This is a genomic window from Pectobacterium quasiaquaticum (genome assembly GCF_014946775.2).
Classification (GTDB): domain Bacteria; phylum Pseudomonadota; class Gammaproteobacteria; order Enterobacterales; family Enterobacteriaceae; genus Pectobacterium; species Pectobacterium aquaticum.
The window spans coordinates 1,439,549-1,497,219 of the sequence record NZ_CP065177.1; the positions used below are offsets into that span (position 1 = coordinate 1,439,549).

Genomic DNA, 57,671 nt, shown 5'->3' on the forward strand with positions numbered 1-57,671 from the left:
GTGTCATCGCGTTCGCGTCGATCCTGTTCGGTAACGTGATGGCGGTATCGCAAACCAACATCAAACGTCTGCTCGGTTACTCTTCCATCGCGCATTTGGGCTATTTGCTGGTTGCCCTGATCGCGGTTCAGAGCCATCAACTAGCGCTGGAAACCGTCGGTGTTTATCTGGTGGGTTACCTGTTTAGCAGCTTGGGCGCGTTCGGTGTGGTTAGCCTGATGTCTAGCCCGTACCGTGGCCCGGATGCTGACTCACTGTTCTCTTACCGTGGTTTGTTCTGGCATAAACCGATCCTGTCTGCGGTGATGACAGTGATGATGCTGTCATTGGCGGGTATCCCGATGACGCTGGGTTTCTTCGGTAAATTCTACGTGCTGGCTGTCGGTGTTAATGCTGAACTGTGGTGGCTGACTGGTGCGGTCGTGCTGGGTAGCGCCATTGGCCTGTACTACTATCTGCGTGTGATGGTCAGTTTGTTCCTGAATGCGCCGCAGGTGTTGCAGCGTGATACGCCAAACAACTGGGCTTTAACCGCTGGTGGTGTGGTCGTGCTGATCTCCTCCATCGCAGTACTGTTCTTTGGTTTGTATCCGCAGCCGCTTATCTCTCTGGTGCAATTGGCGCAGCCAATGATGTAACCGCTGACGAGAGTCTGCTTGTGTAATGAAGCGCCGTTGATGAGAGTCAACGGCGCTTTTTTATGGCTAGCTTCCTGCTCGCCACCCTTCGGGCCGTCGCAAGCGACGTTGAAAAACCCTCCCTGCGTTTTTTGATGGAAGCAAAATACGTTTTAGGAATGATCTGGTCTGTTGAAGCCTTAGGAGCGGCGCAAACTTGTCTATAGTTAAGAAGGTAACGATTTATAACTCATGACTTTTCATAACAGAAGGGAGCACTTTATGGCAGCGGCAAAAAAACAGCCTGAAGATATTCGTGTCGATGATGATTTAAAACTTCTGTCTGAAACGCTGGATGAGGTATTGCGCTATACGGGCGATCAGGCAGACCAAGCCTACCTTGATTTAAAGAAGGGAGCGGAAAAAGCGCTGTTGGAAGTCAAAGCCCGCATTGGTGTGACTGACAGCTATTATGCGCGCGCCAAGCAGGTGGCCGACAAAGCCGATGTGTATGTGCATGACAAACCTTGGCACGGTATCGGTATTGGCGCCACAGTCGGTCTGGTGTTGGGATTGCTGCTGGCTAAGCGCTAGTTCCTAGCAATCTAGTTTCTGGGAATAATGTAGCGGGGTTACCCGCTACATCTCACGATATCCTCTAGCCCTGAATCTTATCCTCTTTCTCCGGCATTCCTTGTACCCAATAGATGGTTTTGCCGTGAAAGGAAAACGCATTGAGCTGTTTTTTAAAGAGAATGTTCAGGCATACGGCGTGCTGCACAAATCTGCGACGTGTGGGTAGACAAAAAGGAAAGAGGGATGAGCAGGGTGAAAGAGAGGCTGAAAAACAAAAGCCGCCTGTAGGAGGCGGCTTTAGAGATTGTTTATATCACAATCAGAACGGGCTGATGATTGACCCAATACGTTCACAGTAACTGACATAAACATCTCCCATTCTTTTAAAGAATTTGCTGATTTTGCGAAAAGTTTTCATTATCAGACTCCTCTAACGGGTTAGTTAAGTGTGATGTTCATCACGTTTTTAATGGTAGCGAAGATGAGATCGGATTTCAACATTTTTGTGATGTTAGTCACAAAAATATAACGATACGATAAGTGAAACACGCCGTGGAGCGAAAGGACCTGATACGCAGCCGGAAGGTCAGCGCATCAGGTGGTGGAAAGCATGCGGGGGCATATCAGGCGGGATAGTGATAAATATTGTGATCGAACCACTGCTCGCCAATCTGCTCGGCGTCTTTCTCCGTGTGGTGAAAGCGGAAGCCAAGCCGTTGAGCGACAGCGTTGCTACGCGTGTTGGCGGTTGAAGCTCTGATGACGCAGCGCCCAACGAGATTCGCATCGGTATAGGCGGCTATCAGTGTACTGACAGCCTGAGAAACGATGCCTTTACCTTCAAAGGCTTCGGCGATCCAGTAGCCGATGACGCCTTCTTTATCCTGAATCGTGTTGAAGGAGACGATGCCAGCCAGCGCATCGTCCCAGCGGATAACGTACACAGCGGCCGTTTTGTCGAAGAATGCCTTTCTATTGGCGCGAATGGTTTCACGTGTGTCATAGACGGTCTTAACAGAATCCGGCCAGGGTAACGTCCGCCGCAGACGCGCTTTTTCCTGCTGAATCAGGGTGAAGAGCGTATCGGCATCGCGCTCTTCCTGTATCGTCAGACGCAAATGTGGTGGATGCCGTAGTTCATACAGAGCATCGATAACTGACATATCGACAAATGGCGTTTCCATAAAATCCCTTACCCCTGCAAAGTACCGTCAACGATTGTGACGCTGTGCCCGCCGATCCAGGGTTCATCGTTTAGGTAAGTGGCGGTAATGCGGCCATCGCAGTTCAGCATCGTGCCCTGTCGTGCAAGGTAGCTGAGTGGCGCGGTGACGTTATTAATAGAATGCTGTTGGCGAAGCAGCACTGCCAGACAAGCGTTGGCACTGCCGGTAACCGGATCTTCTTTGAGATGGCCACGTTCAATATAGAGCGCACGAACTTCATAATCGGCTGGCGTCGCGTTATCGTGCGGGCCGTAGATAGCGATGCCATTAGTCTGGCTGAGGTTTTGCACGGCTGAGAGCGCGTCTGCATCCGGTGTGATGTTCAGACAGGTGTCGGCACTGTCGACACGAATCACCAGCCAGCGAATGCCCATGTGCACCGCAGTGGGCGGGTAGCTGTTATCGATAGCAGCACTACCCAAACCAGTAATGCCCAGCGTTTTTTCCAGCAGTGGCACATGCTCATCACCAAACGGAACCATGGTGGCCTGCGGCGCGTGAAAAGCCAGACTGCCGTCATCATTAATATTAATTGGCACTAAGCCAACGCCGCACTGTTGCACTAACTGACCTGGGGATTTAGGGCGCAATCCTTCTTCCAGCAGAGCATGCGCGGTGCCTAGCGTAGGGTGTCCGGCAAAGGGCATTTCCGATTCTGGCGTAAAAATGCGTACGTGGTAATCAGCCAGAGGATTGGTGGCTGGCAGGACAAACGTGGTTTCTGACAGGTTTGTCCAGCGAGCGATCTCCTGCATTTGCGCATCGGTTAATCCCTTCGCCTCCATAATGACGGCAAGCGGATTGCCCTTGAAAGGCTGTTGGGTAAAAACGTCGACCTGTTTGAAACGACGTACTATCGGCATCGCATTTCTCTCCTGTATGCGCTATCGCTTAAATATTACTCAAAACTAACCGCGATCCTGTCGCGCGCTTGTGGCATAATGCGCGCCAAATCACATTCCGACTCGAGTATAAGTGCTGTGTTAAGTACCAACAATATCACCATGCAGTTCGGCAGCAAGCCGTTGTTTGAAAACATTTCCGTTAAATTTGGTGGCGGCAACCGTTACGGTTTAATTGGCGCAAATGGCTGCGGTAAATCTACCTTCATGAAGATTCTCGGTGGCGATCTGGTGCCGAGCGCCGGTAATGTCTTCCTCGATCCTAATGAGCGCCTGGGTAAACTGCGTCAGGATCAGTTCGCTTTTGAAAAATACAGCGTGCTGGATACCGTCATAATGGGCCACGGGGAGCTGTGGGCGGTAAAAGAAGAGCGCGACCGTATCTATTCATTGGCTGAAATGAGCGAAGCCGACGGCTATAAAGTTGCCGATCTGGAAGTGCAATACGGTGAGATGGATGGCTACAGCGCAGAATCACGCGCGGGCGAATTGTTGCTGGGCGTGGGGATTCCCGTTGAGCAGCATTATGGCTTGATGAGTGAGATTGCTCCCGGTTGGAAACTGCGTGTCCTGTTGGCGCAGGCGCTGTTTGCCGATCCCGATATCCTGCTGCTCGACGAACCGACCAACAACCTGGATATCGATACGATCCGCTGGTTGGAGCAAGTGCTGAACGAGCGTAACAGCACCATGATCATCATCTCGCATGACCGTCACTTCCTGAACATGGTTTGTACGCACATGGCGGATCTGGACTACGGCGAGCTGCGTATTTATCCCGGCAACTATGATGAATACATGACGGCAGCGACGCAGGCTCGTGAGCGTTTACTGTCCGATAACGCCAAGAAGAAAGCGCAAATTTCCGAACTGCAATCGTTCGTCAGTCGCTTTAGCGCCAACGCTTCTAAATCCAAGCAGGCGACATCGCGCGCACGTCAGATTGATAAAATCCAGTTGGATGAAGTGAAAGCCTCCAGCCGTCAAAACCCGTTTATCCGTTTTGATCAGGATAAGAAACTGTTCCGTAATGCGCTGGAAGTTGAAGCGCTGAGCAAAGGCTTTGATAACGGTCCGCTGTTCAGCAAGCTGGGTCTGATGATCGAAGTGGGTGAAAAAGTCGCTATTCTGGGTGCCAACGGTATCGGTAAATCGACATTGCTGAAAACGCTGGTCGGTGATGTCGAGCCGGATAGCGGTACGGTGAAATGGTCTGAAAACTCAAAAATTGGCTACTATGCGCAGGATCACGAATACGAATTCGATGAGACGCTGACCGTTTTTGACTGGATGAGCCAGTGGAAACAGGAAAAAGACGACGAGCAAGCCGTGCGTAGCGTACTCGGTCGTTTGCTGTTCAGCCAGGACGACATCAAGAAGAAAGTGAAGGTGTTATCCGGTGGTGAAAAAGGCCGCATGCTGTTCGGTAAGCTGATGATGCAGCGTCCGAATATTCTGGTGATGGATGAACCAACCAACCACCTTGATATGGAATCCATTGAATCGCTGAATATGGCGCTGGAAATGTATGAAGGGACGCTGCTGTTCGTCTCTCATGACCGTGAATTTGTCAGCTCGTTGGCGACCCGTATTCTGGAAATTACGCCAAATAAAGTGATCGATTTCACCGGCAACTATGAAGATTACCTGCGCAGTCAGGGTATTCAGTAAGCCCTATACCGACTTTCAGGCCTAAATCATGGCCTGAAGGTCGGCTATTTTCCTTTCTTTCGTTCTCTCTCTGCGCTGTTTATTTCTTTTCGCCGATGCCATCGGACGGAAGTATTCTCCGATCCTGCCTGTATTTATTACTCAAATTAACGAACTTTAATAAACGCTGTTTTTTTTTCGTACTTGTTAAGAAAACAAAGAGGGATACACCGTAACCCTCTGAAATAAAATAGCGATACGTTTTTTCTGCATGATTTTCAGTTTGCACAAAAGAAAACAGTTTGTTAACCCCTGTCATTATTTTGCTGTATTCAAATTCAGCTCATTCATTTACGTTTTCTCCTCGTTGCCAAATAAAAATAATTATCATTTAATTTATTTTATTGATTATTTGGGGGCCGTTAATGAACATCGATTTGACGCCGTATTATGCCGAGCCCGGTGAGCAGCCTTTTGGCGCCCGACGTATGGCAATGCCTTGGCGCAACCCTGTGCCGCTTTCACCAGAACAGATTCCTGCCGGTTGGCAGACGTTGAAGCAGCAGACAGTGCCTGCGCGTAAACGCCTGCTCTATCTGCATATTCCTTTCTGCGCGACGCACTGCACGTTCTGCGGTTTTTACCAGAACAAACTGCGTGATGACAGCACGGCGACCTATACCCGCTACCTGTTGCAGGAACTGGCGATGGAGGCGGACAGCCCGCTGCATCAGTCGGCGCCCATTCATGCGGTGTATTTTGGCGGTGGCACGCCAACGGCGCTGGCAGCCGATGAGCTGTCGCAGATCATTCGCGCGATCCGTACTTCTCTGCCGCTGGCACCGGACTGTGAAATCACAGTAGAAGGGCGGGCGATGGATTTTGACGATGAGCGGATCGATGCCTGTCTGGATGCGGGAGCGAACCGCTTCTCCATCGGGATTCAGACGTTCGATACTCGCATCCGTCAGCGTATGGCGCGTACGTCGGATAAGCATCAGTCAATTCGCTTCCTTGAGCGTCTGTGTGAGCGAGACCGAGCCGCCGTAGTGTGCGATCTGATGTTCGGTCTACCGGAGCAAACGCCGGAAATCTGGCGCGAAGATTTGGCTATCGTTAGCGATTTACCGCTAGACGGTGTCGATCTGTATGCACTGAATCTGTTACCAACCACGCCGCTGGCGAAAGCGGCCGAAAACCAGCGTGTCGCACTGCCTGATGTGGTTGCCCGCCGTGATTTCTATCGGACTGGCGCGGCATTTTTGGCCGATGCTGGCTGGCACCAGCTTAGCAACAGCCACTGGGCGCGCACCACGCGTGAACGCAACCTGTATAACCTGCTGATTAAACAAGGCGCGGACTGTCTGGCAATGGGGAGCGGGGCGGGCGGCAATCTGAACGGACAGGCTTATATGATGGAACGCAGTCTGGAGCGCTATTATCAGCAGATCGATCAGGGGCAAAAACCGATCATGATGATGACGCCAGCCAGTCCTACCGGGCCGTGGCAGCATCAGCTTCAGGCGGGTATTGAGGTCGGTCGTATCAAGCTGCCTCAACTGACCCAGCATGCCCGTGAACTTCAGCCGTTGCTTAGCCAGTGGCATCAGGCTGGGTTGACCTGTGACGATTCCACCTGCCTGCGCCTGACCAATGATGGCCGCTTCTGGGCGAACAACCTGATGCAGGCATTACAACAAATTATCCCCCAGCTTAATGCCGAAGAGCATGCGCACTAACCGGAGACGCAACCATGACGATGGCACTGAATGAATTACTGGCAACCAACCCTGATGGCACACTGGAAGAGATTGCCGGAAAATATAATACCTCGCTGTTTGCTGTTGTAGAGGCCTTGCCTGCGGCGCAGCGTACGCTGGTGGCGGGCGATCGTTTCGATCGCGTCTGGGACACGATTGCGACCTGGGGTGAAGTGACGCTAATCAGCCACACGGCGGACGCGATTCTGGAATTCAAGAGCGAGCTGCCAACCGGTACGCATCGCCACGGTTACTTTAACCTGCGTGGCAAAAATGGCCTGAGTGGACATATCCGCGCAACGAGCTGTCAGCACATTGCGTTTATTGAGCGTAAGTTCATGGGGATGGACACGGCGTCCGTGGTGTTCTTTAATGCTAGCGGTGCGGCGATGTTTAAAATTTTCCTTGGACGAGACAGCCACCGCCAGCTGCTGAGCGCTCAGGTTGAGGCGTTCCGTGCGCTGGCGAGTGAATTACAACCGGAGCAGGTATGACGTGGTTACTTTTCGGTGCAGGCAATGGAGTCGGCGCCTGCTTATTACAGCGCGCTATTGAGTGCGAGCAGGCTGTCGTACTCGTATTGCGTAATCCTGAACAGGCCAAACACTGGCGTGAGCAGGGAATGACGGTAGTAGAAGGCGATGCCTGCGAGCCGGAAACGGTCGCGGAAGCCTGTCGTGTGGCGGGGCCTTCTGCCATTGTGGTATCGACAATGGGCGGCGGCACGGTAAATTATCAGGGTCATCGCACGGTGATCGATGGTGCCGAACAGGCAGGTCTTAAACGTATGCTGCTGGTGACGTCACTGGGCTGCGGCGATAGCTGGCCGCTGTTGTCGCCACGCGCCAGAGCGGCGTTTGGCTTCGCGGTGCGTGAGAAATCGCTGGCAGAAAGCTGGTTGCAAAGCAGTACGTTGGATCACTGTATTGTTCGTCCTGGCGGTCTGCTGGACGTGGTCGCGACGCACAATGCAAAACTGACGCAGGGTGCTGCTACGTTGGGATTGGTGTCACGCTGGGATGTCGCGCTGGCGGTTGATCAGCTATTACAGCAACCTGTGTTTGGCAATCACATCTACAATCTGATCGATCCCGATCTCACGATGCCCGCCATTCCGTAATCTCTGCCATTCTGTCACCGAGGTTGCCGGGGTAATCCATCCCGGCATCCGGCAAACTGTTATAGTTAATCTGTCGAAAACTGTATCTGTTATCTCTCATGGTGCTATGTTCTAATCGATGCCAGCAGTGTTGTATTCCTCAAGCACGATGGTGATGACGATGGATGAAGTAAAACGCCTTCTGACCGAAGAGATCGAACGTATTAATCGGGAAGAAAAACGCGACAATAAAATACGTTTTAGCCGCAAATTCATGCAGTCACACCCCTATCTGTTTGCCGCGATGCTGGTGAGCTACGTGCCGGTCGCGATCATCCTCTTTTATGCCCCTTATTTTGGTTTACCGTATCTGATTGGCTTTACGGTTTTCCTGCTGGTGATGACGCTGGCGCTCTCGATAGATATCAACCCGACCTATCGCTTTGAAGACATTGATACGCTGGATCTCCGTGTTTGTTATAACGGCGAGTGGTTTACGGTCCGCCACGTATCACAGGACACGCAGGATAAACTGCTACGCAACGAGCAGGTGCCATCAGTTGTGAAAGCAGGGATAGAGCAAATTCGACGTACGAAAGGTGACGTTGATTTCTACGATGTTTTCTCGCTAGCCTATCGTCAACATCCTTCCCGTTAGCAGGCTTTTTCTGCCCTCAAACCGCCCCATTTCGCGATGATCAAATAATGTGCATGGCTTTTTCTATGCGCAGATTTTCATGGTGGCTGGTTGTCGCTGGAATACTGGTTTTCATGAAGGCCAATATACTGGTTTTCATGTAGTCATAATGCTACGTTCGTTAGAAGCAGCGAGCGCCGCATTCTTGTGGCTTTTCAGACGAATAGTTTTTCAAATTTGTGATTTTCAAATATGGGCAGAACAGGACGATGAGCGAAAAGGTATTGCTGGTGATTCAGTTGGGCCAACCGCCGGAAGGCATTGCGTCTCAGGTTGGGCAACAGGGGAAATGGTTTACCGATGCGGTGCAGGGAAACACGCTGCCGGTGCATGTGGTGCGTCCCGATCGTGGCGAGTCGCTGCCACCGTTTGATACGCTGGCAGCGGTGGTTATTTCCGGCTCGTGGTCGATGGTCACGGATCGGCTGGACTGGAGCGAATACACCGCGGGCTGGCTGCGTGAAGCGTATTACGCGGATGTCCCGCTGCTGGGCGTGTGCTATGGGCATCAACTGCTCGCCGATGCGCTGGGCGGTAAAGTAGGAGATAACCCGAACGGCAAGGAAGTGGGCGTTCAGGTTGTGACAACCCATGAAGCCGCGGCGCAAGACATCTTACTGCGTGATTATCCGCAGCAGTTCGGTGCTTATCTTACCCATCAGCAATCCGTGCTGGAACCGCCTGCGGGCGCGCAGGTGCTGGCAAGTTCAGAGATGGATGGCTGCCAGATTATCCGCTACAGCGATAAAGTCCTGACCGTGCAATTTCACCCGGAATTCAGCGCGGACATCATGCTGACGTGCCTGCGTCATAATGAAGCGGCGCTACGACAGGGCGGCTGGGATGTCGATCGGATGATGGATATTCCGCAGGAACCCGTCTGGGCGCGTAAGATCCTGCTGGATTTTGTACAACGCTACGCGGCGAAATAGCTCTCGAACAGCACATTATTGTCGATAATGCGCCTTTCTCGATCGTCACTACTCGGTGATGGTCGAGCCAAAAATCATGACAGACTCATCCACCGAAACCGTCGCGCTATGGCAAAGTTTGAACAGCTTGCTCACCAGATCCGTGAGCAGCTTCAGGAAGGGATCTGGCAGCCGGGCGACAAACTGCCCTCGCTGCGGGAAAAATCACTGCATTCGGGTATGAGCCTGATGACCGTGCTGCACGCCTATCAGTTGCTGGAAAGTCAGGGGCTGATTGTGTCGCGTCCACAGTCGGGTTATTACGCGGCACCAAAGCTGTCCACGCTACCAGCAGACAGCCTGCATTCGCCCGTGGAGCAGGAGCGCGTTCAACTGACCGAAGACGTGGACGTCAACGCGTTCATTTTTGATGTGCTTCAGGCCAGCAAAGATCCGGCGGTCATGCCGTTCGGATCGGCGTTTCCCGATCCACAGCTCTTCCCACAGCGTCAGTTGACGCGCTCGCTGGCCTCGGTGGCGCGTCATATGCAGCCACACAGCGCGCTGGATAACTTGCCGCCGGGTAATGAAAGCCTGAGGAAGAACATCGCCCAGCGCTACGCGTTGCAGGGGATTGCCGTCTCGCCCGATGAGATTGTGATTACGGCGGGCGCGATGGAATCCCTTAATCTCAGCCTTCAGGCGCTGACGGAGCCGGGCGATTATGTGGTGATCGAATCTCCGGCGTTTTACGGTGCGCTACAGGCGATCGAACGCCTGAAACTCAAAGCGATTGCGATCGCGACCGATCCACAGCAGGGCATCGATCTTGATGCGTTGCAGCAGGCGCTGAATGATTACCCGATCAAAGCCTGTTGGTTGATGACCAATTTTCATAACCCGCTCGGTTGCACGCTGTCCTGGGAGAAGAAACAGCGGCTGGTGGCGATGCTGGAAAAACACGGCGTCGGGCTGGTAGAAGATGATGTCTACAGCGAGCTTTATACGGGCCTGCAACGTCCGTTGCCCGCAAAAGCGTTGGATAAAAAAGGCACGATTCTGCACTGCTCCTCGTTTTCTAAAAATCTGGTGGCGGGGTTCCGCATCGGCTGGGTAGCGGCCGGAAGCTATGCGGGCAGCATTCAGCGGTTACAACTGATGAGTACCTTATCAACCAGCGCACCCATGCAACTGGCGATTGCGGATTATCTGGCGACCAGCAGCTATGACAGCCATCTACGTCGCCTGCGACGAGCGCTGGAACAGCGTAAACACGCGGCGTTACAGTCGCTACGCCGGCACTTCCCGGGCGACGTTCTCATTAATCATTCGCAAGGTGGTTATTTTCTCTGGCTGGAATTGCCTGAAGGCGTCAGCAGCACGGAGCTATACCGCCGCGCGCTGGAACGAGGCGTCAGTATTGCGCCGGGGAAAATGTTCACGACCGGCGACAAATACGATCGCTATTTCCGCTTTAACGCGTCCTACGAATGGGACGATCGCTGCGAACAAAGCGTGATCGTCTTAGCAGCGCTGATTCGGTCACAGATAAGCGAGCGTTTGACTCGATCACCCCTTTAGAGGTGTGGAGATGTTTGCCGCTTTTCTGCTACTGTTTCCGTCATAGTGGAAGGTGACTGAATGGATGGCGAAAAACAGCCATAACCTTGCCGGAAATCAGAAAGTCGCCAGGCACGGTGCGTATAATCTCTGTTAAAGGTGAGCTATACCCGCTATCTTTCGGACTGCGCTGGCGGCCTTCCTGCACCCCGAAATCTATCGGATAGACAACGTAAACAACAGGAAAAATCCCCCTGATGAGTATTCGCATTGTTCCTCAGGAACAGTTAGAACAGAACGAAAAATCGATGCCGGAAGGGAATATTCCTCCGTTGCTTTTTGCCAATCTGAAAAGCCTGTACAGCAGCCGCGCGGAGCGTCTGCGTCAGTTAGCTGAAGATCACCCGCTGGGGGACTATCTCACTTTCGCCGCAGGCGTGGTGGAAGCCCAGCAGAAGGTATTGCACGATCATCCGTTGAAGCTTGACCTGAGTGACGTGCTGAAACCGTCCGGCGATCGTCCGCCGCTTGATAGTGCGGTGTTCCCGCGTGATGCGCACTGGCACACGCTGCTGCGTGCGCTGATCGAAGAATTAAAACCGGATGCCAGCGGACAGGTGTTATCTACGCTGGAGAATCTGGAAAAAGCCTCAGAGCAGGAGCTGGAAGAACAGGCAACGGCGCTGCTGCAACACGAGTTTCGTGCCGAGAGCAATGATAAAGCTCCGTTCATCTGGGCGGCGCTGTCGCTGTTTTGGGCGCAGATGGCAAGCCAACTGCCCGGTAAAGCGCGTGCCGTACCCGGCGAACATCGCCAGTTCTGCCCCGTGTGCGGTAGTATTCCGGTCTCGGGCGTGGTGCAGTTAGGTACATCCAGCGGGCTGCGTTATCTGCACTGTAATCTGTGCGAGAGCGAATGGCACATGGTGCGGGTGAAATGCAGCAACTGTGAAGAGTCGAGCGAGCTGAATTACTGGTCGCTGGATAGCGAAAATTCCGCCATTAAAGCGGAAAGCTGCGGCCACTGCGGCACGTATCTGAAGCTGTTATATCAGGAAAAAGATCACCGTGTAGAAGCCGTCGCTGACGATCTGGCTTCGCTGGTGCTGGATGTGAAAATGGAGGAAGAGGGCTTTTCTCGCAGTAGCATCAACCCGTTCCTGTTCCCGGAAAGTTCGATCGAATAGCCCGTTTAATCGGTGAAGCGCGTTTGGGCTTCACCGCCTTTCTTTTAGAAAACCTATCCTTACCACACGCCGCTGAAATGCAGTAGTAATACCAGCGCGGTGATGACAATCGATGATGATGTGAGCACGATCAGCCCGTGGCTGACGCGTGATAACACCGGTTGGCAACGGGCGTTAAAGCGGTAGCGCAGAATCGCCAGCGCCGACATCAGAGCAGAGACGCACAAGAGCAGGATGGCGCAGGCAAAAACGGCGCGGCTGTCATCTGCCATGCTTAAACGAAAACACAGCAAGCTATTTATCAACATCACAAACAGGGTGCGTGTCCAAGCCATGCCGGTTCGCTGCGGCTGTAATCCCGGATCGCGAGTCGTCTCCATGGGCTACCCGAACAGGATCATGGCGGCAAGCGCGATGGCAATGAGGGTAATAAACAGCGTCACGATCAGCAGCATCGGCGTGTACGGCATATCGTTTTCCTGCCGCATGGCTTTCTCATTGCTGACCCAGCGACGATAGGCCAGACCGCCGAGCAATGCCGCGCAGACGACCAGCAGCAGAGCCAGCCCCTGACGCACCAGCGGATCGATATGCACGGTAAATTGATCGATGCCCACCGCGCCCGCGAGAAACGCCAGCGCGGTGCGAATCCACGCCAGAAAGGTGCGCTCATTCGCTAATGAAAAACGGTAGTCTGGGGTTTTCCCCTGACTCCACCACGGTGTTTTGTCCTGTCTGGGTGTTGTCATGTCGTCGTCTGATTTCAGGTTAAAGAGGGCATCTGATTGGGCGCAGCGTCTGCATTCTAGCGCCCTTGGCGGGTTTCGTCTGCCCTGATGACTGCATCAGTATGAAATGATGAGGCGCCCGATGGCAGCGCTTCGTTCTCTCAAGGGGCATCTTTCCCCGTTTCATGGTTCTCAACCGCCAGCGCGGTGACCAGCGCGAACGCGCAGGCCAGCAACGTGCCGAGTATCCAGGCGAAATACCACATCTTCTTTCTCCTCAAATCGTCAGTAAACGGAATGCTTATTGGCTTCGATGTAGCGAGCATCGATCCGGCCAAACATTTTGTAATAACACCAACTGGTATAAAGCAGGATGGTGGGGACAAAAATACAGGCCAGAATGGTCATCACCTGAAGTGTAAGCTGGCTGGACGTGGCATCCCAGAGGGTCAGGCTGACGTTGGGCTCGAGGTTAGAAGGCATCACGAACGGGAACAGCGTAATTCCTGCCGTCAGAATCACGCAGACAATCGTCAGTGATGAGGTCAGGAAACCCCAGCCGCAGCGGTTTACGCGAGAGAAGAGGCAGGTGAACCACGGCAGAGCCACACCTAATGCAGGGATCGTCCACAGCGCAGGGTGCGCCGTAAAGTTGGTTAACCAGGCACCGGCCTGCTGCGCCACTTCTTTGTGCAGCGGATTCGACGGGGCCGCTTTATCTATAGCTGAGGTAATCACGTAGCCGTCGATTCCGGTTAGTACCCAGAGTCCAGCCAGTAAGAAGGTGATGCTTATCAACGCGCTGGCGATCAGAACGGTTTTTTGCGCGCGATGCTGAAGCACGTCGGTGGTGCGCATTTGCAGGTAAATCGCGCCGTGTGCGACGATCATCGCGACACTCACTGCGCCTGCCAGCAGCCCGAACGGGTTCAGCAGGCCAAAGAACCCGCCGTGGTAGGTGAGTCGCAAATACTTATCAACGCTCAGCGGCACGCCCTGCAACAGATTGCCGAGCGCGATGCCGAACACCAGCGTGGGGACGAAGCTGCCGATGAAGATGCCCCAATCCCACATATTGCGCCAGCGCTTGTTTTCCAGCTTGGAGCGATAATCAAAGCCAACCGGGCGGAAAAACAGAGCGGCGAGCACCAGAATCATGGCGAAGTAGAAACCGGAAAAAGCGGCGGCATAAACCATCGGCCAGGCGGCGAACAGTGCGCCCGCCGCAGTGATCAGCCAGACCTGATTGCCGTCCCAGTGCGGGGCGATCACGTTAATCATCACTCGCCGTTCGGTATCGGTCTTGCCCAGCAGGCGCAGCAGAATGCCCACGCCCATATCAAAGCCGTCGGTGATGGCGAAGCCGATGAATAACAGGCCAATCAATCCCCACCAAATCAGGCGTAATGTTTCATAATCCAGCATTATTATGGCTCCTGTTACGGTTTTGCAGGTGTTGTGAGTGATTGTGTCGTCGGTTGTTCAAAGTGGTAGCGGCCGGTTTTCAGGCTGCTTGGCCCCAGTCGGGCAAACTTGAACATCAGATACATTTCCGCGACCAGAAACAGCGTGTACAGTCCGCAAATCAGCCCCATCGACAGCAGGATGTCGTGTGCTTCCAGAGACGAATTGGCGATGGCGGTAGGCAGAACTTCACCAACTGCCCACGGCTGGCGGCCGTACTCGGCGACGAACCAGCCGGATTCAATCGCGATCCAGGGCAGGGGAATCCCGTACAGCGCGGCGCGGTGCAGCCATTTACGCTGTCCCATGCGGCCGCGTATCACGCTCCAGAACGACAGCGCAAAAATGCCGAGCATCATCACGCCGCAGCCCACCATCAGGCGGAAAGCAACATACAGTGGCGCGACGCGGGGAATCGAATCTTTGGTTGCCTGCTGGATCTGGTTTTCGCTGGCGTTGGCGACGTCATCGGTATAGCGATTAAGCAGAAGGCCGTAGCCAAGATCGCGCTTGGCTGCCTCAAATTGCGCGCGAACGGCGGGGTCGGTGTTACCTGAGCGCAGTTCTTCCAGCAGACCATAGGCCGTCATACCGTTACGAATGCGAATCTCATGTTGCGCCATCAGGTCTTTAATGCCGACGACGGGTTTGTCGAGTGAGCGTGTGGCGATGAGCCCCAGCAGGTAGGGAACGTGGATCGCATAATCGTTCTGCATCGTTTCCTGATTAGGGATGGCGAACAGCGTGAAAGACGCGGGGGCGGGCTGCGTTTCCCATTCGGCTTCGATCGCTGCCAGCTTGGTTTTCTGTACATCGCCCATTACATAGCCGGATTCATCACCCAGTACGATCACGGACAGCACCGAGGCCAGACCGAAACTGGCGGCAATAGCGAATGAGCGCTTGGCAAAGGCGATATCGCGGCCTCTCAACAGATAGTAAGAACTGATCCCGAGGACGAACATCGCGCCAGCGGTGTAGCCTGCTGCCACGGTGTGGACGAACTTCACCTGCGCGACCGGGTTCAGCACTAGCTCGGCGAAGCTCAGCATTTCCATGCGCATGGTTTCATAATTGAATTCGGCGGCAATCGGGTTTTGCATCCAGCCGTTGGCGACCAGAATCCACAGGGCGGAAAAGTTGGAGCCCAGCGCGACAAACCAGGTCACCAGCATATGTTGGACTTTGGTCAGGCGATCCCAGCCGAAAAAGAACAGGCCGATGAGTGTAGATTCGAGGAAGAACGCCATGAGCCCTTCCATCGCCAGCGGGGCGCCAAAAATATCGCCCACGTAGTGAGAATAGTAAGACCAGTTGGTGCCGAACTGGAATTCCAGCGTCAGACCGGTCGCCACACCCAGCGCAAAGTTGATGGCGAACAGCTTGCCCCAGAATTTGGTCATATCCTTGTAGATTTGCTTGCCGGTTAACACATACGTGGTGTTCATAATGGCGAGCAGGAAAGATAATCCGAGCGTCAGTGGGACAAAAAGAAAGTGATACATGGCAGTCAGGGCAAATTGCAGCCGCGACAGCTCAACGACATCAAACATGTTAGGCTCCTAGCTTCAGGCAGGAAAATGCACGCCATATTGTTATTCCGATGCTTGCCGGAATAAATCGTGACGAATAAAACGAAAATAAATTACCGCCGACGGTATTTGCATCCGTCAGAAATTAACTGCATTGATTGAAGTGAGATAAGAATGAGTAGTGAGTAAAACGTGTGGGGATTATAGCGTGCAAAAATGAAAGGATAAATAGTACAGTTTCTATAGAATGATGAGCCACCGAATTTGTATAAATTATATGTTTTTGTTTCAATTTAATGATTTTTATTGATGTTTAGTTTCGTTTTTTTGTTTTTTTTAATTTTTTATTCTGTTGTTGTTATGCGGTTCCTAGCGTGCCAATTGCGTTTCTGGTACAGATAGAATAACGTTAAATATAACAGTTACCTTTTGCATTAATTTTTATTCTCGACCTAGAAAAGGTGGCAGAGAAGTAATCAACAGATCCCTCCTCTGCCACCCGATAAATTGTTCTCTGGCGGGTAGTTCGCACGCGTATTTATTTTATCGCTGAGGCTTAAAAGGTTTCCCAGTTATTTTCATGCATTTTTGACTGACTCGGTGCTTTTAGCGTCGGGAGTGTTTTAGCATGAGAACGTGGCCTGGCATTCAGCGATAGGCGAGAAGGGTGCTCGGGTAGCTGAAATACTGCCACGGCTTCGGTTAGCTGACGTGCCTGCTCCTCCAATGACGCGGCGGCGGCGGCCGATTCCTGTACCAGCGAGGCGTTTTGCTGCGTAACGCCGTCCATTTCTGTCACAGCCACGCTGACCTGATTGATTCCGCGACTTTGTTCTTCTGACGCTGAGGCGATTTCGCCCATCAAGTCAGTTACGCGGGTTACCGAGCGAACGATGTGATTCATCGTGTCACCTGCTAAGGCCACCTGCCCAGACCCCGTATTAATGCGGGTTACCGATTCTGAGATCAGCCCTTCGATCTCTTTCGCTGCCTGCGCACTCCGCTGTGCCAGACTTCGAACTTCGCCAGCAACGACGGCAAAGCCACGACCCTGTTCGCCTGCGCGCGCGGCTTCAACGGCGGCATTCAGCGCCAGAATATTGGTCTGAAAAGCGATGCCGTTAATGACGCTGGTTATGTCGGCAATTTTTTGCGAGCTGGTGGTAATGTCATGCATGGTGGTCACGACATCACCCACAATATTCCCACCTTTATTTGCCATGACAGAGGCTTCCTTAGCCAGCGTATTGGCCTGTGTCACATTGTCGGTATTGAGTTTTACCGTGGCACCTAATTGCTCCATGCTGGCGGCCGTTTCTTCTAATGCGGCAGCTTGCTGTTCCGTCCGTGAAGAAAGATCGCTATTTCCTGCGCTGATTTCACTCGCCCCCTGATAAATAGAAGCAGAGCTATCGCGAATTGTGCTGACGGTGCGAATCAGACTTTCCTGCATATCGCGTAAATAAGGAATTAATTGACCAATATTATTCCGACCAAAGTCGGAAATCGTATGTTGTAATTGCCCTGAAGACAGCATTTGGAATTGTTTTTTAATATTTTCCAGGGGGGCTAATAAGCAGGAAACCAGATAACGGTCGGTGGCGAAAAGAAGCAGCATGCCGAGTACCAGTGCGGTAACAATAGTATATTGACTGGTGGCTATCAGTGAATGAATGAGCTGGCTGTTGTTGCCATCACTGGCAGAAAGCGAGTGGGCATAATTTTCCGAGGCTTTACCAAAAGCGATACTGAGCGGCGGTAACGTCCCCTGCATATCGCGCCGAAATGTGTCGAAATCACCGGCATTAACCAGCGTGATCATTCTATGCATTTCTTTTGTAATCCCGCCCCAGTGCTGAATAATACTTGACACCTGATCGTCGGGGACGCCCACATGATGCTGGTTTTTAAACTGTTCCAGATCGTAGTCACTGATGTTGGCGGAATCGGTCGCCATTTTTAATAAATTTTGGAAGGCGTCTTTTTGTCCATGTTGCTGAGCGTCAACGGCCAGATAAAGTCGGATGGAAGTACGAAAATAATTGTCGGTACCATGACTCATTATTGTCGCGTTCTTTTTTTGAGTTTGACTGGTTTCCAGTAATTGGCTTACCTGATTGAGAGACGAAAGTGCAATCCACGACACGCTCCCCCAAAGTAGTAAAAATAGTGACAGTGTTGTTAATAAAACTTTGCGGATAGTTATATTTCTTAGCCATTGCATACAAGTTGTCCTTACTTATAATTGTTAATTTTTTTGTTTAATTACAAATGCAACCCAGTGAATCCCTGATGGGTTGCATAATAACGTTAACGTACCGGCGATTTGAAAAATGATGGGTACATCGAGAAAAGCATATACGCTTTGAACATTTTTAAAAAAAGATATCGGTATTCATTGTCGCTTTTTTATTGATGCCACCTGGCGCGTTAATTGCATATTTCTGACAGTGTTTTTTCAGGAGAGAGTGCAATGGTGGCGGAGCCTTCAACGACAATTCGATTTTTACTTGCCTCGCGCCAGTGTGAGCTGAACAGCCTGCGCTACCTGCTGCAAAGCGGTGAGCTGGTGGGCAAAATTAGCCAGCTCGTCCATCTATTGCAGCGTGAACGGGGAACAGCCAATCTGTTTCTTTGCTCCGATGGCCGACTGTTCGCCGACGAGCTGGCGCTACGTGAGAAAGATGTGCAGGTGGCGCAGATGCATTTGATGACACATCTGGCCGGGTTGGAAAAAATGACGGTGGAATTGCCGCAGGCGAGCCGTTTATTCAGCCGTGTCGCCAGCGTGGTCTATGCGCTGAGCCTGCTGCCCGCGCTGCGTCAGCAGATTCGCCAGCGTTTGCTGCCTCAACCGCAGGCGATGACGTTTTTCAACGACATTATCCGTAATCTGCTGGCGCTGGTTTTTGAGGTCTCGGACACGGCAGCCGATCCGGGAATTTCCCGCGCGCTGATTGCCATGTTCAGCTTTATGCAGGGTAAAGAGCTGGCGGGGCAGGAGCGGGCGATCGGCGCGGCGGCCTATGCGGCTGGCAGTGTTGATGAGGAAACCCGGCAAAAGCTGCTGGATTTGATTGAGCGGCAGGAACGTTGTTTCGATACCTTTCTGAATTTTAGCGATGAGGCAAACCAACAGCGCTGGCGTGCTATCGCAGTAGACAGCGAATTTGAGCGCCTGCGCCGCATTGTGTGCACCCGTAGCCCGATAGAAAAGTTACCGGAAGCGGATAGCCTGCACTGGTTTTCGATTGCCACGCGACGCATCGACGAAATGAAGCAGATGGAAGATGAACTGGAGCAGACGCTGATGCAGCGTTGCCGTACCCGTATTGCGGCAGCGGAGAAGGCATGCAGCGATCAGCGCGCGGATCTCGACGCGCTGATGGCGCAGCAGGAGCATGACGATCCCGGTTATTCGATATTTGTCGCTGGTCACGACGTGGAAGGGCAGAACGTTTCTCCCGGCTGGCTGAACAGCGATGGCGTCAGTCCACAACTGGGGCGATCGCTGTTGTCGCTGGTACAGCAACAATCGCGGCGCTTACAGGCGCAGGATCATGAACTGGCTGCGCTGCGCGCCACATTGAATGAAAGAAAGCAGATCGATCGTGCGAAAGGTTTGCTGATGCAGCACCGTGGATTAAGTGAAGAAGAGGCCTACAAAACCCTTAGGCGCATGGCGATGAGTCAGAATAAAAAGCTGATTGACATCGCAACAGCGATGCTCGCGGTAGCAGATGTATTCGGGGATACCCCTTAAGAGGTATATGCACATGAACTGTGCGTGTTCTGCTTGCTCGCGGTGCAAGACACCGTCTTGTGAAGAGGAAATCGTGGAGTCAATAGCGGAGTAACTGAGGGGGGTGAAGTGGTTTCGTGCGTACAAAGATCGCTATTTCTATGCTACGTCGTAGCACACGCACGACACGGGGCGCTCAGTCGCCGCCGCCCCGTGACCCGAGGCTTTTTCGCGGGAAATTACGCCGCTGCGCGGTTCCTTCGGAAAATTAGTCACCTGACGGACCGTGGCTGACGCGTTCCCGACGCGGCAGCCACTTTCGCAGCGTCCATGCTGCTCATCCTGGAGACTAATTTGTCCTCAGCGTAATTTACGCGACAGAAAAGACAAACCACTATTACCCCCTTTCTGCTGTGGTCATAAATCATAAAATTTCACTATTTATTAATACTTTACTTTCGCATGGCGTAAAAATTATGCAGCGGTGGGCATGACCGCCGAGTGAGCGGCATGGATGCCGCGAAAGTCAGTGCCGCGTAGGGAACGCGTCACTGGCGGCTCGATTAGCGGTCATGTTCACCGATGGCACCGCGTAGCGGCATAATTTAGCTAGAAAGCCAGGGTTCGCAGGGCTGCGGCGCGTGAGCGCCCTGCGTCGGGCGCGTGTACGGTATTGCATAAAAGGGTGGCGGTATGGCGCACGAAACGGTCTCTGAGTCTGTATAGAAATGTGATCAAGAGACCGCCTCTGCGAAGGTAAACTAGTAAAAGTGTGATAACTGGCACAAACCTTGCTTTAACTCATTAGCAACAACCAAACATTCATAATGCGTTTCGGGCCAACGGCGGTGCGGAAGGTGTTAATCGGACAACGGCGTCCATAAGCGTGCAGATTCTGCATGGGCTTGTGGACGCCGTTTTTGTTTTTACCACCTGAAAAGGTGTTTTGCGCAAGGGTGTCGTTGATGAGTGATTCCAAAACCAAAAGCATGACCGTCTCTCGCCGCCAGTTTCTGTTGGGGAGTGCTGCACTGGGCGGCAGCCTGATGCTGCCGGGGTTGATGAATAGCGCCTGGGCCGCGGGTTCCGACGCGCCTGAGAAAAAGGAAATTCGGGTCGGGTTTATTCCGTTGACGGACTGCGCCTCGGTCGTGATGGCCGCAGTGAAAGGCTTCGATAAGAAATACGGCATCACCATCGTTCCCAGCAAAGAAGCCAGTTGGGCAGCAGTACGCGACAAGCTGGTGTCGGGCGAGCTGGATGCGGCCCACATTCTGTACGGCCAACTGTACGGTCTGCAAATGGGGCTGTCCGGGGCGCAGAGCAACATGGCAGCGCTGATGACGCTCAACCAGAACGGGCAAGGGATCACGCTGGCAAACCAGCTGCGTGAAGCCAACGTCACGGATCTCGCCGCACTGCAAAAGTATGTCGCTGCCAGCCCAGCGGGTACTTATACCTTCGCGCAAACCTTCCCAACCGGTACGCACGCCATGTGGCTCTATTACTGGCTGGCTTCCGCCGGCATTCATCCACTGAACGACGTGCGTACCGTGGTGGTGCCGCCGCCGCAGATGGTGATGAACATGAAGATTGGCAACATGGTCGGCTACTGCGTCGGCGAGCCGTGGAACCAGCGTGCCATCAGCGAAAAAATCGGTTTTACCGCCGCCACCTCGCAAGACATTTGGCCGGATCACCCGGAAAAAGTGTTGGGCACCCGTGCTGACTGGGTCAACGCCAACCCGCATAGCGCCCGCGCGCTGACCGCCGCGATTCTCGATGCCTCGCGCTGGATCGATGCCTCGGACGACAACCGCCGTGAGACGGCCAGCGTCGTTGCCGGACGCGCGTACATCAATGCCAAAGAAGAAACCATCGTCGGACGCATGCTGGGCCAGTACGAAAACGGACTGGGGAAAAGCTGGAAAGACGAACACGCGATGCGTTTCTACCACGACGGTTCCGTGAACTACCCGTACCTGTCCGACGGCATGTGGTTCCTCACCCAGCATAAACGCTGGGGCTTGCTCACCGAAGAGCCGGACTATCTGGCCGTCGCGAAGCAGGTTAACCGGATTGATATCTACAAGCAGGCGGCCGAAGCCGTGGGAAATGTGCCGTTGCCCGGTAGCGACATGCGCAGCAGTGTGCTTATCGATGGCCGCCGCTGGGATGGTAGCGATCCGGCGGGTTATGCCAACAGTTTTAGCGTGAAGAAATAAGTGAGGTTGATGATGAAAAACCAGGCCCAAATCATTCCGATTACCGCGGATAACGCTCCGGAAACCGTACACAGCGCTGAAATTATGCCGCTGCCAACCAAACCGGCAGCACCTGAAAAAGCACCGGCAACGCCCGCTTTCGCCTACCGCCCGCTGCTGCGTAAGCTGTTTCAGCCGCTTTTCCCAGCGGTACTGGGGTTGGGTCTGCTGGTGGCGGTCTGGCAGATTGCCGCGTTGAACAGCGAAAACTTCCCGACGCCGTGGGCGACCTGGCTTGCGGCGCTCAGCCTCTTTGCCGACCCGTTTTACATCGCAGGGCCGAACGATCAGGGCATCGGCTGGAACGTATTGGCCTCGCTGCAACGCGTGGGTATCGGCTTCGGGCTTGCGGCTCTGGTCGGCATTCCCGCTGGCTTCCTGATTGGCCGTTTTACGTTTCTGGCTAACATGCTTAATCCGATCATTTCGCTGCTGCGCCCGGTCAGCCCGCTGGCGTGGTTACCGATTGGCCTGCTGCTGTTCCAGCGTGCGGAACCGGCATCCAGCTGGACCATTTTTATCTGCTCCATCTGGCCGATGATCCTCAATACCGCCGAAGGCGTGCGCCGTATTCCGCAGGATTACCTGAACGTGGCGCGCGTCCTGAAACTCTCCGAATTCACCATCATGCGCAAGATTCTGCTGCCTGCGGTGCTGCCTAACGTATTGACCGGTGTACGCCTGTCGATTGGCGTCGCCTGGCTGGTGATTGTGGCGGCGGAGATGCTGACCGGCGGCGTCGGTATCGGCTTCTGGATTTGGAATGAGTGGAACAACCTGAATGTGGAAAACATCATCATCGCCATCGTGGTGATTGGTGTTATCGGTCTGCTGCTTGAGCAGGGGCTGGTGTGGATTGCTAACCGTTTCAGCTATGACAACCGCTAAGGAGCCGACGATGCGTACAACACCGATTATTCAAGTGCAGCAGGTGAGCCAGCGTTTCAATACCGCCAGCGGTGAGTTTCTGGCGCTGGATCAGGTGAGTTTTGATATTCACACGGGTGAGACGATCAGCCTGATCGGCCATTCCGGCTGCGGCAAGTCTACGTTATTGAACCTGATTGCCGGTCTGACGCTGCCGAGCAGCGGCGGCTTGCTGTGTGACAACCGTGAAATCGACGGCCCGGGGCCGGAGCGCGGCGTGGTCTTTCAGAACCACTCGCTGCTGCCGTGGCTGACCACTTACGAAAACGTCGCGCTGGCGGTACGACAGGTGTTTCGCGGTCAGATGAGCAAACGCGAAATGCACGAATGGATCACCCACAATCTTGAACTGGTGCATATGGAGCACGCGCTGAACAAGCGGCCGAATGAGATCTCCGGCGGGATGAAGCAGCGTGTAGGGATTGCCCGCGCGCTGGCGATGAAGCCGAAAGTACTGCTAATGGATGAACCGTTCGGCGCGCTGGATGCGCTGACCCGCGCACATCTTCAGGATGCGGTGATGGAGATTCAGCAGCGTTTGCAAACCACGATTGTGCTGATTACGCACGATGTAGACGAGGCGGTACTGCTGTCGGATCGCGTGCTGATGATGACCAACGGCCCGGCGGCGACGGTCGGTGAAATCATGAAAGTCGAGCTGGAACGTCCACGTTCGCGCGTCACGCTGGCTGACGATCCGCGCTACCACCACTACCGTCAGCAGGTGCTGCATTTCTTATATGAAAAACAGCCTAAAGCAGCCTGACAGCGAGGCCGGAACGATGATGAAACCGCATCTGATTGTGATTGGTAACGGGATGGCGAGTGCGCGATTCGTCGATGTGCTACGCCAACTGGCCGCAACGCGCTACCGCATTACCGTGATTGGTGATGAACCGCGCGCCAGCTATAACCGCATCCTGCTGTCGCCAGTATTGAGTGGCGAGAAAGCGTTTACGGATACGCTGCTGACGCCTGCGGCTATCGACGACGATGCGGCGCTGCCGGTGAATTATCTCCTGGGTGAGCGGGTCACGCACATCGATCGCCAGCAGCGTGAGGTGACAACGACGCAACGGCAGCTGCACTACGATCATCTGGTGTTGGCGACCGGTTCCACGCCGTTTATGCCGCCGATGCCCGGTATCGATCTGGCAGGCGTGTGCGGCTTCCGCACGCTGGATGATGTCGAGTTGATGTTGGCGACGATTCGCCGCTCCGTTCCTGCGGTGGTGATTGGCGGCGGTTTGCTCGGTATTGAAGCTGCCGCGGCGCTGCAACTGCGCGGGGCTGACGTCACGCTGCTGCATCGCGGTCCGGTTCTGATGGAGCGCCAACTGGACGCCACTGCGAGTGACCTGCTGTGCGACAGCCTGCGTGCTCGCGGTATTGCCTGTGAGACCGATGTGCAGGTAGTCGCGCTGCACGGTAATGAACACGGTGTCACGGCCGTTGCACTGGCTGATGGCCGCACGATCCCCGCCGGACTGGTAGTGGTGACGGCGGGCGTGATTCCCGCCAGCCAACTGGCACGCGAGTGCGGCTTGCCCTGTAACCGCGGTGTGCTGGTGGACGGACAGCTACAAACTGCCGACCCGTACATCAGCGCGATCGGCGAATGCTGTGAACTCAATGGCGAAACCTTCGGGCTGGTTGCCCCGTGTTTCACCCATGCCACGCTGGTGGCACAGCGCCTGGCCGGACACGCACCGGAAGATTATCAGCGTGAACAGGCGGCAACGCGGCTGAAAGTCACAGGAATTGGCGTGGTCAGCGGCGGCGATATTAACGTGGCACCCGATGATGAGGTGTACACCCTTTTTGATCCGCAGACGCAGCACTACCGCCGTCTGCTACTGCGCGACGGGCGGCTGAGCGGTGTCCTGCTGTATGGCGACACCGACGACAGCCCGCGCCTGCTGGCCGCGATGGAGAGCACGACAGCGGGCGAGATGACTCCGCCAGCCTCGCTACTTTTCGGCCTTTCTTCCCCTGATTCTGACCCACAGCCTGAAGCTGTAAGGATTCCTGTCATGAGCAAACCTATTTTGGTGGTCGTCGGCCACGGTATGGTCGGCCACTATTTTCTTGAACAGCTGGTTGAACGCGACCTGCATCAGCATTACCACATTGTCGTATTTGGTGAAGAACGTCATGAAGCCTATGACCGCGTTCACCTCTCCGAGTATTTTTCCGGCCGCAGCGCCGCCTCTTTGTCGCTGGTAAAAGACGGCTTTTTTGCTGAGAGCGGCATTGAGCTGCGCAGCGCTAGTGAGATCGTGGCGATCGACCGTGAACGTCAATGCGTGTGCGACGCGCAGGGCAGGGAAACTGCCTACGACAAGCTGGTGCTGGCGACCGGCTCTTATGCCTTTGTTCCGCCGATTCCCGGCAATACGCGCCCCGGCTGTCTGGTTTATCGCACGCTGGACGATCTGGACGCGATTGCCGCACAGGCGAAAAAGGGCAAGTCTGGCGTGGTGATTGGCGGTGGCCTGCTGGGGCTGGAAGCGGCAAACGCCCTGCGTCAGTTGGGGCTGGACACCCATGTGGTGGAGTTTGCGCCGCGTCTGATGGCGGTGCAGTTGGATGACGGCGGAGCTGCGATGCTGCGGCGCAAAATTGAGGCGCTGGGCGTACAGATTCATCTCAGCAAAGAAACGCGCGAGATCACCGACGGTGAGCAGGCGTTGCATCGCCTCTGCTTTGCCGACGGCAGCGTGCTGGAAACCGATCTGGTGCTGTTTTCCGCCGGGATTCGCCCACGCGACAAACTGGCGGATAGCTGCGATTTAGAGAAAGGATCACGCGGCGGCATCGTGATAGACGACCGCTGCCAGACTTCCGATGACGCGATTTTCGCCATAGGCGAGTGTGCATTATGGAAAGGGCAGATTTTCGGACTGGTGGCACCGGGCTACCAAATGGCACGCAGCGTGGCGGATACGCTGGCGCAGCGCGATACGCTATTTACCGGCGCGGACATGAGCACCAAGCTGAAATTGCTGGGTGTGGAAGTGGCTTCGATTGGCGATGCACATGGGCGCACGGCCGGAAGCCAAAGCTACCAGTGGACGGACGGCCCGAACGAGGTCTACAAGAAAATCGTCGTGTCTGCCGATGGCAAGCGTTTACTGGGGGCGGTACTGATTGGCGACAGCAGCGATTACAGCACGCTGCTGCAAATGATGCTCAACGATATGCCGTTGCCTAAACAGCCGGAAGGATTGATTTTGCCTGCGCGTTCTGGCGATGCACCGAAAGGATTGGGCGTGGCGGCATTACCGGCTAGCGCACAGATTTGCTCCTGCCATAACGTTAGCAAAAGCGATATCTCGGCGGCGGTGGCGGGCGGCTGCGGCGAACTGGGCGCGCTGAAAACCTGCACCAAAGCGGGAACGGGCTGCGGCGGCTGTGTGCCGCTGCTGAAACAGGTGATGGAGTATGAACTGACGCAACTGGGTGTCGAAGTGAAGAAGGACATTTGCGAGCACTTCGCCTATTCGCGTCAGGAGTTGTACCACCTGATTCGTGTGCATGAGATCCGCTCGTTCGACAGCCTCCTTGAACGTTACGGCCACGGTTTAGGCTGCGAAGTGTGTAAGCCGCTGGTGGGGTCGATGCTGGCGTCCTGCTGGAATGATTATCTGCTGCAACCGCAGCACCTGCCGCTGCAGGATACCAACGATCGTTTCTTCGCTAACATCCAAAAAGACGGTACGTATTCCGTCGTGCCGCGCGTGCCGGCGGGGGAGATCACGCCGGAAGGCCTGATCGCGATCGGTCAGGTGGCGCAGCGCTATAACCTGTATACCAAGATCACCGGCGGTCAGCGCGTGGATTTATTCGGTGCGCGCCTGGAGCAGCTTCCAGAGATCTGGCGCGAGCTGATCGATGCCGGATTTGAAACCGGCCATGCCTACGGCAAATCGCTGCGTACCGTGAAATCTTGTGTGGGATCGACCTGGTGTCGTTATGGCGTGCAGGATTCCACCGGGCTGGCGATCCAACTGGAGCACCGTTACAAGGGGCTGCGTTCGCCGCATAAAGTCAAAATGGCGGTTTCCGGCTGTACCCGTGAATGTGCTGAGGCGCAAAGCAAAGATATCGGTGTAATTGCCACGGATAAAGGCTGGAATCTGTATGTGTGCGGCAACGGCGGCATGAAACCGCGCCATGCCGATCTCTTCGCCAGCGATCTGGATACGGAAACCCTACTGCGCACTATCGATCGGGTCTTGATGTTCTATATCCGCACCGGCGATCGCCTCCAGCGTACCAGCACCTGGATGGATAATCTGGAAGGCGGTATCGACTATCTGCGCCAGGTGATTCTGGAAGACAGCCTGAATATCGGTGAAGAGTTAGATAAAGAGATGCAGCGCGTGGTGGATGCCTACCAGTGCGAATGGCAAACCACGCTGGAAAGCCCGGAACGTCTGGCGCTATTCCGCGGCTTCCTGAACAGCGATAGCCCGGATGAAGCGGTAGTGATGGTGCCGGAACGCGGACAGATCCGTCCGGCGCAGGAGCATGAAAAAGCGGTCTCGCCAGAACCGGTTGCTCTGAAACCCGCCGCGCATGAGGCGGAGTGGGTACAGGTGGCGACGCTGGGCGATATTCCGCGCTATGCAGGCATGGCGGCGCGCCTCGGACAGCAGCAGATCGCGCTGTTCCACCTACCGGGTAGCGAGCAGCAGGTGTACGCGTTGGAAAACCACGAGCCGGGCAGCGGGGCGAATGTGCTGTCGCGTGGGTTGATCGGTGACGTGGCGGGTGAACCGATGGTGATTTCACCGCTGTACAAGAAACGTTTCAAGCTGCGGGATGGTGTGAGCCCGGATGACAGCGCGCTGTACGTACGTGCCTGGCCGGTACGCGTGGAAGACGACGAGATTTGGGTATGCCGTCAACCGTTAGCCGTGCCTGAAGGTGTCGTGCTGGCAGACACTGCCATGGCGAAAGCATCATGAACGCGCGCGTCTGTCGGACAACCTGCCCCTATTGTGGCGTCGGCTGTGGCGTGCTGGCAGAACACGATGGGCAAGGTGCGGTAAAGATCAGCGGGGATCCTGCCCATCCGGCGAATTTGGGTCGGCTGTGCGTCAAAGGCTCCGCGCTGGGAGAGACGCTGGATTTGAAAGGCCGGCTATTGTGGCCGCTCGTGGAAGGCCGTCGCGTTAGCTGGGATCAGGCGCTCGATACGGTAGCTGAACGGCTGCTGGCGACCATGCAGCAGCACGGCCCGCAGTCGGTGGCGTTTTATGGTTCAGGCCAGTTGTTGACGGAAGATTACTACGTCGCCAACAAGCTGATGAAGGGCTTTATTGGCGTCGCCAATATGGATACCAATTCGCGGCTGTGCATGGCATCTGCGGTGATCGGCTACAAGCGCGGGCTGGGGGCAGACGCTGTTCCCTGCAACTATGAAGATATCGAACTGGCGGATGTGGTGGTGCTGGTCGGTTCTAACACGGCCTGGGCGCACCCGGTGGTGTATCAGCGGCTGGTGCAGGCGAAACAGCAGCGGCCACAGATGCAGGTGGTGGTGATCGATCCTCGACGTACCGCAACCTGCGATATTGCCGATCTGCATTTACCGCTGCAACCCGGTAGCGATGCCGGGCTGTTCAACGGCCTGCTGCAGTGGATTGCACAAGATCCACGTATCGATCGCACCGAATTGGCCGAGCGTTTTTCTGGCGTGGAAGCAGCATTAGAGTCAGCGCAAGCGTGGTCGGTAGCGCAGGTAGCGGAGTTCTGTCAGTTAGATGAAGCCGATATCGCACGTTTTTATCACCTGTTTAGCATGAGCGACAAGGTGGTCACGCTCTATTCGCAGGGCGTTAATCAATCGTCCTCGGGTAGTGATAAATGTAACGCGATCATCAATGCTCACCTGCTGAGCGGCAAAATCGGCGTGTCGGGTTCCGGCCCCTTTTCGATAACCGGACAGCCAAATGCGATGGGTGGGCGGGAAGTGGGCGGGCTGGCCAATCAGCTTGCCAGCCACATGGGTTTTACGCCGCAGGATATCGAGCGCGTGGGGCGCTTCTGGCAGAGCGATAATGTAGCGACACAGCCCGGCCTGAATGCGGTGGAGCTGTTTCGCGCGGTTGAACGCGGCGATATTAAAGCGGTGTGGATTATGGGCACCAATCCGGTGGTGTCGATGCCGGATGCTTACCGGGTGAAACAGGCGCTGGAACGCTGCCCGTTGGTGATCGTCTCCGAAGTGATGCGCCACACCGATACCGCAGAAACCGCTGATATCTTACTGCCTGCTTTGGGCTGGGGAGAAAAAGACGGCACGGTAACCAATTCCGAACGCCGGGTGTCTCGTCAGCGAGCCTTTCTGCCTGCGCCGGGGGAAGCCAAAGCCGACTGGTGGATGTTGAGTCAGGTGGCGCAGCGTATGGGATTTGCTGAGGCATTTGCTTATCAGCATTCGGCGGAGATCTTTCGTGAACATGCGGCGCTGTCTGGATTTGAGAATAACGGCAGCCGTGCGTTTGATATCAGCGGGCTGACGACGCTCAGCAATCAGCAGTGGCAGCAGTTGGAACCGATACAGTGGCCGGTGAATGCGACATACCCACACGGGCGCGCCCGACTGGGTGACGATGGCCGATTCTGGCATGCCGATGGCAAAGCGCGTCTGGTGGCGGTTACGCCGTCGCTGCCGCAAAGCCCGTGGAGCGCGGCGTATCCGCTGGTGCTGAACACGGGGCGTATTCGCGATCAGTGGCACACCATGACGCGTACGGGCAAAGCGGCTCGGCTGATGCGGCATATCAGCGAACCTTACTGCGAGCTGCATCCACAGGATGCGCAGACGCATGACATTCAGGCGGGCGATTTGGTGCGTCTGTCGTCAGTGCACGGTTGGATGCTGGCGCGGGCGCGACTCGACGCCGGACAGGCCCGCGGCAGTGTGTTTGTACCGATGCACTGGAATCAGCAGTTCAGCGCACAGGCGCGGGCTGACAGTTTAGTCGCCCCGATTACCGATCCGTATTCCGGCCAGCCAGAAAGCAAGCACAGCCGAGTGCGTATCCAACCCTGGCATACCGCCTGGCAGGCAACGCTGTTTTTTGCCGATGAACCCGTTCCTGCGCCATTAACATTACCCGCAGAGCATGACGTTCTGCCGCCGCCCGCCACCTACTGGAGCAAGATCCCTCATGAAGGTGTGACGCAGTATCTGTTTGCCGACCGTGTGCCGGTAGACGATTGGCAGGCATGGCTGACCGAACATTATGGGTTGGAAAATATGCAGTGTCAGGTTGCACAGGGCAACGGCATCTTTCACCTGATTGGCTGGCGTGATGGCCGCGTGGTGTTGGCCTGCTATGTCAGTGCACAGGCGCTGCGTATCGACAGCGATGCGGTGTGTCAGGCGTTTGTCACTCCACCGCAGCTCCCGCACGAACGCCACGCGTTACTGGTGGGTCAGGCACCGCAGGGGCAGGTGACGCAAGGGGCGACGATTTGCAGTTGCTATAGCGTTGGTGAAGCGATCATCGTCGGCGCGATTCGTAAAGGCTGTCACAGCGTGGCAGCGTTAGGCGGCTCGCTGAAATGTGGAACCAACTGCGGTTCCTGTATCCCCGAACTGAAAGCGTTATTGAGCCAGCATGTGCCGATAACGGTCAATGAATTGAAAAAAGCAGGTTGAGCGCCACGGCGTAATGAGGTGTGACATGATGACAACACAATCAATATTGGCGCAGGGCCAACGGCGTCAGCCTGTACTCGGCGGTGAAATCTGGCTGGTAGGTGCAGGGCCGGGTGATGCAGAACTGCTGACGCTGAAGGCGTTGCGGGCAATCCAGCAGGCGGATGTGGTGGTCTACGATCGGCTGGTGTCGGCGGAGATTATGGATTTGGTGCCGGAGCAGGCGTTGTGCATCGACGTAGGAAAAACGCGCGGCTGTCACCGTCTGTCACAGGAAAAAATCAATCAGCTGTTGGTCGAGTTGGCGCAGGCCGGGCAACGGGTGATTCGTCTCAAGGGCGGCGATCCCTTTATTTTTGGTCGCGGCGGCGAGGAGATGGATTATGCCCAGCAGGCCGGAATTGTCTGTCATGTGGTGCCTGGTATTACTGCCGCGACAGGCTGTGCGGCGGCGGTGGGACTACCGCTGACCCACCGGGCCTGTGCGCAGTCGGTACGCTTCGTGACCGGGCATTCGCGCGATGGCGAACCGCAATTGGACTGGCCGACGCTGGCGGACAGCCAGCAAACGCTGGTGTTCTATATGGGGCTGAGCCACAGCAGTCGACTGTGCCAGCGCCTGATCGAACATGGTCTGTCCGCGCAGACGCCCGTCGCGATTATCGAACGCGGCACCCAGCCGGATCAGCGGTTACTAACTGCAACACTGGCGACCTTACCGGCACTGTTGGCACGTTATCAACCACAGTCGCCTAGCCTGCTGGTGGTCGGTGACGTCGTCCGCTTCTGCCGTCATTCTGCGCTGCACGTTGACGCGGCTCCTGCACGCTTGATGATGGAAAAGCATGAAGCCGCCTGACGGCAACGGCTCTCTGCCTACAGCCAGCGCCTCGACATAAACCGGTTTTTCTTCGAGGCGCTTTCCACTTTCTACGCGGTTTTCTGCTTTATTGTCGTGTCCCCGTTACCCTCCCAACTGAATTTTCAGTCATGGTCTACAGGGAAGGGGACGAGATGCCATCGCATGATGCGATCTTCAAACAGTTTTTAAGCGATATCACGGTCGCACGGGATTTTCTGACGATTCATCTGCCGGATGAAATCCGCAAACGCTGTGATTTCAGCACGCTGCAATTGGAATCCGCGTCGTTTATTGATGAAAAGCTGCGCGCGCGGATATCGGACGTGCTGTACTCACTGCATACCACCGCAGGCAAAGGGTATATTTACTGTGTGATTGAACATCAAAGTCGCCCGGAAAAGCAGATGGCTTTCCGGCTGCTACGCTATTGTCTGGCTGCTATGCAGCAACATCTGGATCAGGGACACGATCGCTTACCGTTGGTGGTGCCGCTGCTGTTTTACCATGGCAGAGTGCGTCCTTATCCTTACAGCCTCCGCTGGCTGGACAGTTTCGCCGATCCCGTACTGGCACAAGCGCTGTATGAACAGCCTTTCCCATTGGTGGATTTAACTGCTATTTCGGATGATGAGATTCGCACACATCGACGTATGGCGTTACTGGAACTGGTACAGAAGCATATTCGTACCCGTGATATGCTGGAGCTGGCGCGTGAGATTGGGTTACTATTTGAACGCTGGTCGGTGCCGCTGACGCAGCGTCGGGCGCTGTTATTTTATATTGCACAAGCGGGCAACACATCCAAACCCGCAGATTTCATTGACGCACTGGCAGCACCGCTATCAACCGGTCAGGAGGACATTATGACGATTGCAGAACAATTGAAGAAAATGGGATTCGAGGAAGGGATCCAACGCGGTATCCAGCAAGGATTGGAGCAGGGCATTGAACAAGGGATGAAAAGCAGTGCCAGACAAATTGCCCGTAATTTATTGCTAACGGGAATGGATAAGAACAGCGTGCAGCAGGTCACTCAGCTTGAAGAAGAAGAGCTAGAGCAGTTGGTCACCGCTATCCTGCATGACACACAGCATTGATACTGTATTAAACAATACCGTATTAAAAGATACCGTACTAAAAACCGAGCGTTGCTGAGGCCTTTATAAGAAAAGGTCAGTCAGGCAACGCTCACTCTTTCGTTAACGGCGCTTTTAGCCTTTGCGTACACGCGCCGTCAGCCCTTTCAGGAAGTAGCGGATCACCTGATCGCCACAGGTGCGATAGTTTTTATGATCGGGCGCGCGCATCATCGCGGTGACTTCCGGTACTGAGATGCGGAAATTCTGTTCCAGCAGGATCGCCTGAATATCATCCGTTTTTAATGAAAACGCGACACGCAGCTTTTTCAGAATAATATTGTTGGTCATCTTGCGCTCAAACTGTGGCGCAGGCTGGTTTTCATCTTGTCCACGTTTTTGCAGAATCAGCCCGCTCAGGAAATAACTCATCACGATGTCTGGGCAAGGTTGATAACCTTCTTCCCCTTCCTTTTTGACGTAGCTCGCCAACTGTTGGGGAGGGACGGTCATCTCCACCAGCGCCAGGATCTTCAGCAGGTGGTCATTATTGAAATTCAGCATATAGCGCACGCTGCGCAGGACATCGTTATTCATCATTACGGAGGGGGTCTCGCCATTCGTCTTCGTACAAAACGCACAGTATAAAGGGAACGGCAGAGAAATGCAGAAACGATCGTGGAATTAGTGAAACGGTTTTGATAGCGGTTCACTATGTGGATTTAGTCGTGATGTCTCTACACCCTTCGTAACTTTACTCGGCAGGTTGAGACAGAATAGCGTCGAGCAGGCCGGGAAAGCGCTGTTGCATGTCGCTGCGGCGCAGTCGGTTGATGTGCGTAGTACCGATGTTGGTGGTATGCAGCAGGCCCGAGTCACGCAAGACGCGAAAATGGTGCGACACGCTGGATTTCGGGCGACCCCCGTCAAGCTCGCTGCATGTGGCTTCTCCTTGCACGGCCAGACAGCGGACGATTTCCATGCGTAGGGGATCGCTCAAGGCGTACAGGACGCGCTCAAGGGTAAATTCTTCGGGGGTAGGGTGCTTAAAAGGTCTCATGAGCGAATTATAGCGTCAGGGTTGTCTAAAATCTATTATTCGAATAATATCGAAATATCGAAGTAACCAGACAAGGCAGCAAATATTATGTCCGCACTGTTTCAACCCTTCAAACTGAAAGATATTACGTTACGCAACCGCATCGCTGTTCCACCGATGTGTACCTATTCCGCGAATGATGGCCTGATTAACGAGTGGCATCAGGTGCATTATGCTTCGCTGGCGCGCGGTGGTGCCGGGTTGGTTATCGTAGAAGCAACGGCGGTTTCCCCCGAGGGCCGCATTTCTCCGCACTGTACCGGAATCTGGAATGATGAGCAGGCGCAGGCGTTTGCCAAAGTCGCCAAATCCATTAAAGATGCAGGCTCCGTGCCGGGTATTCAGATTGCGCACGCCGGACGTAAAGCCAGCGCTAACCTTCCCTGGGAAGGCGACGACCATATTCCAGAGGGTGATGCACGCGGCTGGCAGACCATTGCCCCTTCCGCAGAAGCTTTCGGCGCGAATCTGCCCAAGCAGCCACAGGAAATGACGCTGGAAGATATTGCCCGCGTACGTGATGATTTTGTTGCCGCGGCTCGCCGTGCGCTGGAAGCCGGATTTGAATGGCTGGAACTGCACTTTGCTCACGGCTTTCTGGCACAGAGTTTCTTCTCCGTTCATTCCAACAAACGCAACGATCAGTACGGCGGCAGTTTTGACAACCGCAGCCGTTTTCTGCTGGAAACGCTGGCTGCCGTTCGCGACGTGTGGCCAGAGCATCTGCCGCTGACCGCCCGTTTCGGCGTGATTGAATTTGATGGCCGTGATGAAGAAACGTTGCAGGAATCCATTGAACTGACGCGCCGCTTCAAAGACGCTGGGCTAGATATGCTGAGTGTTAGCATTGGGTTCTCTACGCCGACGGCGAACATTCCGTGGGCACCGGCCTTTATGGGACCGATTGCCCAGCAGGTACGCGAACAGGCCGATCTTCCTGTCTCTTCCGCCTGGGGCTTCGGTACGCCGGAACTGGCTGAACAGGCCGTCGCATCGGGCCAGTTGGATCTGGTGATGGTGGGTAAAGCGCATCTGGCGAACCCGCACTGGAGCTATCAGGCTGCACGCGAACTGGGCATCGATCGCGCCTCGTGGACGCTGCCGACACCTTACGCGCACTGGCTGGAACGTTATTAATTACGACTCACGATTGCAGGCGGCCTTTGCCGCCTGTAGCAACGTCATGCCTCCTTTTGCTTAACCGACTTTACCCTCCTTTATTTGTCCAACGTTGTGCCAGAAACGAACGTGCTTATGTCGCGGTCTATTGATTTAGGGGAGGGGAATTCGCTCTCCCATACGGACTGCACTCTTCGTTTTTTGAAAAATGCTTTCAGGCTAACGCTTGACTAGGTAGAACGATCGTTCTACCATTTATTCATGAACAAAAAACTAAACGACACCCGAGAAAAAATCCTGGCGACTGCTGAGCAACTTATCTATCAGAACGGCATTCATGCCACCGGCATGGACCTTCTGGTCAAGACCTCTGGCGTAGCAAGGAAAAGCATTTATCGCTATTTCGCGACCAAGGATGACGTGGCGGCTGCCGCGTTGAATGCACGTGATGAACGCTGGATGCACTGGTTCAGAACGGAATGTGATAAGGGCAATACCCCTCAGGAGCGCATCCTGAATATGTTCACTGTACTCAAAGGCTGGTTTGAGTCAGAGGGCTTTCGTGGTTGTGCCTTTATTAATACAGCTGGAGAAGTCGGTGACCCTGCCGATCCCGTTCGCCAGATCGCAAAGCTGCATAAACAAAAATTGCTGGATTACGCGCTTGAACTCACCGGGCAATTAAACATCGAGCAACCGTCAGCCCTGGCCAGACAACTGCTGATTCTGATGGAGGGCGCTATCACCATGTCACACGTGATGGGCGATTACAGCGCGGCCGATAGCGCGAGAGAAGTGGCACAACTGTTGTTGAAGCAGGCCTCTCACTAAGGCCTGAGTTTCAAAAAATCCCGTTCTACTGGTATATCCAAATTTTCTGGAGGTTTTGTTATGTCCGATAAACAGATTCGCCCGCCACTTCCTCCTTTCACTCGCGAAACGGCGATTGAGAAGGTGCGACTCGCTGAAGATGGCTGGAACAGCCGAGATGCCGAAAAGGTATCGCTGGCCTACTCGCTGGACACCAAGTGGCGTAATCGCGCCGAGTTTGCAACCAATCGTGAAGAAGCCAAAGGTTTCCTCACGCGGAAGTGGAAAAAAGAACTTGAGTATCGTCTGATTAAAGAGTTGTGGGCGTTTACTGACAATCGCATCGCCGTGCGGTACGCCTATGAATGGCATGATGACTCGGGTAACTGGTTCCGCTCTTATGGCAACGAAAACTGGGAATTTGAAGCAGATGGCCTGATGCACCGCCGCTTCGCCTGTATCAACGACATGCCGATTAAAGAGAGTGAACGCAAGTTCCACTGGCCATTGGGTCGTCGTCCGGATGATCATCCCGGTCTGTCGGAGCTGGGTCTGTAACGTTCTACATTTTCTTCCGCTAAACCCCCGACGACTGCCTCAGCCGGGGGCTTTTTCTCAACCTAAAAATGACGACATCTATTTATCGCGCTACTGATGTCATTCGGATGAGATTATTTTCGCTACGCTTTTGACCGACAGTAGCATGATTCCAGTTTGTCGAGGAACGTGAATAAAACCCTATTCATTTCACTGTAATCATGAACCCGCAGTTCTTCTGGGGTGTTGATGAAACGATATTTTTCGGCCTGACTTAAATCCTTATCTGAGTGTGCAATTAATAATTCGACGACATCCGGTGTGAGTTCCATATGGCATTGAAACCCGTAAACCAATTCGGAATAAGCAATTATTTGGCGTGGGCATCCTTCGCTGTAGGCGATAATTGTAGCCTCAGGCGTCAGGCCAGGCATATCGTTATGCCAGTGACCTACGTTGAGCTGACTTCCGAAGTGAGAGAACATCTCGCTTTGGGTACCAGTATCCGTCAGAAAAATGGGGAACACGCCTATCTCTTTTTCCGGGCTGTGAGCAAACGGAGCCCCCAGCGCTTCGCCAATCAGTTGAGAGCCCAGACAGACACCAATGATGGCTTTACCGAAACTCACTGCAGAGGCAATCAGCGCTTGCTCAGCGTTTGAATCGAAATGGGCGCATTGATCTACGGTGAAGGCAGGGTCCTGTGGACCGCCCATCACGATCAACAAATCGATGTCCCGGGCATCTTGCGGCAGTTTCTCGCCCGCATAAACACGGGAATACGTTATTTCATGACCACGACTCATGGCCCAGGTTTCATAAGCGCCGGGCGCTTCGAAACTTTCATGCACAATAAAATGTACTCGCATTGGCGTATGCTCCTGTAATGCTTGTTACAACCTTAATTCAGTACGCGTTACCCTGCCAAAATGATCAGCCGGGCAGTGTTAGCTGAACCATGGTAAACAAAGGGGATCAATCTGAGATGTCAGTTTGCATAGATAAAGCGCCAAGACACGATGAGGCGACGGGGTGGTCAGGGACTGCCATATCTTATCAGCGTGGAGAGGTCGATCCCCCGCATTACCATCTTGAAGGGCAACTCTTGTTTGCCACTAAAGGGGTTATGCTTGTTGAAACGGCAGACAGGCGATGGGTTATCCCTCCTCAGCGTGCGCTGTGGATCCCACCGTTGATGATTCACGCTTACAGCCTTCTGTCCCATACAGAATTACGTGCTATCTATGTCAGTCGCAGCCTTATTGCGGAGTGCACAAATTTTACGAAGAACAGCCAGGTTCATGTCATTAACGCGACAGTGTTGTTGAAGGCGTTAATCGCGGGTCTGTTTACTGATGAATACAACGCTGCGGCTAAGCGAAAAATGGCGCTTTTACTACTGGAAATTCTTAGTGAAGCGCCATCTGTGACTGCGGAACTCCCTATGCCGCGTGATGAACGTTTATTTCGTGCCGCAAGAGAATTGATGCTTAGCTATCGGTGGGAGGCGACCTTAATGGACATGGCTGATATTGTGAATATGTCGGAACGTACTTTTTCCCGCCGCTTTTTACATGACACAGGTTTCAGCTTCAGAATGTGGAAACAGAGAGCGAGAATATATGCATCATTAGACCTTCTATCTAATGGTGTATCCGTTAAACAGATCGCCTATCAACTCGGCTTTTCCTGTCCTGCCGCTTTTTCTGCTGCATTTCGTTCAGTGATAGGGACAACCCCAAGCGAGTTCTAATCTGGTTTTGACGGTTTCTACTGAATAGATTCACTCGTTGGGGACGAAAATTTTCGCTCTTGCTCAGAGCGGAATTGATGAACCTGCTTTGCCCGCTTCGCGCCAAAAGCGGACGCTGATAGCACCAGTCTATAGAGATAGTTCAACTGTTATGTTAATAACAGCCTCTACTGATTATGTTTTCTACTCATGAGCGAGAGTAAAATGTCATGGCATTTAAATAGTTGTGTCGCAGGAAATCTCAATGACTAAGAAATACGTTTTAATTCATGGTGCCTGGCAAGGAGAATGGGCATGGCGATCAGTTGCTGAAAAACTTCGCGCTCAAGGGAATGAGGTTCTTACTTTTGACCTTCCGGGAAGTGGACATGACTCAACATTACCTGCTGATGTCACGCTTGAAGTCTATGCAGATGCAATTATCTCCCGCGTTAAAGAATTCTCTAATGCAGGTGATATTACGCTGGTTGGCCACAGCATGGGCGGTGCTGCAGTAACCCTTGCTGCGGCTCTGGCACCGGAGTTGTTCAGTCAAATTGTTTACGTATGTGCTTTTGTTCCTCGTACTGGCGAGTCCGTAGCAGGCTTGGGAGAGGAAAGTAAACAATTAGGCGTAAATGGGCCCAAGGCTGACATCAAGCCGGAAGATGGCATTGCCACGCTAACGCCAGAATCTATCCGCGAAACTTTCTTCAATGACTGTGATGAAAGTCAATACCGGCAACATATGCAGTCTTTCAGACCTCAGCCATTGGGGCCGATCATCACACCCTTAAGTGCTGGCGCCGAAATGATACGACTTCCGAAGACATATATTGTCTGTGCTAAAGATAAAGCTGTGTCGCCTGTACTACAGCGTTCTATGGCTGAAAGAGCCAGAATTAGTGACATTCGCGTTCTGGAAAGTGGACATGAACCATTTATCAGTGTTCCAGACGCATTAATCCAGCAGCTGGTAACAATTTGATATTGATTACAAAAACCGTTTATAAAGCGGTTTTTTTTAAATCTCTTTCCTAAGTCACCCTCAGTTATTACATGGCTACATAAACAACACATGCAACTGCTTGTAAAAACACTGCGAACATCCGCTCTTCGCTCAAAGCAGACCTGACAGCCCCTCGGTCTGGCCACTTCGTGCCAAAAACAGACGCTGTGAACATCACGGTGAGTAAGGTCCGATTTGCCAAAAGCGGATGGGGCGGTTTGACGGGAGACTAACACTTCCGACAGAAAGCGTGACTTCAGGTCATCAGATGAATCTATTCAGAAAACCTTATTTTTATGGGAACCCTGAGATGAGGCAGATGCTCTGAGTAACAGGGCATAAGCAGGGCGAGTGGGTGAGCCGAGTACCGCCCCATCCTCTGAACTGGGGCGGTTCGAATGTGTATTGATTGACGGTGTATAGCCACAATCTGCCTGAAAGCACACGGCTAACAACGATCAGAAGCTATATGTCACCTTCAGGCTTCCGGTAGGCGATGCTTTTCGTTGAACAATTGGGCTATTGCGTGCATCACCAGTCAACTGCGTAAAGCCTGCTGCGGCAACCATACTCCAGTTTTGGTTGAACTTGTGCGTCCAGTCAGCGTTCAGTGAATAGGCATAAATCCCCGATCCGACATCGTGTTGGGCAAACCCCGATGCGGCAGACTGGGATGCATTTACCCCGTAGTAAGTCTGCATGTACTCGCTCGTCCCCCAACTGCCAGTCAGCGCCAGCGTGACGGAATTTTTCGATGACGTATAGAGCGGGCTGATAATGCCAAAATGCAGGGCTTCACCATTGCTTCGTTGAGAAACCGGCACCTCAGCCTGCACTTGTAAATTAAGCCAGTCCGTCACCCTATACCCCAGACCAAGCACACCGACAGCCGACCCTTTGACGTCACCCATACCTCGCAAGTGGTCGCTACCGTAGCTGATCGAGTCGCTGTCCACGTCACGATCCTTACGGCCTGCGCGATAGCTCAGCGCAGCGCTGTAATCCAACTTGCCGATGCTGTTACCGTAACCGATGCCACGCGTGGTGCTGACGAAGAAACCATTTACCATCGAGTAATCAATCACCAGGGCAGTCGTGACGCGGCTTTCATCCGAACCCGAATAACGTGGCGCAACATCCACGCCTCCCCCCAGGGTCAACTCGTTGCCCTGTTTCTGTTCTGCTGCTAGCGTTGGGGTAGCCAGTAATGCCAGGACAGCGGCCGACAATAGTTTTTTCAGGGCACGCCCCGAGAGCGAATGGAGGAACGGATGATGCAGGTCGATGTTTCTCATTAAAGAAGTCCTTGTGGATTCAACTGATTACGATACAAGCGGTTTTAAACACCAGAACGCCCAGTTTGAATGCTCACCCTGAAGTTCTCATGAGCCAAAAATGAAGAAATACTGAAGCAAGTGCCGGGCTGCAAATCTGATAGATTTCCTGATACCGTTTTTTCTTCAGATGTTCTTCATTCACTGTTGATAAAGTAACTATTGTGAACATTCTCCTAATTGAAGACGACCTCGATCTCGGCAATGGCGTACGTATTGCCCTTGAAGATCAAGGATTAGATGTTATATGGGTGCGCCGTAAAGTGGATGCGCTGCATCAACTCGCTCTCTGCGTGCCAGAACTTGTATTGCTCGACCTCGGCCTGCCTGACGGTGATGGCATGAGCCTAATGGCGAGCCTGCGTCAGCAGTTCAAGGGAATCCCCGTTATCATCCTGACTGCCCGAGGTACTCTGCAAGATCGTCTGGCTGGGCTGGATGCTGGTGCAGACGACTATCTCGTCAAACCTTTTGTTCTCGCCGAATTGTTGGCCAGAGTGAGAGCACTTGCGCGGCGCAGTTACGGTTTTCAGAATGAGGTGATAGAAATTCGAGGATTATCTCTCCATGTGCCGACGCGACGCGTGACAGTGGGTGCGCGTAATGTTGATTTGACGGCAAGTGAATACGCGCTGCTTGAAACGTTAATGTTGCGCACTGACCGCGTGCTTACACGACGGTTTCTGGAAGAAAAGATATTCGGTGCAAAAGAAAACATGAGCAATCCTCTCGATGTGCATATGGGCAATTTGCGTCGCAAAATCGGCGAGGGCTATGTGCGAACGGTGAGGGGCGTAGGGTATGTCATTGATACCGTACCGATTCAGAAGGGGGCAGGTTGATGCGCAATTTTTGGCGCCACCTGAGAATCCCAACGCTCGTGCGGAGAATTATGATCGCCCAAATGCTATTGCTTACGCTGCTTTGGTGTCTTTTTCTGACCTACATTTTATGGGAGAACTTGCGTAGCCCCTCTATGCTATTGGGCAACAAGACTTACGAAACCATTCTTACATTGGTTGATCGTATGGGGGATCGTCCGCAGGATCTAACCGATGTGCTGGAAAAGTTCAGCAAGGCGTTGCAGGAAGGTTATGGCGGTGGGGAAGATCCTGAGCTGTCAATCAGCCTAATCGTTCGGAAGAATAAAGAGATAATTTATTCATCTGATGGCGCGCCGGCAGGGGTGACAAACACCCGATATGAGAAAATTCAGAGTATTCAGAGTGACGGCCGCATCTGGACTAGCCGTACGCTAAAGTCCGGGAACTCCGACGCGGAGGTAACGCTGGTCACCCCTGCCGGAGGCTGGAACTTCTTTATATACCTGAACTCGCGCGGATACTACATATTGCCGCTGCTGGTCTGCATTCCTTTTCTTCTTTTTCCCGCGTGGCTGTCAATCCGCATTGCAATGCGACCTTGGAACAAGGTGGTAAATGAAATTGCCTTACGAACTCCAGAAGATCTCTCTCCCTTAAAAGAAGTCCCAAAGCACAGGGAGCTTCGCCAAATGGTGGACGCTATCAATATATTTCTTGCCAGGGTGCGAGAAAGTGCTGAAAGGGAACGAGTTTTCATTGCCGATGCCGCTCATGAGCTGCGTACCCCTCTGGCTGCGATGCGAATCAATGTTGAGGCTTTGCAGTCCTATATAAGCAGCGATAATCAACAGGCGTTGCTTGCAGGGATTATTCGCAGCAATAGCCGTGCTGCTCGTCTCGTCAATCAACTTCTGCTGCTGATGCACAGCGAAGCGCGCATTGACACGGTTATGGAGCCTGTGCCGCTGACGACGCTCATACAAGAGCGAATGGCAGCGTTGGCACCGCTAGCGGCTGGGCGCAGGATTGAACTTGAATTTTACTCCCATGATGAAATCTGGATTACAGGTGTTAGGGAACGTCTGATGTCGCTGATTGACAACGTCATTGAAAATGCCGTGAAGTACAGTCCTGAAGGCGGGCGGGTTGAGGTAGATGTACGATTATTAGATAAATCCACGCAGTTACGTGTCTCAGATGCAGGGCCCGGTATTCCAGTTGAATTGAGGGAGCGCGTGTTCGATAGATTTTTTCGCGATCCCAATCAGATGCAAAGCGGGAGTGGGCTGGGACTGGCAATCGTCAAAGCGGTTGCGCAGCAACACAACAGCAACGTATACCTAAGTACGTCTGCAGAAGGCGGGCTCATGGTAACGGTTGACTTTCCACCCCCCAAATTATCACTGCGCGTGTAAATACGCCTCATACCAGCGGCTGAGCTGTTCGGTTACCGGGCGGTGTTCGGCGTTAAACGGGCGACCGTCCAGCGCTTTTACCGGGGTGATGCCCGCCAGCGTGCCGGTGACAAAGGCTTCATCGGCGGTGAGGGCTTCTGCCAGCGTAAAATCCTGAGTCCTGACTTTAAGTCCGTTGGCCTCTGCGAGGTTGATAAGGGTCTGGCGGGTAATGCCGTTGAAGCAGTAGCGGCCCGATGACGTCCACAGTTCACCGCGGCGGACGATAAAAAAGTTGGTAGAGTTACAACTGGCGACAAAACCGTGCGGATCCAGCATCAGCGCCTCATCGGCACCAGCCTGCAACGCCTGCAGCAGTGCCTGAATAAGATTGAGGCGGCTGTGTGAATTCAGCCGCAGATCGAAGACGTCTGGCGTGCTGGTGCGGTAGGTGGAAGTAAACAGCGTCAGCCCGCGCTTTTTCGCTGCGGTATCGATGACCTTATACTCCGCCACGCACACGATGGTGGCACCGCCGATGATGAAGCGGGGATCCTGATTTGGCGTATGCTTTTTAACTATTGGCAATTACTGATAATGCACCGTTCTTTCAGGTACGACGAGGCAGCGTCATGATGATGACAAGTCCGCCGTTCTTGCCGCGTTCTGCATAAATGGCGCCGCCATGTGTCGTGATAATGGCTGAGGCGATGGATAGACCCAGCCCGCTGCCGCCGGAGTGTCTTCCGCGTGAATGCTCGGCGCGCCAGAAACGGTCAAAAAGCAGGGGCAGCGATTCTGGCTCAATCCCCGGCCCGCGATCGGAGACGGTAATCTGCCAGCACGGCGCGTTTTCACGCAGCGTCGTTTCACGTACATCAATCGCCAGATAGCTGCCATCGCTGGCGTAACTTAAGGCATTCTCAATCAAAATCGAGAACACCTGTCCTAACCGTTCGCGGTCCGCAAGGCAAAAGTCGCTTTGTTCGATATGCGTATGCGTCTGAAATCCAGCCTGTTCTAGCTGTGGTCGATACCAGGTTAGTCGCTCGGTGATGAGTTCATCGAAGTAGAAAGGAGTCTGGACTAACTGCAACTGCCCGGCTCTGGCGAGTGACAGGAAGTGCAGATCCTGAATGACGTGATTGAGTTGTTCGAGCTGTTTGATGACCATCGTCAACTGTGCTTTATCACGCGGGAAGACGTCATCAAGCATGCCCTGAACGCGGCCCATCGCCGCATTTAACGGCGTGCGCAGTTCATGGGCTAATGCCGCGCTGGATTCGCGCAGTTCCCGTTCGTAGCGCTCCAGCTGTGCAGTCATGTTGTTAAAGTCATCCGCCAGCGTCACCAGCTCCATCGGTGCCTGTTCGACAAGCTGCGTGCGCGTATCAAATTTTCCTTGGGCGACGTCGCGTGCGGCGTTGGCGATGTTGGAAAATTGCTGTGACAGCGGTCGCGCGCGCCACAGCACCACGACCACCATGGTGGGTAGCGCGATCAGCACCATAATCGCCAGCACCAGCCAGTCGCTGCTGGCAATATTCGGCACAAAAAATTCCGGGCCGTAATACTGATTGATAATCGCTTGGTAGCGCGGGTTACCGTAATCTTTCTGTGCAATGAACTGCTGAAACTCAGTGCGTACCGCGTCTGGCATGTGTTGTTCAATATAGATGCTGTAGATGGCAAAGCGCAGCCACATCAGACCCGCGATGATGATCACGGCGGCGAGCAGCAGAGAAATAATACGGAAACACAGCCAGCGCCACAGCGACATTTTTTCTGATAGAAAGATCGATTTTATCATCAGGTTCACCGGAATCGGTAGCCGACAGAACGGACAGTAACAAGCACATTGATGATGTTGTGCTGGTTGAGCTTCTTCCTGAGGTTGTGAACGTGGGTATCCACCACACGTTCCAGCGCGTCGCTTTCCGGCAGGCTGGCTTCCAGCAGTTCGCCCCGTGTAAAGGCGCGGTTTGGCGCTTTGAGCAGCGTCACCAGAATGTTGAACTCGGTCGGCGTCAGATCGAGCACCACGGATTCGGATGGCGATAGCGCGATGCTTGCTGTGACAGAGGTCGGGTCAACCGACAAATTTTCGAATGTCAGGATCGCCTCTTCCCGAATGGCATAGCCAGTGCGTCGCAGCACGGCTTGTACGCGCGCCACCACTTCCTGCGGGTTGTAAGGCTTGACGACATAATCATCCGCACCGTAGCGCAGGGCGCCGATCCTTTCCGGGTCGTCGCCAATGGCGGTGACCATAATCACCGGAATATTGCTGCGCTGCCGCAGGGCAGACAGCACCTCAGAGCCGTTCATCTTCGGCAACATCACGTCCAGCAAAATCAAATCGGGTTTACTGGTCAGCGCCATGTGCAGACCTTTTTGTCCATCAGACGCGATAGACACCTGATAGCCATCGCGCCGCAAATAAGCCTCAAGCACGCTGGCGGCATCCATATCGTCTTCAATAATTAACACCCGTTTTTCAGCCATCGCACCCTCTTGATGAAATCTTAAAAAACCACAAAGCGTTTCTTGACTAAACGTCAGCATAATCCGTCGCGACGCTGAAAAGCCAACACCAATCACGCTGCACCTGTCGGGAAACGTCACGGTGCAAGATTACCGCGTAAAAGAGGGGATGTATGAACATAACAAAAATTATTTTATCCACCAGCTTGTCTGCTATCGCGCTATCTGGCGCGGCATTCGCCGCGGAGTCAGAAGTATCATTGCCCTCGCTCTTGGGGGATCACACGGATGTGACCGTGGGGGGCGCCGTCCTGAATGCACCGCGCTATATGGGGAGCAAAAATCGTCAAACCACCGCGCTGCCTGTGCTGACCGTTCAGCGCGGCCCACTCTATTTCGATTCCACACGCGGTATTGGCTGGCAATACCAGTCGCCTTCCGGTTTTTATCTCGATCACGCGATTGGTTATGACATGGGAAGGGATGACAAAAACAGCCAATGGCGCGCAGGCTCAAACCGACTGAAAGGCATGGGCAAGGTGAAAGGATCGGTCACCACCACCGTAACGGCGGGGTATCAGTTTGCGCCGTGGCTGGCGCTGGAAGCGAGCGGTGAATTTGCGCTGAGTGAGACAAAAAGGGGAAACCAGTACCGCGTCGGAGCAAAGAGCACGGTATGGCAGTCTGCGGCAAAAGACGATGCGCTGGCGCTGTCGGCGGACGTGCTGATGGGGGATGCCCGCTTTAACCAAACCTACTACGGCGTGACGTCGCAGCAGAGTCAGCGCTCTGGATTGGCAGCGTACCATGTTGGAAAAGGCGTTTACGGCTATGCGCTGGGGGCGAACTGGACGCATCAATTTAGCCCCGCCTGGTCAACGAACGTCGGGGTGACCTCAACCTGGCTCACTGACAAGGTTGCCGATAGTCAGGTGGTGGAACGCCGGAATGATACCAGCGCCACGCTGGCCGTTCTGTATGCGTTCTGATGTTATCTGATGAGTGAGATGATGCGATGATGGTCAGCCGTTTTGCCTTCTGTCTGCTGTCAGCTCTGCTGCTTAGCGGCTGCGACAGCGCAGATGATTTACCTGCGTCACCGCCCGTCAGGCCGGTGAAAACCTTGGTAGTTATGCCTGTGATGAACCGAGAACCCGTGACGTTGACGGGGGAGGTTCGCCCACATGAAGAAACGGCGTTAGGTTTCCGGCTGGATGGCCGCATCCTTAATCGTCTGGTGGATGTGGGGGCGTTGGTGAAGCGCGGTGATGTGATGGCGACGCTCGATGCGCGCGACAGTGAAAATCAGTTGCGCAGCGCGCAGGCGGATTTAGCCAGCGCCATCTCGGCGGAACGGCTGGCGAAAAGCAACTTTTCCCGCATGAAGGCGCTGGCGCCGGGCGGGGCGATTGCGCGGGTACAGCTTGATGAAGCGCAGGCAAACTGGGACGCGGCGGTTTCCCGTCGTGAAAGCGCGCAGGCGACGGTGAAAGGCGCGCAGGAACGCTTCGGCTACACGCAACTCACGGCCGCGCAGGACGGTGTCATCACGACGGTCAGCGCCAATCCCGGTCAGGTCGTGAGCGCCGGACAAGAGGTGGTGAAGCTGGCCTCTCTGGGCGGACGTGATGCGGTGTTTGACGTGCCGGAGCGGCTGGTCAATCAGTCACTTGCCTCGCGCGTTATCCGCGTTTCGCTGCTGTCTGAGCCGAACGTTCAGGCGGAGGGACGCGTGCGGGATATCAGTCCGCAGGCCGATCCCGTTACGCGTACTTTCAGAGTGAGAGTCACGTTAACCTCGCCGCCCGCTGCGATGGTATTGGGTGCCAGCGTGAATGGCGCGATACAGCAGTCCGATACTGCCGTTATTGAACTGCCCGCTTCTGCGCTCACCCGACAGGGCGATCAACCTGCTGTCTATGTCGTGAATTCTGCGACTCAGACGGTACGTTTGCAGCCGGTTACCGTTGCCCGCTATAGCGACACGGCGATCTTCCTTTCCGGAGGACTGGAGCAGGGCGATCGCGTCGTGATCGCCGGCGTCAACAAGCTACGGCCGGATGAAAACATTCTGCTGTATGAAGAGGGGCGTCGCTAATGGCACAAGAACCGCAATCGGCGGCACGCTTTAACCTGTCCGCCTGGGCATTAGCGCATCAGCAACTGGTCACGTTTATGATGCTGGTGATTATGGCGGCAGGCGTGATGAGCTATCAACGTTTGCCCCGCAACGAAGATCCGGCGTTTACCATCAAATCCGCGGTGGTGTCTGCCGTCTGGCCGGGCGCGACGGTGGGCGATACGGTCAATTTCGTCACCGATAAGCTGGAGAAAAAATTACAGGAAACGCCGTACCTCGATTATGTCGAGAGCTACACCCGAGCCGGGGAATCGGTCGTTTTCGTTAACCTACGTGATGACACGCCGCCGTCTGCCGTGCCAAATATCTGGTATACGGTGCGTAAGAAAATGACGGATATCGCCAGTTCGCTTCCCGATGGCGTCAGCCCACCCGCCGTTAATGACGAGTTTGATGATACGTTCGGGACGATTTATGGCTTTACCGCCGACGGTTTTTCGCCGCGAGAGTTGCGCGATCGCGTGGAGGATATTCGCTCGGCGTTATTGAGCGTACCGGATGTCGGTAAGGTCGACATGTTGGGGGTGGAAGAAGAGCAGATTGTGGTGACGTTTTCTCCCCGACGCCTCGCCGGATTAGGGATTGATGCACAGCAGGTTATCGATTCACTGAAAGCGCAGAATGCGGTCACGCCCGCCGGTATTATTCGTACCGAAGACGATAAGATCGCCGTGCGCGTCAGCGGGGCGTTTACCTCTGAGCAGAGCCTGCGTCAGATTACATTACGCATCGGCGGAAAATTTGTCCCACTGGTCGATATCGCCACGATTAACCGTGAAACGGCAGAGCCGCCGTCGCCGACGTTTCGGGTCAATGGCGAAAAAGCCATTGGGCTGGCGATCTCGATGGCCCCCACCGGTAACATGCTCACTTTCGGTCAGGCGATTCGAGAAAAAATGAATACGCTCTCTGCGCAACTGCCGCATGGGATCGACATGACGCGCGTGGCCGATCAGGCCGAGGTAGTGAAAGGTGCCGTCGGCGGCTTCGTGAAAGTGCTGCTGGAAGCTGTTGCCATCGTGCTGGCGGTGTCGTTTGTGTCGCTCGGCAGCCGTGCCGGATTGGTGGTAGCCGCCTCTATCCCGATTGTGCTGGCGATGACCTTTATTGGTATGGAAATCACCGGTATCGGGCTACAGCGCATTTCGCTGGGGGCGCTGATTATTGCTCTGGGGCTGCTGGTGGATGATGCCATGATTACGGTGGAAGCGATGGTGTCACGGCTGGAGCTGGGCTGGGATCGCAAACGCGCGGCGGCCTGGGCCTATGAAAGCACGGCATTTCCGATGCTGACTGGGACGCTGGTGATGATCGCCGGATTTATTCCGGTGGGGTTTGCCGCATCCAGCGCGGGGGAATACTGTTTTTCGCTCTTTGTCGTGGTTCTGATTTCATTGCTGAGCTCCTGGATTGTCGCGATTCTCTTCTCGCCGTTGCTCGGTGTCTGGCTGTTGCCAAAAACGTTTCGTCACCATCACGACGAGCCGGGACGGTTGGGACGCATGTATCGCCAGTGGCTCCAGCACGCGTTGGCGCACCGGGGAATGACGCTGGCTATCACTCTCATTCTTCTGGTCATTTCGCTGTTTGGTGCTACCCGACTGGAGGGCGAGTTTTTTCCTGCATCCGACAGACCGGAACTGCTGGTCAGCCTGACGCTACCGGCGAATGCCTCACAGGCGGCGACGGAAGCGCAGGCGAAACGGCTGGAAGCCGTGCTGAAAAACGATCCTGATGTTGACCATTTTTCCACGTATGTCGGATCGGGCGCGGTGCGTTTTTATCTCCCGATGGATGTCTTGCTGAGTCACGAAAATATCGCGCAGCTGGTGGTGGTGGCAAAAAATCTGGAGGCGCGGGATGCGCTGGCAGCACGGTTGAATCAGGTGCTGGAGCGGGATTTTAGTAACATCGTCGCTCGGGTATCGGCACTGGAACTCGGGCCTCCGGTCGGCTGGCCGCTTAAATACCGGGTGGCGGGGCCGGATAGTCAACGTGTGCGCGACATCGCGCAGGGGCTTGCCAGTCTGGTAGGGAAGCAAGCCGACGTTCGTGAGGTGAATCTGACGGCGGGTGAACCTGAACGCACGGTGAATGTGGTGCTGAATCAGACGGAAGCCCGCGCCGTTGGCATCAGTTCGCAGGATGTGGCGAGTATGCTGGCCGCGATATTTTCCGGTTCGACGCTGACGTCGGTGCGTGATGGCAATCGGCTGGTGGACGTGGTGATTCGCGGCACGCCGCAGGAGCGCAGAGACGTTGCGACGATCGCCAATCTGCAAATCCCGATTGCGGAGGGGCGCTCCGTCCCGCTGGGGCAGATCGCTACCGTGGCGTATGGCGTTGAGGATCCGATTATCTGGCGGCGTCAGCGCGAACCGTTTATTACGGTACAAATGGATGTCGCACCGGGTGTGCGGGCACCTGCGCTGTCTGAAAAACTGGCACCCGACATTGAACGCTATCGTGCCTCGTTACCGGAAGGCTATCACATCACGGAAGGCGGCGTTGCGGCGGAATCCGACAAGGGCAATGGCTCCGTGTACGCAGTGCTGCCGGTGACGCTGTTGGTGATGCTGGTGCTGTTAATGATTCAGCTACAGCGTATTTCCCGTATGGCGCTGGCGTTCCTCACCGCGCCGTTTGGCCTGATTGGCATCGTTGCAGCCATGCTGCCGACGGGTACGCCGATGGGGTTTGTGGCGCTGCTGGGGGCGATTGCGCTGGCGGGGATGATCATTCGTAATGCGGTGATTCTCATTGGCGAGGTCGATCTGAACGTGAAAAACGGACAGCCTGCGACGGAGGCGATCGTGAATGCGGCCAGTCATCGCTCACGTCCGATTATACTGACGGCGCTGGCGGCGATTCTCGGCATGATCCCGATTGCGCATCAGGTGTTTTGGGGGCCGATGGCCTACGCGATTATCGGTGGGTTGATGGTGGCGACGCTGCTGACATTGCTTGCCCTGCCTGCGGCGCTGAGTCTGCTTATGCAGTGGGAAGGGCGGAAAACCGCGAATCTGACCAGGTAGTATCCCAGCCCCTGACCGCAGTCAGGGGCTGGCCGATTAGAGATGCCCGGACAGGCGCTGGTGAATTTTGGTGCTATGGGTATCCAGTCCGACAATCGTGACCTTCGCATCGTAGCGATGATAGCGGGTTTCAATCGCGTCGAGTGCCGCCACGCTGGAGGCATCCCAGATTTGGGCGTGCGTCAGATCGATGGTGACGTTTTGTGGGTCTTGCGCATAGAGAAAGTGCTCGAAGAGATCGTTACTGCTGCCGAAGAACAGCGGCCCGCGTACGGTGTAGTGCACCGACTGCCCGTCTTCGCTCACCTGACGCTCTGCGTGAATGACGTGCGCCACGCGGCGGGCAAACAGCAGGATGGCAAAGATCACACCGCCCGCCACGCCGATAGCGAGATTCCCCGTCGAGACGGTCGCGACAACCGTCACGATGACCACCAGCGTTTCCGACGGTGGCATACGCTTCAGCGTCGTCGGATGCAGGCTGTGCCAGTTCATCGTTTTCAGCGCGACGATCATCATAATGCCCGCCAGCACCACCATCGGAATCTTCGTCATGATTTCGCTCAGCCCGGTCACCAGCAGCAACAGCACCAGCGCGGCGGCGAGGGTGGAAATGCGCGTGCGCGCTTTGCCTAACTCCACGTTGACCACGGTCTGCCCGATCATCGCACACCCGGCAATGCCGCCATAAAACCCAGCGAAGAGATTGGAAATGCCCAGCCCCCAGCATTCGCGACGCTTGCTGGACGGGGTATCCGTGATGTCGTCGACCAGTTTGGCGGTTAACAGCGATTCCATCAGCCCGACAAAGGCGATACTCAGCGCGGTCGGCCAGATGATGTGCAGCGTTTCAAGATTGAACGGCACCAGCCACTGGGTGAAACCCGGCAATCCGGGCTGCATGGGGCCAGCATCGCCGACGTTAGGCACCGTGATGCCGATAAACATGGCAATCGCGGTCACCGTCACAATGGCAACCAGCGGCGCGGGAATGCTTTTCACCACATAAGGCAGCAGCAGAACAATCGCGAGCGTCAGCGCAAACAGCAGCCAGACGAGCGAGGATTGCCCGTAAATATGCGGCACCTGCGCGGCAAAAATCAGGATGCCCAGCGCATTGACGAAACCGATCATTACCGAACGGGGGATATAGCGCATCATCCTCGCCAGTCCTGCCAATCCAAACAGAATCTGAACGATCCCTGCCATGATCACCGCAGGCAGAATATAGGCTACGCCGTGTGCGTGAACCATCGGGCCAATAACCAGCGCCACGGCACCCGCCGCCGCCGTCACCATCGCCGGTCTGCCACCGAGAAAAGACATGGTGAAACACAACACGATGGAGGAGAACAGGCTGACTTTGGGATCAACCCCCGCAATGATGGAAAAGGAAATCACCTCTGGGATAAGCGCCAGTGCGGTGATGGTGCCCGCCAAAACCTCGCGCATCAGCAGCGAGGGCGAGCGTAATACAGCAAGCGTTGACGTGGCAGAGGGCGCTGACGTCGGCGTGGCGTCGGGTGATGAGATCATAGGTGCAGGCTCTTACTTTTTCTTATTTATCGGTCGATGACGAAAGGCGGGAGAGGATAAATTATCAGCAGTATAAAAGATACTGTCCGTCATCGGCAGGCAAGGAAAAGCCAACAGGGAAACGAAGGGGCGGATACGGTTTTCGCCTTATCCGTCCGTTCTATCTCCATCGTATTCAGTCACTGTTCGCGAATGTCACGGTAGGGGATGTTCCATAAACTCTACGAGGCTATGTCTGTACTCTCTATCGACAATATCTCTCAGACAGCGTTTTATACGCCCATCACGCGAGCCATGATGGCCTGATGTAACCAGCGCGGGGTGGCCCAAATCAGAAATGTAATCGCCTTATTTCCCATACCTGGAACAACGCTCATTCGCCCAGCATGAAGAGCACGGATGCCAGCCTGAACAACAGGTTTAGGCTGCATCATCACACCTTTTAGCGCCGGGGTGAGTTTCTGTTTGGCTGCCGTAGCAAAACCGGTGTCAGACATGCCCGGGCACAGTGCAGTGACAGTGATACCATCGTTTTTAAGCTCACAATGCAGCGCATCGGAAAACCGGAGCACATACGCTTTAGCTGCTGAGTAAACGGCAAAATGTTTTACGCCCTGATACGCCAATAGGCTGGCGACCATCAAAATATGTCCTTTGCGCCTGACGCGCATATCTTGTGCAAAGAGTCGGGTTATCGCGGTCAAACTGGCGATATCCAGATTGATCATATCCAGCATCTCACCCTGTGATTGATCTAAAAAGCTGCCCTGCAAACCGTGGCCTGCGTTATTGATTAATATATCAACCACAATATTTTGTTCTTTTAGTCGGCTGTGTAGATCGCTGATTGCGGTAATCACGGAAAGGTCTACTTGTTCGACTATTACGTCGACGTTGAAGTCTTTGCGTAATTCCGCCGCGAGTATTTCAAGCTTATTGAGCCGACGCGCCACTAGGATGAGCGACTTTCCTTGTGCCGCATATTGCCTTGCGAATTCCTCGCCAAACCCGCTTGAAGCCCCCGTGATAAGCACCCATGTATTGTTTTTTACTGTCATGTTAATAACTCCAGTTGTGTAGTTTCAATTGTACAGGTGCCAGTTTGTGGCCGTATTGGGTGAATACCTTATTGCGTTTTCACTGTGGTTTCTGGCGGCTGCCAGCCACCACCGAGCGCCTTGAATGTGGAGACGGCTGCGCGTGCCGATTCGGTTTGAGCCTGAGCCCGGGCATCAGAGGTTTGTAGCAGGGTTTCATCGGCGTGGAGAACGTCAATCAGGCTGCTTGTTCCTTTCTGGTAGGCGATGAAAGACGACTGCCGCGCGCTGGCTAACGCGGTCTCACCAGCGGTTAACGTTGCGGCCTGCATTTCGTGATTGACCAAGGCCGAGAAGGCGTTCTCAACGTCTTCGGTCGCACGGAGTACCGATAGGCGGTAAGCCGCCAGCGCTTCGGCTTCCTGTCCCTTCGCTTGATCGATCTGGGCGTTAATGCGGCCGAAGTCGAAAAGTCGCCAGCGCAGCCCTAATACGCCCGCTGATTGGTTGGCACCGCTGGAGAACAGATTGCCGCTCGACACTGACGTTGCGCTACCGAGCAAGGCGCTGAGCGAGAATTTAGGATAGTACTCGCTGATGGCTACCCCGATGCGTGCGTTGGACGCCGCGAGATGGCGTTCTGCCACGATAATATCGGGTCTGCGGCGCAGCAGATCGGCGGGTGTCCCCGTTGCTACGAGCGCCGGAGGCTGTGGAATGGCCTGTGAGGTGGACAACTGGGCCCGATGCGTGCCGGGAGGCGTGCCGAGCATAACGTCCAATGCGTTCATCACGGCATCGATCCCGGTCTGGAGAACCGGCACGGAGGCCTGAACCTGTGCCAATGCCCCTTCTGTCTGGCGTACCTGATACTCGGGAGCCAGTCCTTTACTGTTGAGTAGTTGTACCTTATCCAGCAGTTCTTGCTGTGTCTTGACCTGACTGTTGGCGATCGCCAGACGCGTTTGTAATCCGCGCAGGGTGATATAGATATCGGCAGTCTGAGCGGCGACGGCCAGACGAGTGGCCGCGACGCCTGCCTCGGAAGCCTGATAGTCAGCCAGTGCCGCCTGACGGCCGCGTCTCAAGCCACCGAATACATCAAGCTCCCAACTGGCGTTGAGATCGGCTTCATAGGCATTGCCGTAGCGATTATAGCCAGGAACCGAGTTGAGTAGCTGACCTTGTGGCGTTTCAATTGACTGGTAGGCACGAGTGCCTTGTCCGCTGATGTTACCCGAGGGCAGCAGCGCCGCCGTTGCTGCGCCAAGCCCGGCACGAGCCTGACTCATCCGTGCGGACGCCTGAGCTAAATCAAGATTCTGTGCGAGTGCCCTTGAAACTAACTGGCTCAGTAAGGGATCATTAAAGCTTTCCCACCAGACCGCAAGGTTGGCTGCCTGAGCTGCGTCGTTTTGTTCTGCGAAAGACGATTTTGCGACAGATGGCTGCGCGGAAGATCGTTGTGTGGCGGATTGCGCCTGATAACGATCCGCGAGTGGCGCGTCCGGACGGTGATAATCCGGCCCAACGGCGCAACCTGCCATTAAGCTCGCGCTCACCACCAAGGAAAGGGTACGGAGGGATAACATAGGAATTCCTTGAGTCAAAAAGGTTGTGACCATATTACATATTGGTCACATGTTGTCAATCAACGCTCGGTGAGCTAAGCTGGAGAAATGACTAAACATATGAATACACAGTCCTCGCGCGGGCCGTCCGACCATAGCGTTCGAGATCAGATTGTGGAAGCGGCAACTGAGCACTTCGGACACTTTGGATATGAGAAGACCACCGTGTCCGATCTGGCCAAGGCGATTGGCTTTTCTAAGGCCTACATCTACAAATTTTTTGATTCCAAACAGGCGATCGGGGAGAGTATTTGTGCTAACCGACTGGCAATGATTATGGATGTTGTTAACGCGTCGGTTGTCGATGCGCCAACCGCTTCGGAAAAACTGAGACGCTTGTATAAAGCCGTGATAGAAGCGGGTAGCGATTTATTTTTTCACGATCGCAAGCTTTATGAGATCGCCGCGGTGTCCTCGCGCGACCGGTGGCCTTCAGCCGTTGCTTATGAAGAAAAACTACGTCAACTCGTTCAGCACATTCTTCTTGAGGGACGACAGTCTGGGGAATTTGAGCGCAAGACGCCGTTGGATGAGGCGGCAGATGCCATCTATCTGGTTATGCGCCCTTATGCTTGCCCTATTCAACTGCAATACAACCTAGATTCGTCAGCGTCCGCTGCGGTGTTACTCCCGTCATTAATATTGCGTAGTTTAGCACCTTAAAACTAGTGACCATTGACAATATTGGTCACTATCTGGAGAATACGGTTTCTGTCCTGTTAATTTGATAAGGGAACCTATGCTTCGGTTCAACTCTACCACTCTTGCTGTTTGCTTGTTGCCTCTCGCCTTGGTGGCGTGCGGCGACGCTTCCGACATCGACGATCCACGCAATCAGCCACCGCTGGTGAGAGCGGCTACCGTGGTGAGCGCCGTTGATGCCTCTCGCGCCTTCACCGGTGTGGTTGTCGCACGAATTCAAAGCGACTTGGGTTTTCGGGTGCAAGGCAAAATCCTTGAACGTCTGGTTGATACCGGCCAGACCGTGAAACGTGGCCAGCCTTTGATGCGTCTGGACCCTATCGATCTCAGTTTACAGGCCCAAGCCCAGCAGCAGGCCGTTACTGCTGCGCGAGCCCGTGCCAGACAGGCGACCGATGACGAAGCTCGCTATCGCGGTCTGGTTACCGCAGGTGCGGTATCCGCTTCGGCTTACGATCAAATAAAGGCGGCTGCCGAGACGGCGAAAGCGGAACTGAGCGCCGCGCAGGCTCAGGCTGATGTAGCGAAAAACGCGACAGGCTATGCCGTGCTGCTGGCCGATGCCGACGGTGTTGTCATGGATACGCTGGCTGAACCCGGTCAAGTGGTGAGTGCAGGGCAGCCTGTTGTTCGGCTGGCGCGTGCGGGGCAGCGGGAAGCCATCGTACAACTGCCCGAAACGTTACGCCCTGCGGTTGGAAGCGAAGCGCAGGCAATGCGCTATGGCGCCGGAGAACAGCGTGTTCCAGCGAAACTGCGGTTGCTCTCCGATGCGGCCGATCCGTTGACGCGTACCTTCGAAGCGAGGTATGTGCTTGACGGTGAGCTGGCGAGTGCACCGCTCGGATCCACTGTTACGCTCCATATTGCGCAAGATGACGTATCACGCCAGATGCTACAGGTGCCTTTAGCGGCAATCTATGATCCGGGGAAAGGGCCGGGTGTCTGGCGTATTTCAGGCGATCCCGCCAAAGTATCATGGCAACCCGTTCAGATGTCTGGCCTTAGCGACGATAGGGCAAAGGTGACAGGAAATCTCAAACCGGGAGAGCAGGTTGTTGCCTTGGGAACGCATTTGCTGCATGACGGCGAGGCGGTCCGAGTGATTGAACAGCGCGATGCCAGCGTCGTCGGGAGCCAGCCATGAGCGAGGGAAGATTCAATCTTTCGGCGCTTGCTGTCCGTGAGCGCTCCATTACGCTGTTTCTTATTATCCTGATTACCGTTGCGGGCATTCTCTCGTTCTTTGAACTGGGGCGGGCGGAAGATCCACCGTTTACGGTCAAGCAGATGACCATTGTTTCTGTCTGGCCGGGGGCGACCGCTCAGGAAATGCAGGATCAGGTGGCTGAACCGCTAGAAAAGCGCATGCAGGAGCTCAAGTGGTATGACCGCAGTGAGACTTACACGCGTCCTGGACTTGCTTTTACTATGCTGTCACTGCTCGATAGTACGCCGCCTTCACAGGTACAGGAGGAGTTCTATCAAGCGCGTAAAAAGCTCGGCGATGAAGCCAGGAACCTGCCGGCAGGCGTGATTGGGCCGATGGTTAACGACGAATTCTCGGATGTGACGTTTGCGCTCTTTGCGCTGAAGGCGAAAGGCGAGCCGCAGCGTTTGCTGGTCCGTGATGCCGAATCGCTGCGTCAGCGTCTCTTGCATGTGCCGGGCGTGAAGAAGGTCAATATCATCGGGGAACAGGCGGAACGTATTTTTGTGTCGTTCTCGCACGACCGGCTGGCGACGCTGGGTATTGCTCCTCAGGACATTTTCTCAGCGCTGAATAGCCAGAACGTGCTGACGCCTGCCGGCTCGATTAATACGAGCGGCCCGCAGGTCTTTATTCGTCTGGATGGCGCTTTTGATAAGTTGGACAAGATCCGTAAAACGCCGATTGTTGTACAGGGTAGGACGTTACAGCTTTCAGATGTAGCAACCGTTGAACGTGGCTATGAAGACCCTGCGACCTTTCTGGTTCGCAATCAGGGGGAACCGGCACTGTTGCTGGGCATTGTGATGCGTGAAGGATGGAATGGCCTGGATTTGGGGAAGGCACTGGATGCGGAGACGGCCAAAATCAATGAAGGCATGCCGCTTGGCATGACGTTGACAAAAGTTACCGATCAGTCGGTGAATATCAGCTCGTCTGTTGACGAATTCATGATCAAATTCTTCGTCGCGTTGCTTGTTGTGCTGGTTGTTTGCTTTATCAGCATGGGCTGGCGCGTGGGGGTTGTCGTTGCCGCTGCGGTGCCGTTGACGCTGGCTATCGTTTTTGTGGTGATGGAAGCGTCCGGTAAAAACTTTGACCGAATTACGTTGGGTTCTCTCATTCTGGCGCTGGGTTTGCTGGTCGATGATGCCATTATCGCCATCGAAATGATGGTGGTGAAAATGGAGGAGGGCTATAGCCGTGTTAAAGCCTCCGCCTATGCCTGGAGCCACACGGCTGCCCCGATGCTGGCCGGTACGCTGGTCACCGCTGTGGGTTTTATGCCTAACGGTTTCGCGCAGTCCACCGCCGGTGAGTACACCAGCAACATGTTCTGGATCGTCGGCATTGCCCTGATTGCCTCTTGGGTCGTTGCGGTGGTCTTCACGCCTTATTTGGGCGTAAAAATGCTGCCGGAAATCAAAACCGTAGAGGGGGGACACGCCGCCATCTACAACACCCGCTATTACAATCGATTTCGCTATTTACTGGCGCGTGTTATTGCGCGGAAATGGATCGTGGCAGGTACCGTGGTGGCTGCCTTTACCGTAGCGATCTTAGGTATGGCGCTGGTTAAG

48 protein-coding genes and 1 pseudogene (2 of these 49 running past the window's edge) are annotated in these 57,671 nt (G+C 54.5%); 31 read left to right on the forward strand and 18 right to left on the reverse strand.

Annotated elements, in window-relative coordinates:
• Positions 1–638, forward strand: partial view of an NADH-quinone oxidoreductase subunit NuoN gene (nuoN, locus tag IG609_RS06585; RefSeq protein WP_039280199.1) — the end only. The gene continues 820 nt to the left of window position 1, outside the view; 638 of the gene's 1,458 nt are visible here — the last part of the coding sequence; its start codon lies off the left edge, out of view; it ends in the stop codon at positions 636–638.
• A gap of 261 nt (positions 639–899) precedes the next feature.
• Positions 900–1,211, forward strand: a complete 312-nt coding sequence (elaB, locus tag IG609_RS06590) for a stress response protein ElaB (RefSeq protein ID WP_102117732.1) — start codon at positions 900–902, stop codon at positions 1,209–1,211.
• Between the two features lie 605 nt (positions 1,212–1,816).
• Here the strand turns inward: elaB and IG609_RS06595 are convergent.
• Together IG609_RS06595 and IG609_RS06600 are read right to left on the reverse strand one after the other, a co-directional pair.
• Positions 1,817–2,377 carry a GNAT family N-acetyltransferase gene (locus tag IG609_RS06595; protein WP_193400279.1) on the reverse strand — a complete coding sequence of 187 codons (561 nt, stop codon included), beginning with the start codon at positions 2,375–2,377 and terminating at the stop codon, positions 1,817–1,819.
• A gap of 8 nt (positions 2,378–2,385) precedes the next feature.
• Positions 2,386–3,282, reverse strand: coding sequence for a PhzF family phenazine biosynthesis protein (locus IG609_RS06600; RefSeq protein WP_193398505.1), 897 nt, complete (start codon positions 3,280–3,282; stop codon positions 2,386–2,388).
• A 117-nt stretch (positions 3,283–3,399) separates the two neighbouring features.
• Here IG609_RS06600 and IG609_RS06605 point away from each other — a divergent pair, with 117 nt between their 5' ends.
• From IG609_RS06605 to fdhE, 8 genes are all read left to right on the forward strand, one after another.
• Positions 3,400–4,992, forward strand: a complete 1,593-nt coding sequence (locus tag IG609_RS06605) for an ABC-F family ATPase (protein ID WP_102117735.1) — start codon at positions 3,400–3,402, stop codon at positions 4,990–4,992.
• Positions 4,993–5,396: 404 nt separating this feature from the next.
• Complete coding sequence (gene hutW, locus IG609_RS06610; protein ID WP_193400277.1) at positions 5,397–6,710, forward strand: heme anaerobic degradation radical SAM methyltransferase ChuW/HutW; 1,314 nt, start codon at positions 5,397–5,399, stop codon at positions 6,708–6,710.
• 14 nt (positions 6,711–6,724) lie between these two features.
• A complete protein-coding gene (gene hutX, locus IG609_RS06615) occupies positions 6,725–7,225 on the forward strand; it encodes a heme utilization cystosolic carrier protein HutX (protein ID WP_193398503.1) in 501 nt (166 codons plus the stop codon).
• Entirely contained in the window at positions 7,222–7,851 is a 630-nt protein-coding gene (locus IG609_RS06620; RefSeq protein ID WP_094371161.1) for an NAD(P)H-binding protein, read from the forward strand. Before hutX ends, IG609_RS06620 begins: the two co-directional genes overlap by 4 nt.
• 160 nt (positions 7,852–8,011) lie before the next feature.
• Positions 8,012–8,488 carry a YlaC family protein gene (locus IG609_RS06625; RefSeq protein ID WP_193398566.1) on the forward strand — a complete coding sequence of 159 codons (477 nt, stop codon included), beginning with the start codon at positions 8,012–8,014 and terminating at the stop codon, positions 8,486–8,488.
• A 248-nt stretch (positions 8,489–8,736) separates the two neighbouring features.
• Positions 8,737–9,459, forward strand: coding sequence for a glutamine amidotransferase (locus IG609_RS06630; RefSeq protein WP_193398501.1), 723 nt, complete (start codon positions 8,737–8,739; stop codon positions 9,457–9,459).
• Positions 9,460–9,567: 108 nt separating this feature from the next.
• Entirely contained in the window at positions 9,568–11,019 is a 1,452-nt protein-coding gene (locus IG609_RS06635) for an aminotransferase-like domain-containing protein (protein WP_193400273.1), read from the forward strand.
• 236 nt (positions 11,020–11,255) lie between these two features.
• Positions 11,256–12,185: a formate dehydrogenase accessory protein FdhE gene (fdhE, locus tag IG609_RS06640; protein ID WP_193400271.1), complete on the forward strand. Its 930-nt coding sequence runs from the start codon at positions 11,256–11,258 to the stop codon at positions 12,183–12,185.
• Positions 12,186–12,244: 59 nt separating this feature from the next.
• On the opposite strand, the gene IG609_RS06645 is transcribed toward fdhE, so the two are convergent.
• The 6 genes from IG609_RS06645 to IG609_RS06670 form a co-directional block, all read right to left on the reverse strand.
• Positions 12,245–12,565, reverse strand: a complete 321-nt coding sequence (locus tag IG609_RS06645) for a DUF202 domain-containing protein (RefSeq protein ID WP_193400269.1) — start codon at positions 12,563–12,565, stop codon at positions 12,245–12,247.
• Between the two features lie 3 nt (positions 12,566–12,568).
• Positions 12,569–12,934 (reverse strand): YidH family protein, encoded by a 366-nt coding sequence (locus IG609_RS06650; RefSeq protein WP_102117793.1) that lies wholly within the window; start codon positions 12,932–12,934, stop codon positions 12,569–12,571.
• 140 nt (positions 12,935–13,074) lie between these two features.
• The gene (cydX, locus tag IG609_RS06655) at positions 13,075–13,179 is read right to left on the reverse strand and encodes a cytochrome bd-I oxidase subunit CydX (RefSeq protein ID WP_116156011.1); all 105 of its coding nucleotides are present in this window, start codon (positions 13,177–13,179) and stop codon (positions 13,075–13,077) included.
• Between the two features lie 19 nt (positions 13,180–13,198).
• Positions 13,199–14,338 carry a cytochrome d ubiquinol oxidase subunit II gene (gene cydB, locus IG609_RS06660; RefSeq protein ID WP_193400266.1) on the reverse strand — a complete coding sequence of 380 codons (1,140 nt, stop codon included), beginning with the start codon at positions 14,336–14,338 and terminating at the stop codon, positions 13,199–13,201.
• Between the two features lie 14 nt (positions 14,339–14,352).
• On the reverse strand, positions 14,353–15,930 hold the full coding sequence (gene cydA, locus IG609_RS06665) for a cytochrome ubiquinol oxidase subunit I (RefSeq protein ID WP_193400264.1): 1,578 nt from the start codon (positions 15,928–15,930) through the stop codon (positions 14,353–14,355).
• Between the two features lie 535 nt (positions 15,931–16,465).
• Entirely contained in the window at positions 16,466–18,133 is a 1,668-nt protein-coding gene (locus IG609_RS06670) for a methyl-accepting chemotaxis protein (RefSeq protein WP_193400262.1), read from the reverse strand.
• Positions 18,134–18,382: 249 nt separating this feature from the next.
• Between IG609_RS06670 and IG609_RS06675 the strand changes: the two genes are divergently transcribed.
• The 8 genes from IG609_RS06675 to IG609_RS06710 all read left to right on the forward strand — a co-directional run bounded on the left by IG609_RS06675 (position 18,383) and on the right by IG609_RS06710 (position 32,479).
• Positions 18,383–19,672, forward strand: coding sequence for a nitrate regulatory protein (locus IG609_RS06675; protein ID WP_193400260.1), 1,290 nt, complete (start codon positions 18,383–18,385; stop codon positions 19,670–19,672).
• Between the two features lie 944 nt (positions 19,673–20,616).
• Positions 20,617–21,876, forward strand: a complete 1,260-nt coding sequence (locus IG609_RS06680) for a CmpA/NrtA family ABC transporter substrate-binding protein (RefSeq protein WP_193400258.1) — start codon at positions 20,617–20,619, stop codon at positions 21,874–21,876.
• Positions 21,877–21,888: 12 nt separating this feature from the next.
• Positions 21,889–22,803, forward strand: coding sequence for a nitrate ABC transporter permease (gene ntrB / locus IG609_RS06685; RefSeq protein ID WP_193400300.1), 915 nt, complete (start codon positions 21,889–21,891; stop codon positions 22,801–22,803).
• 10 nt (positions 22,804–22,813) lie between these two features.
• Positions 22,814–23,608 (forward strand): ABC transporter ATP-binding protein, encoded by a 795-nt coding sequence (locus tag IG609_RS06690; protein ID WP_039281768.1) that lies wholly within the window; start codon positions 22,814–22,816, stop codon positions 23,606–23,608.
• Between the two features lie 19 nt (positions 23,609–23,627).
• Positions 23,628–27,815, forward strand: coding sequence for a nitrite reductase large subunit NirB (gene nirB / locus IG609_RS06695; protein ID WP_193400298.1), 4,188 nt, complete (start codon positions 23,628–23,630; stop codon positions 27,813–27,815).
• Complete coding sequence (locus IG609_RS06700; protein ID WP_193400256.1) at positions 27,812–30,520, forward strand: nitrate reductase; 2,709 nt, start codon at positions 27,812–27,814, stop codon at positions 30,518–30,520. Before nirB ends, IG609_RS06700 begins: the two co-directional genes overlap by 4 nt.
• A 25-nt stretch (positions 30,521–30,545) precedes the next feature.
• Positions 30,546–31,379, forward strand: a complete 834-nt coding sequence (gene cobA, locus IG609_RS06705; protein WP_193398492.1) for a uroporphyrinogen-III C-methyltransferase — start codon at positions 30,546–30,548, stop codon at positions 31,377–31,379.
• 155 nt (positions 31,380–31,534) lie between these two features.
• Positions 31,535–32,479 carry an Rpn family recombination-promoting nuclease/putative transposase gene (locus tag IG609_RS06710; RefSeq protein ID WP_193398491.1) on the forward strand — a complete coding sequence of 315 codons (945 nt, stop codon included), beginning with the start codon at positions 31,535–31,537 and terminating at the stop codon, positions 32,477–32,479.
• Between the two features lie 114 nt (positions 32,480–32,593).
• On the opposite strand, the gene IG609_RS06715 is transcribed toward IG609_RS06710, so the two are convergent.
• Positions 32,594–33,058, reverse strand: coding sequence for a YehS family protein (locus tag IG609_RS06715; protein ID WP_193398490.1), 465 nt, complete (start codon positions 33,056–33,058; stop codon positions 32,594–32,596).
• A 154-nt stretch (positions 33,059–33,212) separates the two neighbouring features.
• Complete coding sequence (locus IG609_RS06720) at positions 33,213–33,518, reverse strand: ArsR/SmtB family transcription factor (RefSeq protein ID WP_193398489.1); 306 nt, start codon at positions 33,516–33,518, stop codon at positions 33,213–33,215.
• A gap of 87 nt (positions 33,519–33,605) precedes the next feature.
• Between IG609_RS06720 and IG609_RS06725 the strand changes: the two genes are divergently transcribed.
• From IG609_RS06725 to IG609_RS06735, 3 genes are all read left to right on the forward strand, one after another.
• Positions 33,606–34,694 carry an NADH:flavin oxidoreductase/NADH oxidase gene (locus tag IG609_RS06725; RefSeq protein WP_193398488.1) on the forward strand — a complete coding sequence of 363 codons (1,089 nt, stop codon included), beginning with the start codon at positions 33,606–33,608 and terminating at the stop codon, positions 34,692–34,694.
• A 243-nt stretch (positions 34,695–34,937) separates the two neighbouring features.
• Positions 34,938–35,507, forward strand: a complete 570-nt coding sequence (locus tag IG609_RS06730) for a TetR/AcrR family transcriptional regulator (protein WP_193398487.1) — start codon at positions 34,938–34,940, stop codon at positions 35,505–35,507.
• A 60-nt stretch (positions 35,508–35,567) separates the two neighbouring features.
• Positions 35,568–36,044 (forward strand): nuclear transport factor 2 family protein, encoded by a 477-nt coding sequence (locus IG609_RS06735; protein WP_039464900.1) that lies wholly within the window; start codon positions 35,568–35,570, stop codon positions 36,042–36,044.
• A gap of 122 nt (positions 36,045–36,166) precedes the next feature.
• Here IG609_RS06735 and IG609_RS06740 read toward each other — a convergent pair whose 3' ends face one another.
• On the reverse strand, positions 36,167–36,892 hold the full coding sequence (locus IG609_RS06740) for a type 1 glutamine amidotransferase (protein WP_193398486.1): 726 nt from the start codon (positions 36,890–36,892) through the stop codon (positions 36,167–36,169).
• A 116-nt stretch (positions 36,893–37,008) separates the two neighbouring features.
• Here IG609_RS06740 and IG609_RS06745 point away from each other — a divergent pair, with 116 nt between their 5' ends.
• Together IG609_RS06745 and IG609_RS06750 are read left to right on the forward strand one after the other, a co-directional pair.
• Entirely contained in the window at positions 37,009–37,776 is a 768-nt protein-coding gene (locus IG609_RS06745; RefSeq protein ID WP_193398485.1) for an AraC family transcriptional regulator, read from the forward strand.
• A 244-nt stretch (positions 37,777–38,020) separates the two neighbouring features.
• Positions 38,021–38,743, forward strand: coding sequence for an alpha/beta fold hydrolase (locus tag IG609_RS06750; RefSeq protein WP_193398484.1), 723 nt, complete (start codon positions 38,021–38,023; stop codon positions 38,741–38,743).
• A gap of 479 nt (positions 38,744–39,222) precedes the next feature.
• Here IG609_RS06750 and IG609_RS06755 read toward each other — a convergent pair whose 3' ends face one another.
• Positions 39,223–40,059, reverse strand: coding sequence for a MipA/OmpV family protein (locus tag IG609_RS06755; protein WP_193400255.1), 837 nt, complete (start codon positions 40,057–40,059; stop codon positions 39,223–39,225).
• A 203-nt stretch (positions 40,060–40,262) separates the two neighbouring features.
• Between IG609_RS06755 and IG609_RS06760 the strand changes: the two genes are divergently transcribed.
• Entirely contained in the window at positions 40,263–40,940 is a 678-nt protein-coding gene (locus tag IG609_RS06760) for a response regulator (protein ID WP_039538557.1), read from the forward strand.
• Entirely contained in the window at positions 40,940–42,337 is a 1,398-nt protein-coding gene (locus IG609_RS06765; protein WP_193400252.1) for a sensor histidine kinase, read from the forward strand. Before IG609_RS06760 ends, IG609_RS06765 begins: the two co-directional genes overlap by 1 nt.
• Here the strand turns inward: IG609_RS06765 and IG609_RS06770 are convergent.
• From IG609_RS06770 to IG609_RS06780, 3 genes and pseudogenes are all read right to left on the reverse strand, one after another.
• A pseudogene (locus IG609_RS06770) lies at positions 42,323–42,892 on the reverse strand (aminotransferase class IV); the annotation flags it as partial. The gene IG609_RS06765 and the pseudogene IG609_RS06770 overlap by 15 nt on opposite strands.
• Positions 42,893–42,926: 34 nt before the next feature.
• Positions 42,927–44,126 carry a sensor histidine kinase gene (locus tag IG609_RS06775; RefSeq protein ID WP_193400250.1) on the reverse strand — a complete coding sequence of 400 codons (1,200 nt, stop codon included), beginning with the start codon at positions 44,124–44,126 and terminating at the stop codon, positions 42,927–42,929.
• 5 nt (positions 44,127–44,131) lie between these two features.
• A complete protein-coding gene (locus tag IG609_RS06780) occupies positions 44,132–44,821 on the reverse strand; it encodes a response regulator transcription factor (RefSeq protein ID WP_193398480.1) in 690 nt (229 codons plus the stop codon).
• 152 nt (positions 44,822–44,973) lie between these two features.
• Here IG609_RS06780 and IG609_RS06785 point away from each other — a divergent pair, with 152 nt between their 5' ends.
• From IG609_RS06785 to IG609_RS06795, 3 genes are read left to right on the forward strand one after another with little or no spacing between them, the layout of a single operon-like run.
• The gene (locus IG609_RS06785; RefSeq protein ID WP_193400248.1) at positions 44,974–45,789 is read left to right on the forward strand and encodes a MipA/OmpV family protein; all 816 of its coding nucleotides are present in this window, start codon (positions 44,974–44,976) and stop codon (positions 45,787–45,789) included.
• 26 nt (positions 45,790–45,815) lie between these two features.
• The gene (locus IG609_RS06790) at positions 45,816–46,898 is read left to right on the forward strand and encodes an efflux RND transporter periplasmic adaptor subunit (protein WP_193400246.1); all 1,083 of its coding nucleotides are present in this window, start codon (positions 45,816–45,818) and stop codon (positions 46,896–46,898) included.
• The gene (locus IG609_RS06795; RefSeq protein ID WP_193400244.1) at positions 46,898–49,975 is read left to right on the forward strand and encodes an efflux RND transporter permease subunit; all 3,078 of its coding nucleotides are present in this window, start codon (positions 46,898–46,900) and stop codon (positions 49,973–49,975) included. The genes IG609_RS06790 and IG609_RS06795 overlap by 1 nt, the downstream gene beginning before the upstream one ends.
• A gap of 36 nt (positions 49,976–50,011) precedes the next feature.
• Here IG609_RS06795 and IG609_RS06800 read toward each other — a convergent pair whose 3' ends face one another.
• The 3 genes from IG609_RS06800 to IG609_RS06810 all read right to left on the reverse strand — a co-directional run bounded on the left by IG609_RS06800 (position 50,012) and on the right by IG609_RS06810 (position 54,140).
• Entirely contained in the window at positions 50,012–51,511 is a 1,500-nt protein-coding gene (locus tag IG609_RS06800; RefSeq protein WP_193398478.1) for a SulP family inorganic anion transporter, read from the reverse strand.
• 272 nt (positions 51,512–51,783) lie between these two features.
• A complete protein-coding gene (locus IG609_RS06805; RefSeq protein ID WP_193398477.1) occupies positions 51,784–52,569 on the reverse strand; it encodes an SDR family NAD(P)-dependent oxidoreductase in 786 nt (261 codons plus the stop codon).
• Positions 52,570–52,637: 68 nt separating this feature from the next.
• Positions 52,638–54,140, reverse strand: a complete 1,503-nt coding sequence (locus tag IG609_RS06810) for an efflux transporter outer membrane subunit (RefSeq protein ID WP_193398476.1) — start codon at positions 54,138–54,140, stop codon at positions 52,638–52,640.
• A gap of 87 nt (positions 54,141–54,227) precedes the next feature.
• On the opposite strand from IG609_RS06810, the gene IG609_RS06815 reads away from it, so the two are divergent.
• The 3 genes from IG609_RS06815 to IG609_RS06825 form a co-directional block, all read left to right on the forward strand.
• Entirely contained in the window at positions 54,228–54,842 is a 615-nt protein-coding gene (locus IG609_RS06815; protein WP_193398475.1) for a TetR/AcrR family transcriptional regulator, read from the forward strand.
• 76 nt (positions 54,843–54,918) lie between these two features.
• Positions 54,919–56,028 (forward strand): efflux RND transporter periplasmic adaptor subunit, encoded by a 1,110-nt coding sequence (locus tag IG609_RS06820; RefSeq protein WP_193398474.1) that lies wholly within the window; start codon positions 54,919–54,921, stop codon positions 56,026–56,028.
• On the forward strand, positions 56,025–57,671 hold the 5' portion of the coding sequence (locus IG609_RS06825) for an efflux RND transporter permease subunit (RefSeq protein ID WP_193398473.1). The gene runs 1,443 nt beyond the window's last position; 1,647 of the gene's 3,090 nt are visible here — the first part of the coding sequence; it begins with the start codon at positions 56,025–56,027; its stop codon lies beyond the right edge, outside the window. The genes IG609_RS06820 and IG609_RS06825 overlap by 4 nt, the downstream gene beginning before the upstream one ends.

What these genes read in the sequence shown, in the direction of transcription:
- elaB (WP_102117732.1), top strand. Translation starts at nt 900, where the DNA reads ATGGCAGCGGCAAAAAAACAGCCTGAAGATATTCGTGTCGATGATGAT.
- IG609_RS06595 (WP_193400279.1), bottom strand. Translation starts at nt 2,377, where the DNA reads ATGGAAACGCCATTTGTCGATATGTCAGTTATCGATGCTCTGTATGAA.
- IG609_RS06600 (WP_193398505.1), bottom strand. Translation starts at nt 3,282, where the DNA reads ATGCCGATAGTACGTCGTTTCAAACAGGTCGACGTTTTTACCCAACAG.
- hutW (WP_193400277.1), top strand. Translation starts at nt 5,397, where the DNA reads ATGAACATCGATTTGACGCCGTATTATGCCGAGCCCGGTGAGCAGCCT.
- hutX (WP_193398503.1), top strand. Translation starts at nt 6,725, where the DNA reads ATGACGATGGCACTGAATGAATTACTGGCAACCAACCCTGATGGCACA.
- IG609_RS06620 (WP_094371161.1), top strand. Translation starts at nt 7,222, where the DNA reads ATGACGTGGTTACTTTTCGGTGCAGGCAATGGAGTCGGCGCCTGCTTA.
- IG609_RS06625 (WP_193398566.1), top strand. Translation starts at nt 8,012, where the DNA reads ATGGATGAAGTAAAACGCCTTCTGACCGAAGAGATCGAACGTATTAAT.
- IG609_RS06630 (WP_193398501.1), top strand. Translation starts at nt 8,737, where the DNA reads ATGAGCGAAAAGGTATTGCTGGTGATTCAGTTGGGCCAACCGCCGGAA.
- IG609_RS06635 (WP_193400273.1), top strand. Translation starts at nt 9,568, where the DNA reads ATGGCAAAGTTTGAACAGCTTGCTCACCAGATCCGTGAGCAGCTTCAG.
- fdhE (WP_193400271.1), top strand. Translation starts at nt 11,256, where the DNA reads ATGAGTATTCGCATTGTTCCTCAGGAACAGTTAGAACAGAACGAAAAA.
- IG609_RS06645 (WP_193400269.1), bottom strand. Translation starts at nt 12,565, where the DNA reads ATGGAGACGACTCGCGATCCGGGATTACAGCCGCAGCGAACCGGCATG.
- IG609_RS06650 (WP_102117793.1), bottom strand. Translation starts at nt 12,934, where the DNA reads ATGACAACACCCAGACAGGACAAAACACCGTGGTGGAGTCAGGGGAAA.
- cydX (WP_116156011.1), bottom strand. Translation starts at nt 13,179, where the DNA reads ATGTGGTATTTCGCCTGGATACTCGGCACGTTGCTGGCCTGCGCGTTC.
- cydB (WP_193400266.1), bottom strand. Translation starts at nt 14,338, where the DNA reads ATGCTGGATTATGAAACATTACGCCTGATTTGGTGGGGATTGATTGGC.
- cydA (WP_193400264.1), bottom strand. Translation starts at nt 15,930, where the DNA reads ATGTTTGATGTCGTTGAGCTGTCGCGGCTGCAATTTGCCCTGACTGCC.
- IG609_RS06670 (WP_193400262.1), bottom strand. Translation starts at nt 18,133, where the DNA reads ATGCAATGGCTAAGAAATATAACTATCCGCAAAGTTTTATTAACAACA.
- IG609_RS06675 (WP_193400260.1), top strand. Translation starts at nt 18,383, where the DNA reads ATGGTGGCGGAGCCTTCAACGACAATTCGATTTTTACTTGCCTCGCGC.
- IG609_RS06680 (WP_193400258.1), top strand. Translation starts at nt 20,617, where the DNA reads ATGAGTGATTCCAAAACCAAAAGCATGACCGTCTCTCGCCGCCAGTTT.
- ntrB (WP_193400300.1), top strand. Translation starts at nt 21,889, where the DNA reads ATGAAAAACCAGGCCCAAATCATTCCGATTACCGCGGATAACGCTCCG.
- IG609_RS06690 (WP_039281768.1), top strand. Translation starts at nt 22,814, where the DNA reads ATGCGTACAACACCGATTATTCAAGTGCAGCAGGTGAGCCAGCGTTTC.
- nirB (WP_193400298.1), top strand. Translation starts at nt 23,628, where the DNA reads ATGAAACCGCATCTGATTGTGATTGGTAACGGGATGGCGAGTGCGCGA.
- IG609_RS06700 (WP_193400256.1), top strand. Translation starts at nt 27,812, where the DNA reads ATGAACGCGCGCGTCTGTCGGACAACCTGCCCCTATTGTGGCGTCGGC.
- cobA (WP_193398492.1), top strand. Translation starts at nt 30,546, where the DNA reads ATGATGACAACACAATCAATATTGGCGCAGGGCCAACGGCGTCAGCCT.
- IG609_RS06710 (WP_193398491.1), top strand. Translation starts at nt 31,535, where the DNA reads ATGCCATCGCATGATGCGATCTTCAAACAGTTTTTAAGCGATATCACG.
- IG609_RS06715 (WP_193398490.1), bottom strand. Translation starts at nt 33,058, where the DNA reads ATGATGAATAACGATGTCCTGCGCAGCGTGCGCTATATGCTGAATTTC.
- IG609_RS06720 (WP_193398489.1), bottom strand. Translation starts at nt 33,518, where the DNA reads ATGAGACCTTTTAAGCACCCTACCCCCGAAGAATTTACCCTTGAGCGC.
- IG609_RS06725 (WP_193398488.1), top strand. Translation starts at nt 33,606, where the DNA reads ATGTCCGCACTGTTTCAACCCTTCAAACTGAAAGATATTACGTTACGC.
- IG609_RS06730 (WP_193398487.1), top strand. Translation starts at nt 34,938, where the DNA reads ATGAACAAAAAACTAAACGACACCCGAGAAAAAATCCTGGCGACTGCT.
- IG609_RS06735 (WP_039464900.1), top strand. Translation starts at nt 35,568, where the DNA reads ATGTCCGATAAACAGATTCGCCCGCCACTTCCTCCTTTCACTCGCGAA.
- IG609_RS06740 (WP_193398486.1), bottom strand. Translation starts at nt 36,892, where the DNA reads ATGCGAGTACATTTTATTGTGCATGAAAGTTTCGAAGCGCCCGGCGCT.
- IG609_RS06745 (WP_193398485.1), top strand. Translation starts at nt 37,009, where the DNA reads ATGTCAGTTTGCATAGATAAAGCGCCAAGACACGATGAGGCGACGGGG.
- IG609_RS06750 (WP_193398484.1), top strand. Translation starts at nt 38,021, where the DNA reads ATGACTAAGAAATACGTTTTAATTCATGGTGCCTGGCAAGGAGAATGG.
- IG609_RS06755 (WP_193400255.1), bottom strand. Translation starts at nt 40,059, where the DNA reads ATGAGAAACATCGACCTGCATCATCCGTTCCTCCATTCGCTCTCGGGG.
- IG609_RS06765 (WP_193400252.1), top strand. Translation starts at nt 40,940, where the DNA reads ATGCGCAATTTTTGGCGCCACCTGAGAATCCCAACGCTCGTGCGGAGA.
- IG609_RS06775 (WP_193400250.1), bottom strand. Translation starts at nt 44,126, where the DNA reads ATGATAAAATCGATCTTTCTATCAGAAAAAATGTCGCTGTGGCGCTGG.
- IG609_RS06780 (WP_193398480.1), bottom strand. Translation starts at nt 44,821, where the DNA reads ATGGCTGAAAAACGGGTGTTAATTATTGAAGACGATATGGATGCCGCC.
- IG609_RS06785 (WP_193400248.1), top strand. Translation starts at nt 44,974, where the DNA reads ATGAACATAACAAAAATTATTTTATCCACCAGCTTGTCTGCTATCGCG.
- IG609_RS06790 (WP_193400246.1), top strand. Translation starts at nt 45,816, where the DNA reads ATGATGGTCAGCCGTTTTGCCTTCTGTCTGCTGTCAGCTCTGCTGCTT.
- IG609_RS06795 (WP_193400244.1), top strand. Translation starts at nt 46,898, where the DNA reads ATGGCACAAGAACCGCAATCGGCGGCACGCTTTAACCTGTCCGCCTGG.
- IG609_RS06800 (WP_193398478.1), bottom strand. Translation starts at nt 51,511, where the DNA reads ATGATCTCATCACCCGACGCCACGCCGACGTCAGCGCCCTCTGCCACG.
- IG609_RS06805 (WP_193398477.1), bottom strand. Translation starts at nt 52,569, where the DNA reads ATGACAGTAAAAAACAATACATGGGTGCTTATCACGGGGGCTTCAAGC.
- IG609_RS06810 (WP_193398476.1), bottom strand. Translation starts at nt 54,140, where the DNA reads ATGTTATCCCTCCGTACCCTTTCCTTGGTGGTGAGCGCGAGCTTAATG.
- IG609_RS06815 (WP_193398475.1), top strand. Translation starts at nt 54,228, where the DNA reads ATGACTAAACATATGAATACACAGTCCTCGCGCGGGCCGTCCGACCAT.
- IG609_RS06820 (WP_193398474.1), top strand. Translation starts at nt 54,919, where the DNA reads ATGCTTCGGTTCAACTCTACCACTCTTGCTGTTTGCTTGTTGCCTCTC.